Source organism: Pedobacter sp. NJ-S-72 (genome assembly GCF_053890575.1).
Genome location: NZ_CM132681.1, coordinates 3,822,643 through 3,879,417 on the forward strand (window position 1 = coordinate 3,822,643; position 56,775 = coordinate 3,879,417).

Here is a 56,775-nt window from a genome sequence, read left to right on the forward strand (position 1 = left end):
ACCGCCCTTAGTCTTGTTTTTTGCTGTTTCGCAGCTGGAAATGTCAATGCGCAATTGATCATCAATCTGCCTGAAGCAAATATTTCAGGACAAACGGGTTATCTGGTCAATTTAAATAGTGGTTCATCTCCTTTTTTAAGTCTGTTATCAGCCGTCAATGTCAAGGCCGCCAGCACAACTTTAACGCCAGCACCTGGTACATTACCTGCACTTGCACTCGCTCCAAACCTGATCAACATAAAAGTAACTTCAATTGGAGGTGTGAATATTCTTTCAGGGGCAAATCAGATTGTACTTTCGAGTGTATCACAAAATATTTATTTCGTTGCAATTGGTTTATTGAGCGGGGTTATGCTTGTTGACTACACCGTTTCACCATTGAATGTGGCCTGGGCAGCCGGAAGCTATGCAACAACGTTAACTTTTACTGGCAGCATTACCCCGGCAACACCAACACTAACGCTTAATGTTCCTGCTGCTTATATTACTTTAAATACACTGATTCCGGCTACAACAACACTCAATGTCAATTCGTTTGCCATCTTCAGAAGTGTGGCGGGTATCAGTGCAATATCTGGTAATGATTATTTTACGACTGTACCTACCTTACTAAACCTTAAAGCGAGCAGCGGTACATTCGCTTTCACAACTACCCAGCCTTATAATCAATTACCGGCAGCAAACAGTGTAAATCTAATGGGCGCAGTTCTTTCCGGTACTTATGCGGGTTCGGCCATTAATCTCTCTGCGAGTGATCAGTTGCTAACTGTTGCTACCGGAATCCCCGTTATTGTAACGAATAAAAGCATCTTGTCTTCAACTTTAAGTATTAGCGGCGCCAATTTGAAAAGTAATTTTGTACAGGCTGGAACATATACGGTACCCGTAGTTTATACGGTCTCAAAAACGGCCTCTTCCTTCCCGACAACCTTGCCCTCAAAAACGATGAATAGCTCTGTTCAGGTTAATGTAAGTAATCTGATGGAATTGATTGTTGAGGATCCCAGTGTAACGCTAACAGTCAATACGACTGCAAATTATCAACAAGGGGTAACCACAACGATGCCAAACCATGTTAAAGTAAGCAGTACTGTTCCATACAATGTAACTGTAAAGGCAAACAGTAGCGTTTTAAGTTCTTCTGGGGGCATTCAAATACCCGTTGGGGTAATTACCATTGAGGGAATGACGGGACAAACTGGGATCACACCAGTTGTGCTATCTGCCAGCCCTCAGCAGATCATTACTTCTGCTGATCCTACAATAGACCGGTTTCTTAATCTACAGTATCGCATCCCTTCAACACAGACTTCTAATCTGCTGAATAAAACAGCAGGAAGTTACAATACAACAATTACTTATACAATTGTAGCGCCTTAGTTAAAATCTGCTTACGGTAACTTTCCGGCGCTGATCATGATACAGGAAGGTCAGCATACCAACAGGAACTCCCTGAAGGGAAACTTCTTCTTTCATTCTCAATGGAAAATGGCATCCCTGCAGTCTCAATGTATACAGTGTAATTATTTCTCGGCAAATAAAAACAGAAATTCCCCTGGTCATCTGTTAAGGTCTGATGAATACGGCCGTTCGGATCTACGGCATTAATTCTGATTCCTGCAAGTACTGGTGTTCCGTCGCCATATTTTTCTGATTTCAGCTTCAGACAGCCATTAAGAGCTTGTGTTTTGATTAAAGGAATTTCCAGTTTCTTACTTTTATCAAGAAATACAGCTGTAGGATCTTGCAAACTCCAGCCCCTGGTATTCGTCACAGAAACTGTATAGGCCTCTTTTTTCATATCCTTAAATTCTACAACTCCTTTACTGTTGGTCAGGGCGGCTTCACCATTAATTTTCACTAATACTCCAGCCGCCGGTGCTTCTCCCGGATCACGTTGCCCATTACTGTTGTGGTCTTCATAGTAGGTCAGAATCAGTTTTTTCGTACCAGATCTGCCGTTTGCCCACTGCAAACTGCTTCTCTACACCAAATCTCAGTTGTCTGTTTTCAAAATATAGATTATCCAGGGAATTCACGGTATTTGAACCAGGGCTATAGAGCGGAATTGGTTGCTTTTGCCTGGTTATAGTGTATTGAAGATCACTGGTAAGTGCCCAGTTTCCTTTCAGCAAATACCTTATATTACTGTTCACGGAGTAATTATTGCTGTGCGTGAATCCATAATAGTTATACATCCCGCCTAAACGGAAAGTCAGGTTATTTTCTAAGGCTTCAAAGTGTACGTTTGGACCAAAAGAATATAAACGGTATTGATTGGTTCCGGTTGAAGATAGAATGTCTGAAATATAGTAAGGGTTTAATTGAATATAACTGCTGAATCCCAGAATTGGCAGATTGTAACTGGTATTGATTTTAATGGAATGAAAAGGGGCCGTTGGTCTTTCTGAGGTATTTACATAAGTATAACCGTAGTCAGCGGTCATAGAGAAACTATGTATGCGTCCACTAAAGCAATGTTCGCGCTAAAACGCATCGATGAAGACCTCCAGTCTGTGTTAGCACCAAATTGATCAGTCATCGTAGAAGTAATCAAATGCTGGTCGATGAAGTAAGGCCCGAAACCGATAAAAACATTTCCAACCCGGGTATTGAGCCCCAGCTCATAAATGTATATCGCATTTTTATTAATTCCAGTATTAAAGATATTATTTAACTCGTATTGATACTTCGGACTATTCACCTGCATACTGAAGTGGGCTGCAAGGCTATTGTCGTTTTCGAATTTGCGGGTCAGGCGCAGATCGTTCAGTAACAGGCCGCGTCTCAATCCTGTAAAATACGGACTGCTGTAATAGCCGCTTCCGGCAAATTGGTAAGCAGTGGTGTTAAAAGCATAATTCATTCCCACAGAAACGCCATGTTGAGCAGAAGAATTCTCCTTGTTTTGTGCCTCTAGTGAATAGCCCGCCTCAAGGTCTAAAAGTTGCCCTTTGCCGAGATTCACACCAGATTTTATACTCAATTGGTTGGCATCAATACCGGTAAAGGGGTCACGGCTATGTATAAAAGTGAGCCGCCGGTCACCTTTAGTATCAGGAGTTGGGAGGTTATAATCAACTGCAAGAATTTTTGCGCCGGAGATTGTTGTACTAATCTGGTCATATAACAAAAAATTATTCTGAATTCCATAGACAGACAATACGCCGTTATCTTTTAATTTCAGACTCGCTTTTATCCCCCTGCCCCCTAAAGAAAAATCTATGTTCTCATATATATTACCCACTTTAACCCCCCAGCCTTTGGCCTGATAATCAACATAGGTATTATAAATATTAATTCCATTCACATTTTGCTGGTGGTACTGGTCGGCATTTAACCGGTACTCAAGCGATGCATTATCTCCTGTTTTAACTTTCCCATTTGCTTGTAATTGATAAAAAGATGAGTTACTGCTCAAACTGGCATAACGCAGTGCAATGGTATTAGACAGACCACCTGCATAGGTATCGCTGCCCATACTCAATCTTCTTGCATTGGTCACGTTTACAATTCTGATCATTTTAACTGCCAGTGGATGGTTACCAGCATCCACTGCCTGAATGGTCACGGTAAAATCTGCGGGGATACGGTTATTTATTTTATTCCTTGCCAGGAAAGGAAGTAATTGCTGTGTTCCAGGTTGCAGCGTAAGATTCATGGTCTGTCCGGTAAATTCTAGTCCGTCAGGAACACCTGAAAGGAGCAATCGGAAGGTAATTGGCACAAAGCCGTTATTTGCGCAACGTACCACAACCTGTGCCTGGTTATTGAGCTGTCCTAAGTAAACTTCATCTTCTTCTGTACCAATAGTCAGTCCGCCAACATCCGTTAATTGCGTCATAAATGAGGCAGATTGCTGAACCGGAATCCCTTCTAAAGAGATGAGATGAACTGTAAAAAGCTGATTGTTACTGCGAATAGTTTGCCTGTCGGCGATATATTTTAATGGAAAAACTCTGCTTTCCCCTCCTCTTAAGATCATGCTGTCCGGTAAGGAAATCAAACCTTTAGCGAGCTGTTTTTCTTTTTTGTCCTGCCTGACAATTACCGGCCCTTTTTCAAGATTGGTAATCTTTAGCTGATTAGCAAAAGTCTGTCCGCCTTTAATTTCTAAGGTATCATGTGTAAAAGCATATTTTACCTGGGCGGATACATTAAATCCGGTCAGACAGCAAAAAATCAGATATAATATCTTCAAATAGCCGATTTTATGCATCATAGTTTATGATAAAAGCATATCTGCCTTGCAGGACAAGGAGTGTCGCCTATTGAATTTTTATTTGAATTGGGCAAGCAGTTCACCCTTACTGTTAATATTCAGTTTTTTATATGTCCTTTTGATATACTGACGAACAGTATCTAATGAGATTCCATACTTATAACCTATCAACTTATAACTTAAGCCATTTTGAAGACCTTCAACAATCTGGCGTTCTCTATAGCTCAATTTAGATTGATAATCTACAGTATGCTGGACTTGCTGGATTACATTTCTGGAAATGGAAGGACTAAAAACAGACCCTCCACGATGGGTGGTGACAATAGTTGAAATCACATCATCCACACAGGTATCTTTGGTCAGATATCCCATAGCACCAGCCTTTACGCAGGCAAGAACACTATTATGGTCTTGAATATTACTATAAACTACGACATTGGTATTGGGAAATTTACGGTATATATCGGGAATGACGTCAATTCCATTCACTTCAATATCCAGTAAGGTTACATTAGGTTCCTGTGATGGCTGTACTTTCTTACATTCACCCATAGAACCAATGTCAAGAGTGACTTTTAGATTATGTTGATGCTGATGATCCAGCATCACCCGCATCATATTTCTGCTCTGTTGATTAACATCAATAATTCCAACTTTAATCATAATTTTCCCCTCCTTAACCTCATTCAGTAAATAACTTGAAATGATATGAAATAAAGTTAATAAATACTTTAAATATGCTTTAAATGCTTCTGCGTTCATTCTGTTTGTTCATTCACAAACGAAGCGGATCAGGGGAAATAAATACTATTTTAATGCGTTGCTAATGAGTGGAATAGTGCCTAAAGATGAGGAACTTAGAAAAGAATCTCTTAATTCTCTACCCAAACTGACATGTTCTCTGATACTTTCTGCTCTGGATTGATAATAGGCAGTAAATGCAGTGTTTAATTCCGAATAATTAAATAAACACCGCGACAAAATCTTTGCATCGAGCATGGCATTGGTTGTGCCTGCACTGGTGAATGGCAGTGCCACATGCGCTGCATCCCCTATCAACACTACATTTTGATAATGAAAGTCGGGAAGCAGATCGAAATCCCTTGTATTCCAGATATAACTGGTCTTAAAATCATTATGTCTTAACACAGTTTGTACTTCAGCGGGAAAATCTTTCAGCAGATGCTGACATAATTCCCGGAGATGTTCATGGTAAGCTTCAGAAGACCGCTCATAGACACCTTCAGGAATATCAGCTAATAATGGGTCATATTGCATAAACCACACCATTTCTACTCCTGTTGTAGGAATCAGTCCAAAGGAAAGTCCTTTGTTTTTTTGCTGAAATTTAGTGAATTTACCCAGAAGCCTTGCGGCAAGTTCTGCATGCTGTACTATTCCGACAACCTCTTTTACTTTACCTGATTCAAATTTCACCTCTCCGAATAGCTGACGGCGGACTACCGAATTTGCACCATCAGCTCCAATAAACAGATCGCCATACTCCCGGTCTCCACCGAGAAATTCGGCTGCGACAATCTTGTCCTGCTCATATATAAAATGAGAAAATATACGCTCATTATTGAGCCTGGATTCGGGTAGAAGCTGATGTAAACAGGCGAGTAAATCTGTACGCTTAAAACATTGCCAGTCTTCCAGCGTTTTTTCAGCAATTATATGTCCGTTTGAATCTCTGAGTACAAAAGTATCCACTGGCTTACCGGGAAGCTGATGGTTACTGTTTGCGGCTAGTTCATTCAGTACAGCGATACCATCATGATGCATCAGGAAAGCGTGCCCACCAACAGCGGTAAATGTCTGTCTTTCATTTACGCTAACATCAATACCATGTTGATGGAGGTAAATCCCCATACATAATCCAGCGATACCTCCACCTAAAACAACTATTTTCATAGATTATTTACCGTAGTTTTTATATGGTGCAAAGCTTCTCCAAGGATTTCTTCTGAAGTTGCAAAACTCATCCTGATAAATCCTTCGGCACCTTCACCGAACCATTCCTTAGCACCTGGTACTACAGCAACTTTAGCTTTATCCAATAAAAGCTGATAGATTTCTTTACTGGTCTTCTTTGTACCTGTGATATCAGTAAATGCAACATAACAGCCTTCAGGAGAGATACACTTAAATCCCTGTGTGGCATTCAGTGCTGCAACTGTTATATCTCTCATTTTTTGAAGATGCACCAGAAAATCATCCAGCCAGTAGCCGCATTCATTGAGTGCTGTTGTGGCTGCAACCTGCGAAAGTATATTGGCACCATGAATAGTAGAACCATGAAGAGAAACTTCGAAAAGACGATCGTAGTGTGCCTGATTAGACGCCATTACCGCCCCTATTCGTAATCCAGCAAGGCCGTAAGATTTACTGAAACCGGTTACTGTTACGGTCTGGTTTCTGATTTCTTCATTTAACGACGCTATACTTGTATATATATGAGGGGTATAAACAATATCACTCCATATTTCATCTGATAAGATGACCAGATTATACTTACAGGCAATCTCACCCAATTTGAGCAATTCATCCTTTTTAAAAACCTTTCCGGTTGGATTCAAGGGATTACAGAGACAAATCATACGGGTTTTACTTGTGATCAATTGCTCCAGATGATCAAAATCAACGGCATCAGATCCCGGGGGAATAGCGAATGGAATAGCCACACCGCCTACTGCCTCAGTTGAGTATCGGAAAAGAAAATCTACGGGATCAAAAATAATTGCTTCATCGCCTGGTGAAAGAAAAGCTTTGCAGGTTAAATAAATACCAAAAGCAGCACTGTCTACCGGAAAAATAAAGGCTGGATTAGCTGGAATTTTACGTTTATTAGAGAAATAGGCAGCCAGACTTTCCTTGAAATCAGGTAATCCTGCAGGCGGACCATAAGAGAGGTATCTATCTTTTGTAAACCGAATTATAGATTCTGCAATTTCGGGTGCGCTCGGGAAATCCGGATCGGCAGCTGTTAGCGGGATAACTCCCTCATCAACAGTAGCCCAACGCAAATTAAATGCTCTTTTCTTTAAGATATCCAGGTTGACAGAATGGGATTGAAACATCCTCTAAAACTATAAATTTTCTAGAATTTCAAGAAACTTTTCTTTAACCAATGGCTTGATAATAAATTCACAAACTTCATTTATGCTTTTTGACCGCTCCATCTCATGTGGAGAGATGGATGAAGAGACAATATAGAGTTCATTTCTCTTTGCAAAAGAAGGATATAGTTCCTGATATTCAGTCAAAAACTCCCAGCCATCCATGACTGGCATGTTTAAATCCAGGAAAATAATATCAGGTAACAATTCTTCTTTACCCTGAATTTCTTTAAGATGGGTGATTGCCTGAAGCCCGTCTGAAAAAACTTCAACTTCAACATTTTCAGACACTTTCAACATCATTTTTTTTTTTTGTAAGAAATACAAAAATATCATCATCATCAATGAGATATACTTTCTTCATCACCAATTCATATTTTGATTTACAAATTCTATAGAAAAAATAGATCCCTGATCGGGAAAACTCTCGACCCAAATTTTACCTCCCATAGCCTCTACCTGCGTTTTGGTCATAAATAGCCCCAGGCCTTTAGCATCCGGATGACGGTGGAATACCTTTCCAATTTTAAAAATATTGTCTTTATGTTTCACAAGATCTATGCCTAAACCATTATCCTGAACAGTTAATACAATATTTCCTTCTTTCATTTTAGAAGCAAGGTTTAAAGAAAGCTGTCTTTCAGGCGATTGATATTTAATTGCGTTACTAATCAGGTTATAAAATATACTGGCCAGATATTTATGCGGATATAATACAGCTGGGGCATCTTCAAAATTGACCTTAATTTTAGCCTTTGCCTTTTGAATTTCTACATATAATCCATCAAGGGCTTCCTGAAGACAGGTACTAAAATTAAGCCTGTCCAGCTTGATGTCTCTATCTAGTCTGATCTGTATAGATTCTACCAGTTCATTAAATGTACTTTTCAGGTTTTCGATTACAGGTTCCAGTTTTGAGACCAGTAATTTTTGTTCTTCGGCGTCCTCAGCTTCTTGTATAAACTCAGCCAGCATTGCCATATTAATTAATGGCCCGCGCAAATTATGCGACACCACATTACAGAAATCTATCAGTTGCGTATTCTGAATAGCCAGCTGTTCCATAATCATGGTTTGCTTCTCTTCGAGCAGTTTGCGTTCCGTAATATCTATTCCAAAACCGATAACCATGATAAAATTCCCTTTTTCATCATGCATAGGCATAGGAAACATCCTTCGCAGAAATGTGATATTATTTCCTTCAGGATCTTTTTGACTTTCTTCCCATCCTATAGCTTTTCCTGTGTTCTTCACTTCCAGAAACTGCTCCCGCCTTGCCATGGCAATTTTTGGATCGCGGTTCCGGAAAGTACCATACTCAAAGTCGTCCTTTCCGATAATGAACTTTCTATACTCTTCATTTTTAATCGCCATTGGGTTAGCGAAGAGGTATTTGTGGTCTGCATCAAAAACAACAATATCCTGAGGGATATTATTCAGTATACTTTCGTAAAATTCTTTGATACTATTATTAATTACCGGCAGTTTCAATTGCAACAGACTAGTCACCTGCTGTGCCAGTAAAGCGAGCCCTTTATGCTGTTCCCGATTTAGGGTAACCTGCACTGGCCCTGCTACACTTAAGTGTCCGATTACCAGACTCTTATCAACAACAATAGGTATAGCAATAAAAAACGGAAAGGACTCAGCTACTACTGAATTATATCTCTTAGCGTTTCTTTGAGGTCTGTACCTTTTTTGCTTTATACCAGATTCTGTCTTTATCTACAAAAGTAATAGCAGAAACTGGTGCCTGCGTTATAATAGCAGCAAGTTTGACTATATTATCAAACTCCTGTTCTTCACCAGTATCCAAAATTTCCAACACATAAAGCGCAGCAATTCTGTCAGCTTCATTCCTAAGTGATGGGATATTAATCATATGCAGGTTTCGGTCAACAATTTTGACGACACAAAGCTAGTTATTAGATTGATTCTTTTATTAAAAAGAAAAGGCCTTGTGATCATTTATCCAAGATAGAATTTTTTCTCCACATTCAATCCTGCTCAAAAGTAAACAGCTGTTCTTTTTATTCATCATCTCAATATATATGTGAATAAAGCCCGATCATTTTATTCACTATCTTCAAAAAAATTGAGAAATTGTCAGGATGTTTGAATATTTTAGAGTTTTAAATAGTTATGACACAAAACTTTAGGCATCAGACAGGATATAAGGCCGAACATATGATCGCGTACGCTGAAATGAATAAGAACTTTCTCAGTATCATTGAAAAGTGTAACGATCTAATATTTTTTACAAAGAAAAATGGTGACTTTATTCACGTTTCTACAGCTGCTGAACAACTATTTGGTTTTAGCAATGAAGAGTATTTGCGAATCAATATTACAGATAATATTCACCCGGAAGATTTATGTGGTGCAACAGAAAGATTTCAGCTGGTATTAGCCTCTTCAGGTGCAACAGCTAATTTAAAATTCAGGAACAAAACCAGGCAAGGTGATTATCGCTGGATAGAAGGGACAGTTACAAATATGCTTGATGATACTATCCAGGCTTTAATGATCAGGTTTAATGATATTACGGACCGGATCGTTAGTGAAAATGAACAAAATTTACTGATCCAGGAATTCACAAAAAGAAATCAGGACCTCAATCAGTTCGTTTATATTATCTCACATAATCTGAGAACACCGTTAGCCAATCTGCCAATCTGATAGGCTTGATTAACATTCTGGAGATTGATCTACTGGATGATTATAATAAGGGAATAGTTGACTTGTTTAAATGTTCTACAGACAGGCTAAGTGAAACGGTTTTCGACCTTACACACATCCTGACACTCAAAGACAACCAGGGAGTAAAAGTTACAAAGATTAATGTTCAAAAGGTATTTGAAAAAGTATGTCATTCATTTAATGAGCAGATCAAACAGCTGGGGGTTGTATTGATTTCCAACTTTGATTGTAATCATATCCTTTTTAATAAAAGCTATCTGGAAAGCATATTAATGAATCTGTTATCGAATGCAATTAAGTATCGGCTGCATAGCAGACAATTGGAGATCAGGGTCAATCTAGCCAAAGATGATCATAATACATATACGTTAACCTTTTCAGATAATGGAATGGGTATTGATATGGATACAAACAAGGACAAACTCTTCGGCCTTCATCAGCGTTTTCACAATCATATCAATGGAAATGGCGTGGGCTTTTTTTATTACTAAGTCTCAAATCACTTCTCTGGGTGGCCATATTGATGTTGTTAGTAAAGTCAATGAAGGAACGACATTCACTATCACTTTCAAAGGGGAGCTTGTTAACTTGTCAAACCAGAGCCCCCAGCCTGTCCTACAATAGATTTAATTGCCATATTTAGCTTTTGCGAAGAGTCATTTAAAAAGTTCAAAGTTTCCTGGGTGTCTTCTCCTGGATATTTGATTAAAAACTCGGTCAAACTCATAATATTCGCTAAAGGTGCTCTTACCATATGGCTTTGTATCCATGCAATTTCTTTCAGATCTTTGTTCTGACGTTCAATTTCCTTGATATAATTTATCCGTTCTGATACATCGGTGGCTAATACTAAACGTGCTTCTCTTTCTTCAAAACGAATGGTATTAGTTTCGATTTCAACTGGAAAAACTTCTTTGTTTTTATTGATATGGATTAATATTCCAGAATAATCTCTGTTTTTGATCATACTATGCAGGTCCATTAATTTACTGCTTTCTGATTGGGGGCGAATATCAACAATATTCATCTGAAGGAATTCCTCTTTTGTATATCCGTATTTATTACAGGCAGCTTCATTTGCGTGCAGGAATTTGCCATTTTCCATATCAAAGACATACATGGGAACCGGGTTCGCTTCGAAAGTATTCCTAAAGTATCGCTCTGAGGCATCAAGTCTTGAAATGAGACTTGCTTCTTTCTTTATAGTCTGCTCCAGACCATTTAAGACTTTACTAATCAGCATGACGCTAATCAGGCTTACAAAAATAAGGTTACCAGAATATGAAGCCCACAAAGGCAAATCATAGCTCTGTAAAAGAGGGCTTTCAAATAGTTTATATTGTATTACAGCACCAAAACCTGCACAGATCAGGACATTGAGCCCAACAAGCCAGTAAGCAGCCGGGCGCGGGAAAATCATAGCAGAAAATATCGTAATAATAATCAGATAAAGTACCCCTGGCCCCCCTCTGAACCCAAAATTGCTATGTAAATGATCGCCAGCACGTACAAAAGAAACAATGCTAATATTTTCCTGGTATGGATCATAATTTTCTTATTGAAAATAATTGATAATAAAGCAAATACAAAAACCATGTTAAACCACTGGACTATTGTGCTGCCTGCAAAAAAACCGAAAGTCACCGAAGAGATAAATGCTATGATACTAACGATAAAACCATAGCTGATTATATTGGTAAAAAGTCGTTTACGCCAAAAAACATGCTCTTCTTCTGAAGGATCTGAATTCCTCAGCACCGCCTGTTCAATCTGACGTTTAACTTTCCACCAATATGCTCTGAGTGAAAACATAAATTACGCCCAAAGGTTAATAGGATAAACACCCTCATCTGCTAGTTTCTGCAATGCAGCTTTCACTACGGGTGCATCTTCTTTAAATGTTACGCCAAACCATTTCGCCTGTGTAGGGATCATCTTAACAACACCCTCACCAGATTTAATCAGTATATCTGCAACTTCCGGAATAAGGAACTCGGACTTAAGCTCAGTTCTGTTCTTATCCAGAAATTTATAGTATTCTTCTTCAGACCAGTTTACAAAATCTGGTGTGAAACAAAAGAAGTTCATGCTTACCTTGGTATCCAGCGGTAATTCTACAATGGAGTTGCCAATTTTAGTAAATGCTTTACCATCTTCTTTAAAGATTTCTTTACGCTCTGTAATACTTACAATTTCACTTTGTGCATTAACATTGATTTCTCCACGGGTTACTGATCCGTTATCACTTAATGTATTCTTCAATTCATAACCAATACATGCATATTTATTTACTTGTATAGCTGTAGTCAGGAAATTATATGCTTGTTTGAAAGCATCAAAACCATAGAAGTCATCAGCATTAATTACGGCAAATGGCCCATCTAATATTTCCTTACAGCATAGTAAAGCGTGTGCGGTTCCGAATGGTTTTGTTCTGTCTGCAGCGATTTGCCTGCCTCCACTAAAGCTCTCCCAGTGATTGATACACGTATCCTGTCGAAATTTTGCCTTTTAATTTTGGCTCTATAACCTCTTTAAACGGAGCTGAAAACTCTTCTCTTATAATAAATATTACTTTCCCAAATCCGGCTTTTACCGCATCATAAATAGAATACTCCATTATAGTTTCTCCCGAAGGACCAAAAGATTCAGTTTGTTTATTTCCTCCATATCTGCTAGCCATACCTGCGGCTAAAATGACAAGAGAAGGTTTTGTTGTATCCATAGAATTTTAAAATTTTGAATATAAAATAGCAAAAGTTACTCCATCTTTTTTGTAGAGTGATTAATAGCATTGATAAAATTACACAGTATCTTTGCAGGGAGCACGAAATTACTATGATTGACAATTTTTCAAGCGATGCAGCATTTGACAGTTTATACTCGCTAAGGGCACAACAGCTGTCTTCTATCCATTGGACTCCAATTGAAATTGCCAAAAAAGCCGCTGCTTACCTTACAGGGGGCGAGGCTGGAAAAAACATTCTTGATATAGGAAGCGGTGTAGGTAAATTTTGCATTGTAGCTGCTCATATTTTCCCCAACCATATTTTTCATGGTGTGGAGCAGAGAAAAGCCTTAATAGACGAGGCGATTATTGCCCAAAATGCAACAAAGACTACTAATGTCCAGTTCATTCATGCTAATTTCAATGAATTGGATATGGAGAATTATGACCACATTTATTTTTACAACTCTTTCAGTGAAAACCTGTTCCATTATAAACCGATTGATAATCTGATAGATTGTTCTGAAGATATCTACAATGAGTACTTTAATCAATTTTACGAAATGCTCTCAGAACGGCCTTCTGGCACAAGACTAGCAACTTTTCACTGTAATAACGAATATGTTCCTGCCTCTTATAAAAGAGAGGAGCATATTACAGGTGAAGCTTTAAAGCTTTGGATTAAACGGTAAATTGATTGTTTTTTAGAATCTTAGGATTTCACATCCAGATCTTCGAAAAAATAGAGTTTTTGCTTTTGTACTCTTTAACCAGTTCTTTCATTAATGTAACGACTTGCAGATCATCACATCTTTTAGCATGTTCTATCAATGCATAAATCTGAAGCTGGATCTCATCAAATGCGTACTCTCTTACTTTACCTATCATAATTTTCTCATGATGTGTAGGCATCGTATTCTCGTTATCATTTAATAGTTCTTCGAATAGTTTTTCACCTGGTCTGAGTCCTGAATATTCAATTTGAATATCCTGATTGGGTACAAGTCCTGCTAGCTGAATCATCTTTTTAGCCAGATCAACGATTTTCACAGATTTACCCATATCAAAAATGAAAATCTCACCGCCAGTCCCCATACAACCTGCTTCAAGCACAAGACGGCAAGCCTCGGGTATGGTCATAAAATAACGGGTAATCTCAGGGTGGGTAACAGTGACCGGCCCTCCTTTTTCAATTTGCTGTTTAAATCTTGGAATTACCGATCCGTTAGATCCTAAAACATTTCCGAAACGTAGTATAAATTTAGTAATTGGCTTCACATCAAGTTCATTGATATAGCTTAATCCATTACTGAAAATATGATTATTGTTATGAAGAGAATTGTTAAGCGACTGCACATAGATTTCGGCAATTCTTTTAGAAGCGCCCATCACATTGGTCGGGTTTACAGCTTTATCTGTAGAAATCATGACAAATTTCTGTACACCGTACTTCACAGCCTTGTCCGCGATTGTTTTTGTACCCAGCACATTCGTTTTAATGGCTTCACAAGGATTATCTTCCATCAGAGGTACATGTTTATATGCGCCGGCATGGTAGACGTAGTGAGGCTTAAAAGTGCTGAATAAGTGTTCCATCCGTTTTTCATCACGCACATCACCTATAAAGGCATGGAAGTTCTGATTCTTTGCAGTTTCAGTTAGTTCCAGGTATAATTCATGTAACGCTGTTTCAGACTGATCACATAAAATGATCAGACCTACTTCGAATTTAGTCAGCTGACGTACAATTTTTCACTTCCTATAGAACCTGCGGCACCGGTAATGAGGATACGCTTGTTTTTTAGCTGATGCCCTATTCCTTCAATATCAATGTGGATAGACTTGCGATCTAGCAAGTCTTCGATGTTTAGTTTCTTAATTTGAGTTGGCTGCAGTTTTCCATCCGTCCATACGTTTGGCGGCGGAATGTTTAAGACTTTGATTCCGTTTTCAAGACAAACATCTACGATTTGGTTTTTACGTTCCTTAGGAATCGTGTATGAAGCAAAGATGATTTCATCAAGCTGATGTTCTACAATAAGGTTTACCAGGTCTTTAGCGTCAAGGATTTTAATCCCGTCTATGGTTTTACCCATTTTCCGCTGATCGTCATCTACGAAGGCTATTATATTTTTGTTGACATGGGGGTCATGGTCAAAAGTTCTTTTAGTTGCTACTCCGGCTTCGCCAGCTCCGTAAATCATCACTCTGATCTTATCAAGTTTCAAGTTTTTTTATTGATATAGATAAAGAAATATTTGATCAGGACACGGTAGGTTATTAAGAGTAAAAAGCTGGAAAGACCATTGATAATAAGTATACTATTTGGGATTATCGCTGGATTGCCAGTAGCCACAAAGGCCATGTTAACCAGAAAGAACGTACTGTTAATAACAATTACGGCATAAAGAATACGGAAAGTATCCTGGGCGCTTGTATAGCGGATAATACCAGAAAAAGTCTTGACTTTAAAAAAAAAAACCAATGTACTGATCACAGTTGTAACCAATACATTCCGACTAAATTCTACATAATCTAATGTAGATAAGTCAAAATTTCTTTTGATTAGATATGCTAATGTCAACGATATAAAACATATCGTTAAATCAAGCGTAAATATTATCCATCTGGGTACTATGTTTATCTGACTGAACAAGATTTTATATTTTAGTAATCCGCTAATTTAATCAAAAAATCATACCAAATTCATTTTAACAATGTTCATTTATTAAAATGATTAAATAGATTTATTCAGATTCGTTAATTAGCGTCGAAATTAGTTAAAAATACGTCTCAAATTCCTTTAAAATTTTCTATTCTAATAAAATGATCTTTAAAAATATAAAAATATATTTTTAAAGATCATTTTAAATATGCCCCGGACACATGACCTAAATAATGAACGATCTATCAGATTAGTGTCTTCAAAATCTAAAAATCTGTATAAATATTTCTAAACGAAGAGCGCAGGCCTATTGTGAAAAAACGTTGCCTATCGTTCAACTGACTATTACTTTCTTTTCTATAAGATGCTCCAAATTCCAAACGAAGATTGTTTTTAGGATTCAGGATATAACCCAACTTTGCATCAGCAAAAAGTAAGCTTGTTTTTAATCCATGTCCTATATTAACCCCATAATTATCTACACGCGTACTATATGATTTATAAATATCTTTACCATAATTAAGACCATTCATATCTAAACCATATGTAGCAGAACTAAGTTGCAATCTGACCTCAAACCTTTTATAACTATAATTAACAATCCCCAAATATTCAGCAAAATTTGCTCCGTATGGATGAGCTAAAGGCTGATTATAATGACCGTAATTTTTATAGTGATCAGTTGCCGAATAAGAATAAGGCCTTACTCTGTTGGTTTCAATCTGGATATTAAGTTTTTTAACCTTAAAAACATCAAATCCTTTGATACCCAATTGTCCGCCTTGTTTATTTGCCCAATATCCTGTATTAGCAAATACTTCCTTAAAAGTGAACTCATTAATCATTAACTGTCCGTAAGCAACATAACGATCAGCTATTTTATAACTGGCATTAAATCCCAGAAGAACTTTATCAGGTGAACCATTTGCATACTCAGTTGGTCTCATAAACATCAATGGATTCACGTAACTAAAATCAAATCCTCTTGGTTTCCACATTATATTTTCGAATACCCCAACACTCAATCGTTTGGTTACATTCCAGCTCAAATAATGAAAAAGACCATATTTTTTTGGGTAGGGAGTTTCATCATCAAACGGGGTATCATATAAATCAATAAACTGAGCCCACATAGCCATATAACGAACATTACCTAATGTTGCTGTTACTTTAAAGAATGGATAATTAAAAGCATTATCAGATAGCAATAACGACCTGTAACCATCACCGATAAAATTTTTATCATACCCTAACTGAAAATTTACATATTTTGATGGGGTATAAGATAAAGTTCCGCCTGAATAAGCATAATCAAATCCCCTTGGACCAAATGTTTTCGCAAATCCCTGACCCGGAACAACTTTATTTACTCTGATATAATCTGTTATATAACCAGCAAATTTGCCTTGATTTTCAAAAAAATGACTAGTAAACGAAAACTTCTTCCCTATTTTCCCTCCAATTTCAATACCTCTTGTATTTAACCATGTTTGATCACTTCCCTGCCGACCGATCTGCATATCAGGAAGAAAATCCAGGTAAAAAGAGTAATCCTTATTATTTACTTCTATCAAATGCTCTTGAAAAAATTTTCCTGAAAATCCAGTTTTTACTTTGCCAGTCTTGCTGTAATGGCATAACGCGTTTCAACAAACTGTCTTTCCCTAAAGTATCAATATCACTTACAATATAAGGTAGTATATCAGAATGGCTACTCTTAGAACTATTGAAATATATATCACGACCTAACTTGTTATTAAGATCATGTCCCAATGGTAATAATTCTGATTGGCCCTGCGCCTTACTAATTATTAAAGTAAAGAAGATAAAAAAGGTAATAAGTTTGTTATTGATCATAAAACAAAGATATGTTATTCAAAATAATTCCTTCAGCGAGAAGGATTAAAAATAGTTAATGTCCTGTTAATCTTTGTGTCCGTTCTGTAGCAAACCTTAACAGAACAAAAATCAAAGTACTGCTGCATAATAGAATCATACCAAGAAGGATTGAAGAGCCCAATAAATTAATGACTAGCAAATTAACCACTAATTGTACTACGGCATAAATTATGGATATTAACAGATGAGTTTTTTTCCTCTCTCATTCGTCCAGTATTGATAAAAATGAGCTCTGTGTGCCTCAAAGATATTTTCTCTCCGGATTAATCTAAAAATAATGGTGGTAACTGCATCAAGACCATAAATCATCAGCAGTAGCAGATAGTTGAAATTTTCAGTTTTAATAATCAACTGTAACAACAGGAAAAGTATAATGAAAGCAATACTTACACTACCAACATCGCCAGCAAAACATTTTGCTTTTTTCCTAAAATTGAAATAGTTAAAGACAAGTAAAGACAAAGAGATTGTCAGCAGGAGTTCTTTTGATGTAAATGGCACTACATATTCATTTATACAATAAAAGGTAAACAGGGCAACTAAACTATAAGCCCCCGTTATTCCATTTATACCATCCATAAAGTTATAGGCATTTATGGTTCCTATAACAAACACTGCAGCCATAATCAACCAGTACCATGGCAGACCAAACAGCCCTAACTGACAAAACATAAGACCTACTGAGACCAAATGTACAGTTAACCTGATTTTATTGTTGAGGGTTAAAATATCATCCAAAAAACTGATTAGCGAGATAAAGAACAGCCCAGCTATGAAATAGGGATATTGAAACTGATATAAACAAAAAAACAATATGGCAGAAATACCGAAAATAATACCTCCGCCACGTATGGTCAGCGCAGTATGTGAACTCCGGCTATTAGGTTTGTCTATGATATTAAAATGATCAGCAATCTTAAAATAGAGTAACTCCAGAATAAAGAGTGCAAGCAGGATTATAAGTATATTGATAACTGACATATTTATTATTTTATCTTGAAATCGTTCAAGACCTGGCTAGGGTTCCAACCTAATAGCTGCCGGGCTTTTGAATCATCAAATGTAAGATCAGAGGTTTTTTTTTTTTTAATTTACTAGTATTAATTGGCGATCTGGCCCCTATAAGATCACCTAATCCCGCAATTATCCGAGCTAAAGATCCCGGGAGATTAGATGGTTTACCTTTACCCAGCAAACAGCAATATTATCGGCAAGCTCTGCAAATGAAGGATCATAGCCATCGGTAAGATTATAAATTCCACCGATTTCTGCTGTCTTTAATAAAATTTCGGTCACATCTGTTGCCAGAACGATACTCTTTTTCGCTTTACCTCCTGCAATATTCAAATAATATCCCTTTTTAATACCGTTAATCATCGCTCCCAGATTACCTGGAGGATTGGTTCCGGCAATTAAAGGCAGTCTGAGAATAGCACAAACTACATTGTTCTTCGTACACCAATCCTGAACTAGTTCTTCGGCAGTAATTTTACTTTTACCATAGGGATCTACAGCATTTAATGGAGCATCCTCGTTAATATTTTCGCCCGACTCCAGTCCATAAACAGCAACGCTGCTTATAAAAACAAATGAAGCGGGTAATTGCTCAGCATTACTCAAAGCTGTAAGTAGGTTAATAGTCCCTTTTACATTTACGTTATAAAACTCCTGGATCTCAGCTTCTGTTTTTGGGACAGAAGAATGCGCTTTTCCAGCTGCATGAACAACAATATCAACTTTTGGAATTGCTGGAATCTGCTGAGATAGGTCACAAACGACATCCTCTGCTGCCGAACGCCCTAATGTAATAATCCTCTTTTGATATTTTAATCGGATTATCTTTCCTAAAAACCCTGAGGCTCCTGTTAATAACATCATACTAATTCAAATATTTCACTCGTCCAACCACCAATACTATATTTAAACATTGTACCTGAATCTGAGGGCAGAAATGGCGACTCAAAAAAAGCACCGTCTATTTTTGGATTTTCCCTGTCAATAAGTAATATATTGGCTTCATTATAAAAATCATATTTCAATATATCCTTATTTGTTGTTACCAATTTACGCTGTACTCCAAGGGTTTCTAAAGTACGCATAGTCAACCCAATCTGATTTGGATGGTTGATATCCAGTACAACTTTAGATTCAGACATAAAACCCGATATATCACTATGACTTAAAGACTTAAATGAAACATCCTTATATTTCACCAGCTTAAACGACCGGTCAAATAATCTCTTAAACAGGAATAAGAGTTTACTGCTTAAATAAAAATAAAGCTTAAAATTTTTAATGCCATTAGCATCCAGGAGCTTTTTCACAAACGTATACCTGTCACTATGCGCAGTTCCTACAAATAAGAAATCATAGTGAATTTCTTTTGTTTCTTTCTGACTATAGGCATCAGTATAGAATAATGGCCTGAGTTTTAATCCATATTTTGCGGCATCATGAGGATCAAAAGTAAACTTCGAAGTAAACAATGGCAGTAGCTCCAAATTCTGCTTTCTGTTCTTAAAAGAATCCCACATATAAAGAATACTTTTTGCTTTAGGGAAAGCCTCTTTTAATTTCGATAAACTTTCGAAAGATATTGACTCGGGATTTACAAAAAATAAATAATCAAATTCTTCTCCGCCTACCTGTTTTAGAATATTTTGATAATAAATATTAATCTTATTCTTCAGGAAATTCTTATTGATACGGATAAGACTTTTAGATAAAAAATCATTGGAAGGCCTATCATCAAACCATATAACTTTTGCCCCTAATCCTTCTAATACCGATTTAATTTCTTTTTCATAATTAAAGAATACCGGACAAAATAACAGAACTGACTTTCCCTTTAAATCCTTCATATTATTTATAAAGTCCCTTAGCCTTCATTTTTCATCTATTGATAATTGATAATTATCTTTTTCCACTGCCTGTAAGTTTACCCAATCTGTAAATTTTGCGATACCTTCTTTAAAAGAATATTTAGGTATAAAACCCAATTTGCCCTCAATTTTAGTTAAATCGGCAAAGTTATGACGGATATCCCCAATTCTGTAATTACCACTGATATTAATTGGAACTTCAACGTTGTAATTTCCAACCAGAGTTTCTGCTACAGTGATCACACTAGTCGGTACCCCAGTACCTACATTAAATACTTCTCCGTTAGCTTCTGTTTTTTCAATACCTAAAATAGTGCATCAACAACATCATCAATGAATACAAAATCGCGGGTTTCTCTGCCGTCTTCAAAGATATTGATACTGTTTCCATTCTTTATCTGCGTAGAGAAGATAGATAAAATACCAGTATATGGATTTTTTAACGACTGACCAGGACCGTAAACATTCTGATAGCGGAAAGCAACTGGAGCGATACCAATTGTAGGACAAACAGTCATAATCATTTGTTCCTGGTTTTGTTTCGTAATACCATAAACAGATGAGGGGTGAATTTTGGATTCTTCATCAGTTGCTACTAATTCAAGTGGCTGATTACACCCTGGATATTTAACGGAAAAGTCTCCCTTATCCATAAACTCAGAAGTTCTGTGTTCCGGGTAAACAAAGCCAAGTTCAGCACTTTTATATTTCCCTTCCCCATAAATAGATCTCGAAGAGGCAACTACGATCTTCTTAACCTGATGATTTGTATTTGCTAACAGATCTAATAAAATGGCTGTACCATTTATATTTACATCTACATACATTTTTTTGAATTGCATACATCGATTGTCCTGTACCGGTCTCTGCTGCATAATGAACAATAATATCCTGTCCAACAAGTGCTTTTTCCCAATCTTGTTTAGAGGTAACAGTACCGTGGATAAATTTCACCTTCTCTTTTATACTTTGATACAAAGGGGAGGTTAATTCCGGTTCGTCACCATGTATTTGAGGAGACAAATTATCAAGAACCGTTATTTCGTACCCTTTTTCTATAAGCCTTAAGGCCAAATTACTTCCAATAAATCCGGCACCCCCGGTAATTAAAACTTTCTTCATAATTTAAATTTCTTAATTGATAAAAGACCCGTCAGGATTAGTTTTCCTCCAAATCTGGTTTTGCTGATCATAGCGTTTGATTACTTTTGCTGGCACACCTGCGATAATAGAATAGTCTTCAAAATTACCTCTGACTACCGCATTAGCACCAACAACGCACTGCTTGCCCAAAATTGTGCCAGCCTGGATACATGCCCTATTCCGATGTAACAATTTTCACCAATCACGGTATCTTTTAGTATATATTTCTGCTTCAGAATGTGTACACCTATTTCTTCATAGTCATGATCAATATTTGTAATAAATACGTTAGCTAATATGGTTGTTCCCTTACCAATGGTTAAATTCTTACCAGAGGTTATATGCACATTCTGTGCAATAGCAACATCATCCCCTATTTCGATACTGGCATCCAGACCATGAACCTCCATACGGACATGAGGAAATATCCGAACCTTTTTTCCTATAAATATCTTTTTTACCCCAATCAGAATAATAGGTTTACCGATATAGGATGGAGACTGAAACCTGCCGAAAAAAAAAATCTTATAAATAATTGCTCTGATGAACCACGCAAATTTAAAATACATATTAAGCCGATTTATTTGTTCTTAATTTAACAATCAAACATCTTCTCCAGTACTTTAGGTTTGAATATAGCTTATAAAGATGAACCTCAATAAAATTAAGATATCCCAATAACTATTACATTTCCTGTATATTGTTAAGCTCTCCCTTTTGCATCCCGCTTAAATTACCAGATAAACCACTATGGCCAAATAATGGCTTCATACCACCGGCAATGGCAAGATTTTCATTGATGATGAGCATCTTATAATGCTGGCTTATTCTTAACCATAAATTACCATCTTCCGCATATCTTTGTTTTTCATCATAATAACCAGTTTTCTCAAAGATGACCTTTCTAAACATAGAAGTAATAGTAGACGGCGCCATCTTGATCATTAATTGTCTGAAGCTAACCTCTATCAGATCATCTTTAACAGTGTAAGGAAAACCCAGTGATAAATTATTATGTAGCGTACCGATAAAAAACACGTCGGGGTTCGCTTCAAGTATTTTAATCTGTTTTTCCAGTTTGGTAGGTAACCACACATCATCAGAATCTATCAATGCAATCAGCTCGCAGTTAGCAGCCCTGATTCCAACATTTCTCGCAGTGGAGACACCTTTATTTTCCTGATGAATTAACGTAACACTAATCCCTGAATTGACATTTTCAGCGATGAACTGTTCAACCTGGGCAACACTATCATCCTCTGAGCCATCATTTACAATGATAACCTCAAAGTCCTTAAATGTTTGCTGAAAAACAGATTCAAGTGTACTTTTAATAGTGCTGGCAGCATTATACAAAGGAATGATTACGGATACTTTCATTTTTAACATATCATTATTATCAGGAAACTTTCTATTTGTTTCCATCCGGTTTAAATTTTAATCAAATACACTTCTATATGGAATCATCTTTGGTCCACCATAATCTTCAGCGTCAATGTCATTTTTTAATGCAGATACAAACATCGCTATATAATAGAGGTATACAACAAACAATACAACTACCCGCGTACGCTTACTGAACAAGTAGACAAACTCAGCTATTAATACTATTTCAAAAATCCTGAAATAGTAAGCCAGTCTGGTTAAAATCAGTAAAGAAGAAAACGTATTCAGTAATAAAATTCCCAAGAACGGTAAACGCAATAACATACTTATTGGTTTCCGTTTTTCTAACAAGTTTGTAATAAAATACCAGTTGAGTAATTAAAAAGGTATTCAACACAATCAGTTTAAGAAAATTCACGCTTTCTCCTTCAATATAAGACTCATACTGTCCACCGCCTAAAACCAAAGTAAGCACACTGGTAAGCTCTAATTTTGCAATAACTAAAGATACCCCGATAGCTAAAAAATAATGCCATACCTTAACTCTATCAGCGAATTTCCAAACTAAAAGATGGCCCAGCATAATTAAAGCGCAAGAATAATGAAAAGAGGTTCCCAACGCTATCAGCAGGAAGTATTTTAAATATTTCTTTTCTGCAAGAAAATGAAAAGCATAAAAAGTAATCACAATAGCAAGCTCCTGTCTGATTATGCTCAATGTATTAAGATACAGACCAGGTATCAGCATAAATACGATTAATGCAATACTGGTATGAGTTGTATACTTCTTTATACCCGCATACACAGGATAATGAAAGTTGACAGAGAAAACAGAAAGAACATGACGTGAGAATCCGCTCCAAAAAAACGGAGAGTCTGCATCAAAAGTCTAAATCCAGGCTCATACTTATAATCAAAGTATGCACTTTGATAGGAATCTGTATAGCTTTTAAAATCGTATCCGGTATAATCTCTTAAACCAGAGACTAAAATAATAATTACCAGCCCTGTTATCTCAAAAAAATTATACTTACTATCAATGAAGTAATTTGATAATAGCAGTATAGAGATAATAACAATGTAAGTAATATAAAATAACATAGAATTATTTTAGTATACCGGATAGAAAAGAATCATCTTCATTTTTAAACTGCTTTTTAGTTTCTTCCTCCAATAAAGTTAAGGCTGTTCCTATATCTTCAGCATCAATTCTTTTAAGATTCAACAAGTTATGTACATTAAAATAAACAGCATATACTTTAACCCAGTATTTCAGTTTGTTAACCTTATATTGAGACCATACTTCTTCATGTTTTGTTTAAGTTCAACTATTTCTTCTGCTGAATAAGTCTCCTTTAAAAACTCCTCAAAATGAGCCCCCAATTCCGGAAATTCAACTAAATACTCAGCGTATATTTTTGGTATGTTCAATTTACTTATAAAACTACTGTTCCCGGTCTTTTTTAAGGCCTGAATAGCAGACTCTGGCCAGATAGTCTGACCCGTTACGTATTTCGGCAGGCACTTGGACCAATTCTTAACAGTATCCTTTGGTAAAAAATCCGGTTCATCTTCGATCCTAAAATGCGATTTCCGGACTCCGCTTTTTCCGGCAAAACTTGTTCCCGAAGCACCTGCAATAATTAAAGGGTACTCTAATACAAAATGTTTTTTAGAAAAAAAGGATAAACCGACTGCACTGGACATATCAGCTACGGGCCCAGGAAAATAAGTCCCTGCCTTTTCTTTCAGATTGTTCAGAATTTCTCTGGAAACAATCCCATGATATACCCTTGTAATGCCATTAATCCTTAAAGCACCATCCTCAAGTAATGCCTCCAGAGATTCCAGTGGACTGCTTTCCTGAATAGCTCCTGAAAAATTCCGATACAATAACATTCCTGCTAAAGATTTCTTTTTTCCAGAATTTCCAAATCTGTATTCAGGCCAGCAGTAAGACCCATGCGCGCAATTTAAGGAATCAACCTTATTGGTTTTCATCCATTTAACAACATCAATTGATTGAGAGATAATTCCATCATCATCACCCAAAAAGCAAATAAATTCACCGGAAGAATGCTCAATCGCTCTCGAAGTACTATCTGTTACAGATAATGCTTCAGTACCGATATGGAAATATTTGAGTCTGGAATCCTCTTTATATTGGTCAAGAAATGAAATGAATGATTCGTTGTTAGTCGTATTATCGTTTACAATAATTTCAAAATCCTTACTGTCCCATGTCATTAGCTTACCTACTAAATTACTCAGAGTTCTATATCTGTCCTTGGTAGGATATTATTATACTTAAAAGTGGGTTCATAATTACAATTCTTTTTCTCGTTTTAACATTAAAAAAATCTGCTTAATCTTAATAAATGGAACACATATTAGAATTACGACAGTAAAAGTGATCAGGGTTGCAAGGGATATTTGTACCAGTGTAAATATCTTTCCCTGGAAATGATCCATAAAAAGAAGTGACAGGCCATATGCAGTCGCAATAGCAACTGCTGCAGGAAGAATAAGCTGCCTGAAAAATAATTTCATGAAAGAAATTTCCTTTAGAAATTTATTGACAACAAAATATAGGAAAATAGGTGTTGTAACCGTCTGTATGATACACCAGGTTATTGCCGCCCCCTTTGGTCCATAAATTGAGACACTCAACCAATATGCCGGCACCGATACAAAAAGACTTAAAAGACCAATAACATTATTAATTTTTGTGTGACCGTTTGCAATAACGATATCAAAAGGGACAACCTGCATTGCAAGCATAGCTGTTCCCAAAGTAGAAAAAAAGATATAATTTGAAGAGGACAAAGCAACAGTCTTATTATTAGTCCAGACATAAATTAAATCAGTGGAGAAGAACATCAAAATGCCTCCCAAAACAAAAACCAACACAGAAACTATTAGAAAAACGGATTCAAAAAGATCACTTGCCTCCTCAGTTTTTTTAATAGAATATAATGAAGTAAAATGGGGTAATAATGCCACTGAGATTGGCGAAACTATTACAACCAAAACCTGGGACAGGGAAATAGCAATATTATAAAATCCCAATTCTGAAATAGGCAGGAACTTACTAATAGCAATCTTATCTAACTGGGTATTAACAGCTGCTACTATAGATATTAACAGCATACCACCTGCAAATCTGCCAACATTTTTCAATAATTTCTTATTGAAGACAAACTTAGTTCCGACATCAGCATTAATACTCAGGAGCAATTTATACCTCAGCCAAAAAACATATATCAGGGTAACCAGTAATTGCCAGGTAAAAAAAAATAACTAATGATGGCTTATAATAGATAACCAGTAAAACGATACCATTTTTAAAAATCCCCCAAATGATCTGGTACTTATTTGCCTCCACTTGTCTTTGCAGACCAATTAATCCGCCCAAATAGAAATTCCCAAGCAATTGTAATGCTATACAGACCCCAAAAACACGTAAAGCATTTGAAACATAATCAATATCGAGGGTTGAGAGGGTAATCCAACGGGAAGCGATCAGCTTGGAAGAGAATAAAATAATAAAACTGAAGGTTATTGCAACTGCCCAATAAACAGTTTCAAGCGTATTCAGCGTTTCTTTTTTATTGTCCTGATTATCTTTTTTAGCAAACTCTCTTGATAAGGTTGCAGTCAGACTCGCAGCCATTACACTCATAACACCAATTAGAATCAATGAAAAGCTAATAACCGAATATGCTTCCATTCCGAGCATACTCATATAAAAGGGAATAAAAAGGTAATTGGACAAGATACTCCAAAACCGGCCAATTATATTGGCAATAATGTTCTTAAACATATTTATTAAAATAGTCTATCAGCATACACCATGGATTCAAGAGGCAAATCTATATTAAAAACCATCGTTTCAAATTGGGCTTTTTCTATATTAGGAAACGCAATTTTTTCTTTACCAACTGTAGTCCAGTTGTATTTCATATAAAATTCAAGAAGACCACTGTTACAAAACAGAATCCCCAAAGCATGTCTATTCTTGATGTAGCTATTAACTTCCTTCATCAAAATACCCCCATATCCTTTTCCTGTACTGGCAGCACAAACGTTACCTATTCCCAGACCTTCTTTCCTTGCTCCATTGAGAATGAATTCAACATTCACCAGATTCATATAGGCACATAAAACACCCTCATCAAAAAGTAAAATATGATAATCCGTGCTTAATAGATTCTCTGCGATCCATTTTTGTTGCGCTTCAATAGGATATGGCCAGGCAATAGCCTTAATCTGACAGATATCGGCTAACAATTCCTGATCTGCATGCATTCCCGTGACTAATAATCTTTACTTCCAACATTTTGTAACTGATTTTTACTTACCCACCATCCACTTGGCAGTGCAAGGTGCCGGCTGACAAATTCACTTACTCCTTTTAATTCTATACCATTCCCAAACGCAGAATAGATATTATTATTTATATGTATACCACTTGCATAATAACCTTCACCTCTAAAGTATTCCAGCATTTGATTCTTCTGGTCAGTCAGGATACTAAATACCCAGTAATTTGGATTGATATTTTTTCTGTCACCTAATATCTGTACAGGTCTGTCGCCCTGCTGAAAATATTTCTTCCAGTTTTCAGCATTGACTCTCTGCATACTTAAGAGGTTGGGTAAATCAGCCATTTGCTGATGACCGATATAAGCATTAACATCACTTAATAATGCGCCATAACCTTCAATTTCGATATCAGACTCCGCACTTATTTCATTATTTGAATCCCTGAATTTTGAGCGGTCTATTCCATAATCTCTTATTCGGCTAGCTAGCCTTAATATGTAATTCCGGGTCTTTAAAAGTTATTCCACCACCATCAATTGTGTTAGGTAACCTTACAGTTTGAAAAGAATAAATGGCAACATCCGAACCCGTGTCACCAATAATCCTGCCTTTATATTCTGACCCAAACGCTTCAATACAATCGTCAATTACGAATAGTCCGTTTTCTTTTCCTATTTGATTAATCTCATCAATGTACCCTGGAATTCCGCAGTGATGGTTATGGAATATAGCCCTGGTTTTTGGAGTAATACTTTTTCTTACAGCATCAGGATCGAGTGTTCCTGTCAATGGATCAATATCTACCCATTTAACTTTTAAACCCCTGTTTAAAAATGGTTGATTAGAAGCCAGACAACTCATGGGAGAAGCCAGAACCTCATCACCTGCTTTAAGATCTAAAGTTGCCAGCAGAACCAGCATTGCGCTATTAAAAGAATTGGTTGCCAATAGATGATCAACCGTCAAATACTCCTTTAGCTGGCTTCAAATGCTTTTGCCCATTTACCATAGGCTAATGCTCCTGAATGCAAAATAGTACTCAGCTGACCCAGATCTTCTGGCATAAAGGGTTTAAAAATTGGGATCATCAGATTACCAGCCTTGCTTAATTATATCAACAATCAGTTCTCTGTCTTCATTTGTGACCCACCAGCCACAAGGAATATGAACCATTTTTTTTTTTTATAGAAGTCGTTCAGTACAGGAAGTTCAATATTATGATCATTCAGATAACTGTGCCAGTCGTTACGTTTATGCAACTCAGAAGCCATTATATTATGCTCAGCAAGTTTTTTGATGAATCCATCACGATTATCAACTTTCATTGTATATAACCAATAAGAAGGCTTACTGCCAGGGTAATATTTCAGTAAATCAAGACCTGGAATATTAACCAGCGATTGGTCAAAGAAAATACCATTGTCGACATGTTTATCTACAATCCCTGCGATAGATGCCAGCTGTACAAGACCAACAGTTGCATTCACATTATTCATGTGGTATTTATAGCCTTGAAACTGAATATCATTTTCAAGTCTTGTCTTACTTTTATCAAGCCCAAACCATCTGATTACTTTTCCCTTTTCGTAATCAGCTTCTGATGACAATTGTAACATTCCACCATCAATAGTTGTTAAATGCTTTATTGCCTGAAATGAGAACACAGTATAAGGGAAATGTCCTCCGGTTTTTATCTGATTAAATGTGGCCCCCAAAGCATGAGCTGCATCTTCTATGACCGGAATATTGTATTTTTTTGAAATCGCTTGTATTGTAGGCACATTAACAGGAATTCCTGCATAATCGACAACAATTATGGCTTTGGTTTTTTCGTTAATACTATTCTCAATAGACACAGGGTCAACATTACCAGTATTAGGATCTATATCTGCATAACGTATCGTCGCCCCCCCATCATCTTGATAGATGTATTAGTAGGTTCTGCAGTTAATGCAGTACTAATTACTTCATCTCCTTCTTTGACACCGCATAATATCAAGGCAATATGAAGTGCAGCCGTTCCTGAATTAAGAGATAAAGAATATCCTGATCCTATATACTTCTCAAATTCGCGTTCAAATTCATCTACCTTTTTACCTTGTGCCACATAGCCACTATATAAAACTTCTTCCAGTGCCGGCATTAAAATATCCCTTGGTGGAATACTTGTTTGTACTAATGGGATCATATCTAGTTGTTTAATCTAAGTTCATCCTGAACATAGTCTAGTGTTAAAAGTAATTTTTTCAATTCTGGCACATCTAATAAATTAGTGTTATGAGAATTATAATCTTCATCCATAAGACCTGGCCCATCCTCCTGAACATACTTAGTATAGTTTAAGTCTCTGAAATCTGCAGGAACTCTATAAAAATCACCCATATCGACAGCTTTTGCCAATTCTTCATTACCGCACAAGGTTTCATAAAGTTTTTCTCCGTGTCTCGGTCCAATAATCTTGATCTCATTGTCTGCATTGAAGAGTTCCTTTAACGCACGCAACAGCTAAACTAAGAATTGTGGCAGCTGGTGCTTTCTGAACAAAAATATCACCAGGTTGCGCATGCTCAAAGGCAAACATCACCAGTGAAACCGAATCGTCTAATGACATCATGAAACGACTCATATCTGGATTTGTGATAGTCAGAGCCTGACCTTCTTTAATCTGCTTGATGAATAAAGGAATAATCGATCCTCTGGAACACATTACATTACCATATCGTGTCGTACAAAAAATTGCACCATTAGCCGAAACTTTAGAATCACGAGCCTTAGAAATACACAATTTTTCCATCAAAGCCTTAGTCATACCCATTGTATTAATTGGATAAACTGCCTTGTCCGTACTCAATACAACAACCCGTTTAACATTATTTCTGGCCGCTGCTTCTAAAACATTTTCAGCACCTAAAATATTTGTTTTAATTGCTTGTAAAGGATAAAATTCGCATGAAGGAACTTGTTTTAATGCTCCGGCATGGAACAAATAATCCACTCTCCATCCATAGCAGAATTTATGCTGTCAAAATCACGTATATCACCAACAATAAAATTTAATTTATCATTTTTAAACTCAATACGCATGTCTTCCTGCTTTTTCTCATCTCTGCTAAAAATCCTTATTTCCTTCAAATCAGAATGTAAAAACTTTTTAAGCACAGCATTACCGAATGATCCTGTTCCTCCAGTAATCATTAATACTTTATCTTTGAAAATTTCAGAAAAATTAGAACTCATATTTTTTTATTTTTTATTTATAACCGTAGTTTGCAATGATTGTTTGATAAGAATTCTTATACACAAGATAAATGAGGACAAAAAAACGAATAAAAGTGCTCCTATAATTACCCATTTAATAATACCCGATTTGTCTTTATCCAAAGGCAAAATTGGTTGATCAATTACCTGTATTAAGGGTGTTTCTTTAAGCAGACTTACTTTAGAAAGTTCCAGGCTCTTTAGAAGCTCTCCTAAAATCGCTTTATTAGTTTCAGAGCTCCAAACTGCGATCTTTGTATCGGAACTATACGTTGAACTTGACGTGTTATATTCAAGTTAGGTGTGGCATCAGCAACAGCTGCTGCTGTATAAATATATCCGTTCAATACCCTTTGTACTGAATCTACCTTATGTTGCATGATAGCAATATTATCAACAGATTTTTTAGTCTTCGTCAGTACATAAAAATCATTTACATTTTTAACAATTTGCTCGTCAAAGCTTTTTGCAAAAAATTCGTCCTTTGCTCTAACTTCTGCTTTTATGATACTTAGCTTCTTATCCGGTTTAATTACACTCAGATAATTTCTATTAATATCTATTACAATAGTACCCAAAATACTATCCTGTAACCTTGATAAAGCAAGCGGTTCTGAATCCGGCCTAATTTTATCGAAAGATTGGAATTTAATGTCTTTCAGAGCCAGGTTATTAGCCCATTTTTCTTTTAACTTATTTAAATAAATGTATCTGTCAACTAATAATTGTTTCTTTCATCAAATTCTACTTCAGTTAGTAAAGTCTTTTGGATCATCGATCTGGATTTATATAATTCCAATATATTGTCTCCTTGAAAAAATACCACCACCACTACCACCAAGGTCAATACCAGCCATTGATGCTAGTGCTCCGTACTGGCCCAAGCCGCCACCTTTTTCACCTTCCTCCAAAACGAAAGAGGTATAAGCAGTATACTCAACTTTTTTAGTATATGCATAAGCAAATCCTAATACACTACCTAAAATACCAAATGCTATAATAATTACCCATTTAGATAATAAATAATGATACCATTCAAGCATCTTTAGAATAAGATCCTTTAATGAAATCTCTTCAGTGTAAGATCTCTTTCCAATTCCTTGTTCTTCCATATTTCGCTTTTTCAAGCTTTATATTAAATTAATTATCAGCTAGAATTAGCCTTAATATAACTATTAACGTAAGATTAAGACTAATGCTGTAATCAACCCTGATAAGGCAGCTGACACAGCCGCTATACCTGCAACTCCAAACTTCTCTCTTGGAGCACGTTTAGGCACAAAAATTTCAGCACCAGGCTTAACGCGTGGGTAGTTATTGAAGAACAGGAATTTGCTTCCTGCATCTACAGAACCATTTGCATATTGAATATATGCACTTTTTTTATTCGCGTTATAAGTAAATCCACCAGCACCATTAATATACTGTTTCATACTTTTATTTGGACTATAAACAATATTTGTTGGCCTTAATACTTCTCCGGTTACCTTAACAGTCTGCAATTGTTTAGGCACTCTGATGACATCTCCATCTTCTAGTAATAAATCATATTTCGAATTAGGATCTTTCAATATTTTCACCATGTCTATTCCAACTAAATCGCTACCTAATATTCTAACTTCCTGAATCAGCTGTGCGGTATCCTGTACCCCAACTCCCTGTAATCTTTTCAAGTTCGCCATCTTCTGCATTTCTTCTTCCTGCTTATCAATAGCGTTCTTATTTGAGGTGCTAACACTTACCGTTTAATATTTTCCCTTTTTCATCTTTTGCCACTTCCTCTTTACTTATCGGACCAGGTCTTTTTAATGATGCTCCTTCAGCAAAAGAGAGTACAGTCAGACCTCCTGCTCTTTTAATTACATCAGAAATACGCTCATCTTTTCTGGTAATCGTATAGATACCAGGATAAAGTACCTCTCCTTCAATCCTAACCTGTTGTTGCACCTGATAACCCTCAGAACTTCTGACAGATATAATATCAAATGGCTGTAATACAAAAGTTGTATCCTGAAGTTTCAGATCTCTTGAGATATTTACATTTAATATTTCTGCTGTTTTTGCTGAGATTGAATTCGCATCACTATTCTTTATTCTTCTCGCAATTTCAATCCTGGTTGGCGTAGCACCTTCTTTAAAACCACCAGCCATTTGAATCAGTGCTTCTAAGGTCATTCCTTCCGCATAATCAAAAACCCCCGGAGATCTTACTTCACCTTTAATATCTACCTTATACTCTTCTCTTAAATCAAAAATCGAAGATATTGTTACCTTATCTTCTCTTCTTAATGGAATATCCTGCTCAGTTCCTTTTAGAACCTTATCTACATCAAATGATAACAAAGCCAAACTATTGTCCGAATTTAATCTGGAAATATAACCTCTATTCAAGAACGCATCTTCCTTCAATCCATCCGCTTTTTGAATTAATTGTTTCAATGTCAATCCCTTTTCCAGTTCAAATTGTCCCGGGCGGAATACAGCACCAACAATCTCCACTCTATTAGCAAAGCGATCTAAAATAGTCTCTATCAAATATTTATCACCATTTAAAGGGCTATATTTATTAAAATCATCTGCATTTATATCAGTAATCCGTCTTTCCTTATTCGTGTTCTGTAGGACTTTGATTTTAGCTGTATATGCTTTATTTGAAAAGCCTCCTGCGAAATTAATAACATCCTCCAGGGACTCATTACTTAAAACCTCATAAAGGGCCGGTCTTTTAACTTCACCAGACATCTCAACTCTTGTCTGATAAACCGGGATATTAATTACATCCTGATCCTGAAGACGAATGTTCCCGGTCTGTATTCCTTTTAAAAGGAAACTATAAACATCTATAGTTGATATAACTTTATTATTACGGATAACCTGTATCTTTCTGAACGATCCATTTTCATTAGGTCCTCCAGAAGCATTCAGTGCATTAAAAACGGTAGATAATGAAGACAGGGTATAAGATCCTGGTTTAACAACTTCACCCAGCAATGTAATTTTAATACTTCTTATGTTACCCAGATTAATATTTAAATTGGTTCTGCCATTTTTTAAACTTGGATAAGTTCCTGACATCGCTGACCGGATTTTAGAAGTAGCCTGCTCAATAGATAAGCCACCAACAGAAATTAAACCTACATATTGCAGACGAATGGTTCCCTCAGGACTAACCTGCAGCTTATAGTTTGCTTCGTTATCACCTGATAAATCAATTAACAGCTGATCATCAGGACCGATTACATACATAATTTTTAGGTGTAGCCATTCTCATGTTAGGCTCAAACTTTATATCATTATTCCTAAACAATTCGGCACCAAAAATTTTAGGAATCAGATTCCCGAAAGCATCTTTTAGCCCAGCTTTATTTGATGAATTACGACTTTTATTACTCGTTGAATCTGAGGTATCATAAGTTCTTTCTGAAAAATCTTCAGTAACCTCCTGATTTCCTATTTTATTATCCGCGCTATTACCCTTTCTTATTTTCGCTACACGAATTCTTAGCTTGGCAACTTCACCTGGCTTCATTCCCTGCGCAGACGCCATTTGTTCTAATTGCACATCATTATAGCCAACTGATTCTGCACGTTGCATTAATTGTCTAACCTGTGCATCTGTTAGCTCGTCAACTTTTACATCAGAATAATTTGTTTGAGCATAAGTACTCTGAGAAAGTATCAGGCAAAAGAAAAATAGTAACGCAGCTATTATTTTTTTTAAATTCATAAGGGTAACCTGTAATAATATTTTTTATACTTATTCGAAACGATTCAGTGTATTAAAACCGCCATCTTTCAAATATTCATCCTTTTTCATTAGTTGTAAATCAGAATGAACCATTTCTTTAACCAGCATAGGCAAATCATATTTTGGTTCCCAACCTAACTGTGTTTTAGATTTTGTAGGATCCCCTAATAACAAATCAACCTCAGTAGGTCTGAAATATTTAGGATCTACACTAACAACGGTCGTTCCTGGTTTTAAGTAAGTATCGTTTAAACCCAAAGACAGAACAAGTTCCTGATCAACATCTATAATAACACCTTTCTCATTTTCATCTTTGCCGCTAAACTCAATTTCTATGCCTAATTCTGCAAAACTCATTTTTACAAAATCACGAACTGTAGTAGTTACACCAGTAGCAATAACAAAATCTTCAGCTTTCTCTTGTTGAAGAATTAACCACATAGCTTCAATATAATCTTTAGCATGTCCCCAATCCCTCTGTGCCGAAAGATACCTAAATACAAACATTTCTGCAATCCCAAAGCAATTTTGCTCGCTGCCCTTGTGATTTTACGGGTAACAAACGTTTCTCCTCTTAATGGACTTTCATGGTTAAACAAAATTCCATTGCAAGCAAACATTCCGTATGCTTCTCTATAATTTACGGTGATCCAGTAGCCATATATTTTAGCAACGGCATAAGGTGATCTTGGATAAAAGGGAGTATTTTCACTTTGAGGAACGGCTTGTACTAAACCATAAAGTTCAGAAGTAGAAGCCTGATATATTCTTGTTTTCTTTTCTAATCCTAATATCCGTATAGCTTCTAACAAGCGTAAAGTACCAATACCATCAGCATTAGCAGTATATTCCGGCATTTCAAAACTTACCTGTACATGACTCATCGCAGCCAGATTATAAATCTCATCAGGTTGTGTTTCCTGAATTATACGGATCAAATTAGTAGAATCAGTAAGATCTCCAAAATGCAATTTAAAATTAACCCCATGTTCATGCTGATCTTGATACAGGTGATCAATTCGTTCAGTGTTAAATAAAGAAGATCTTCTTTTCAGTCCATGAACAAAGTACCCCTTCTTTAAGAGAAATTCTGCAAGATAGGCTCCATCCTGGCCTGTAACGCCTGTTATTAGGGCAACTTTCATCTGGTTAATATATTTTTTTATGTAGAGGTCAAAGATAAATGAATTATTTGATTACTGAGAAATATCTCACAATTGAAACACTCTATATATTTTGTATGCAGAAATTCAAACTATCTCTCCAATAAGGAATTTCAATGCCCATAACAGCCTTAATTTTTGTTTTATCCATCACAGAATAGTGAGGACGTTTTGCTTTCGTCACAAAAGCAGAAGAAGCAACAGGCAAAACTTTCATATCGACCTCAGCAAATTCAAAAACTGCTTTTGCGAAATCATACCAGGAAGCAACCCCTTCATTACTATAGTGGTAAAGACCATAGGTGTTTATCTTATTTTGTATAATATATACAATCACCCTGGCCAGATCCATCGCATAAGTTGGTGTCCCGATCTGATCATATATAACATTAAGCTGATCTTTGCTTTGCGATAGCTTCAACATTGTCTTCACAAAATTATTAGCTTTTTCAGAATATAACCAGCTGGTTCTTATTATAAAATACTGATTCATGATTTCCTGAATCTCCTGCTCACCTTTCAACTTTGACAAACCATAAACATTAACAGGACTAGTATGCATATCTTCTGTTAAAGGAATACTTGAATTCCCGTTAAAAACAAAATCCGTAGAGATATGTATTAATGTAGCATTATAGGAAATACAATTTTCCGCAAGCCTTTTTACTGCGAATTCATTGATTTCAAAAACCTGATCCAAATCTTCTTCAGCCTGGTCTACAGCGGTATAAGCAGCACAATTTATACAATATAACGGTTTATACTTTTCAAAAACCCGAGCAACATCCTCCGCATTTACAAAATCAAGATCTCCTTTAGAAAGAAACAAATAATTAAATGATTGCTCTTTTCCTGAAACAACCTCACTCAGACATTGCCCAAGCTGGCCACTTCCACCTATAACTATAATATTTCTCTTCATTAATTTTTACTCCCAATATGAAACTGAATACCTACCGAAACAGGATTAAATAAGTATTCGGTTTTATGAAATTTTTCCAGAGAACGCACATTTGATGCATCCTGCGGCACAGACTCCTGCCGCTCGTAGGAATAAAAGAATTCCAAATTACTTTCCACGAAGATAGAAATTTCTTTAACAGGGTTGATTTTTATTCCAAAAACCGGTGTAATCGTAAAACCCTCTTTTGTTGCTATGACCTGGTTTGCAGGAATCCCTGTACTCGCGACATCTGCCTGCGAATTTAATAACGGGTTTATATTTGATGACGTTCCATCAAATTTATTCGATCTATATCCTAAATCAAGAGCAATATAAGGTTGAAACTTAGAATAGGTCAGATTTTTTTCAAACCCAATTTTTTTGAAAGAATAGTCCTTCATTTTTCCGCTGACGAGTTCACAGTTTTCACAATTATTGCGAAAACTTTCATTTTTACTCATATAGCTGCCATTCAACCTATAGCTGAAAAGATTATCATTGAATTTAAAAATAAAACTATTAAAATAGCTATTCAGATAACTATTACCAGCAGTCTGGTTCATTATTTTTGGCATCTGCATATAACTGTACCCCCTAACACCGACACTATATAGATAATCACCGTTACTTTGTGAATATGCCCATGTTGAGAGCATGACAAGAATAATAACCAAGTAGTTTTTTTTTATCATATATATGTAGATTTGAATTAAAAGTACTGAATATAATACAGTTCAGCTTTAAATCAGCTTAGATCCCCTCAATGCAATAACTCGACCAATTTACATGAATTAATTACTATCATTTTAAATTAACCACATCAACACCTCAACAGAAGTTGTAAATAATTTTTTTACAGAAAAATTGTAATTATTCCCCTTAATCATCGAACCGGGCAATACATATTATTTTTCAACAACCAACAGTAGTTCCTTTTTTACAGCTAAACAAAAACGGCAGTTTATCACCAGTCATTGTCTTAAACACAAAAACAAACCTAAAACCCACAGTTCCCCGTAATTTTGCGATTCATTAATATTAAGTATATATTCAACTTTTATATTTGCGTTGAATTTAACTATTATTAATGCTCATACTAGCTTTAAAGCAAGGTAATGAAATTGTATTTGAGAAATTCTACCGTTGTTGGCATGCTAAAGTATACACCTACTTCCTGCAGAAAACAAAATCAGCCTATATGGCGGAAGAGTTGGTTCAGCTTACATTTATAAAACTCTGGAATTTCAGGCACACCCTTAAAGAAGAGATTCCTTTCGAAGCTCAGCTCTTTACTATTGCCCGTACCACATTGCTGGATATGCTCAGAAGACAAGCAAACCAACAAAGACTAATAGAAAACGTAACACCCGGGATGATCAGACAAACAGATCCTCACTGGGAGTTTGACTTTAAAAAGCGGATTACAAACTCCATCGATACGCTGCCCTTTATGCGTAAAAAAGTCCTTTTATTAAACCGTTTTGAAGGTTTCACCAACAAAGAAATAGCAGAAAAACTTGCTATTTCCGTCAGAACAGTTGAAAAACATCTTTCAATGGCCTTAAAACAACTCAAGTCCCTGCTTTAATTTATTTTCATACCGCTTACGTATTTCCTTCTTTTGAATCGTATTGCTGGTAATGAATATATCTGAAGAATTGATCTCTCGCTTTTTTCAAGGAAAATGTTCCCCTGAAGAAGCCGCCGCAGTACTAAAACATTTCGAATTACATCCGGAAGCCGAAGAACACTATATAGGCAAAAACGAGTGGGACAACCTGACAGCATCACAAGAAGCTCCCCTGTCTGATGAACAGACAAAGCGGATGTATACAAACATTAAGTCTGCCACCCGTAAAAAACCGACCTACCAGTGGGCTGTTGCAGCAATGATCCTGTTGTTAGCATTGGGGACAGGCTTATTATTTTATAAAAACAACAAACCTATACCAGTCATTGCAAAAACACAGGAAAGCTGGAAATCTATAGATAATCAGACAGCAAATGTCATGGAGCTAACCTTGAAAGATGGTACAGGTGTCAAACTTTACGCTCATTCAAAAATCAGCTTTCCCATCCAGTTTCAGTCAGATAAAAGAGACGTCAAATTAACCGGAAAAGCCTTTTTCAAAGTTGTAAAAGACAAAACCAGACCCTTTACCGTATTTAGCGGCAATATTTCTACCACCGCTCTGGGAACCCAGTTTACCATCAATGCCCCTGATAACAATGGAACCATCAGCGTAAAGCTACATGAAGGAAAAGTGGTGATCAAAACACTGACTAAAGACAAGCCGCACAGCCCTGTCTACTTAATCCCTGAACAAGAACTTGTTTACAATAACAATACAGGTACTGCAACTGTCAGTCATTTCGAAGAAGCACCGCTGATCAAAACCGTAAAAAAACAACCAGTAAACCTAACCAGACACAACGGAATCAGTATCACCTTTAACCGCGAACCCGTTAAAAATGTATTCACAGCTTTAGAAAAAGCCTATCACATAGACCTGACCTATCCTGAAAGCGAATTAAAAGATTACAATTTCACCGGATCATTTAATAAAAATGATTCCCTCACCAGAATCCTTCAAATTATTACAGAAACCAATAAACTACAATTAATCAAAACCAAATCCGGCTATCTCATTAAAAAGAGTCATTAACTACATCATCAAACAGAACCATTAATCAAACACCAATTTTAAACCAAATTAAACTATATGGAGAACTCTACCCTTAAATTCCTAATCCCCTTTAAAAAGCCGGGATTATTAATCTTCCTGCTTTTTATACTCTGCGGGACAAGTTCAGCACAAGAAAAAAATGCCACGATTTCCGGAATTGTCGAAAGTGACAAAGGAGGAACCTTGCCAGGAGTATCCGTTGATTTAAAAATGAAACTACAGGCGAACGAAAAATTGCGCTGTCCAACGACAAAGGCCTGTTTAAGATCCAAAACCTAAACACCCAAAACAGCTACTCAATTACTTTTTCTTACATCGGCTTTGAATCCTACATTATTAAAGGATATCAATTTAAAGCATCAGAAAACGCATCACTGCTCGTTAAACTAAAGGAGCAGACCAATACCTTAAACCAGGTAGTTGTAACCGGGTATTCTACCCAGCGTAAAAAAGATCTGACTGGATCAGTATCCATCATTAATGTCAGTGAAGCAAAAACAGTTCCCGTTGCAGGAGTTGATCAGGCATTACAAGGTAAAGCAGCCGGAGTAACAGTTACCGGCGATGGACAACCAGGCGGAGGCGTATCCGTAAGAGTTCGTGGCTTTAGTACAATCGGAAATAACGACCCCCTATATATCATAGACGGCGTACCAACTACCTCTGGCATCAGCATGATCAATGCCTCCGACATCGAATCCATGCAAGTTTTAAAAAGATGCATCATCAGCCTCCATTTATGGATCCCGGGCAGCTAATGGTGTAGTTATCATTACCACAAAAAAAGGTACAAGAGGCAAAACCCAATTATCATATGACGGGATGATGGGCGTACAAAATGTAAGTAACCTACCCGTAATGCTAAATTCTCAGCAATTTGGCGATACCTATTTCCAGGCCTTAAAAAATGATGGTATAGCACCAAACCATCCATTATACGGTAGTGGAGCTACTGCCGTTATTCCTGAATTCCTAAATGCGGATAAAACTATCCGCTCAGGAAACACCAACTGGTTTGACCAGATCTACCATACTGCAATTGTCCAGTCCCACAACCTCATGCTGACCAGTGGCAGCGAGAAGGCCAGACAAGCATTTTCAGCAGGTTATTTTAACCAGGATGGAATTCTAAAATATACTGGCTTTAAACGTTATTCAGTAAGGTTAAACTCAGATTACAACATTCTGGACAGAATCAGAATCGGAGAAAACATAGGTGTTTCTTATGCAGAACGCACAGGAGCGAACTCAAATCTTGCTATTGGTGGAGTTACAGGTGATGCCTATAAAGCCCACCCGATGACCAACGTCTATGATATCTACGGAAATTTTGCCGGCCCGGTAAGTGGATTAAATGATATCAGAAATCCATTAGCCAGTCTCTTTTATAATAAAGACAACACTGGTAAAACTTTGAGAATTCTTGGAGATGTATTCGCTGAAGTAACCATACTCAAAGGCCTGACTGCAAAAACTGATTTTGCAATGGACTATAATACTTTCAACCAAAGTTCTTTCAGTCCAAAATATAATGAAGGTCCAATTACCAGCCAGAATATCAGTAACCTGAACGTTCAGAACAACGTATCCAAAACCTGGACCTGGTCAAACACGCTTAATTATACCAAAACAATCGACAAACATCAATTCGACATCCTGGCCGGAACAGAAGCTATTCGTTTTTATTCTGAATTCTTCACCGCTTACCGGGGGATAATTTCCCTGTGGATATTATGGACGGTCGTTACCTCGATGCAGGACAAGGACTTCCTAAAAATACAGGCTCTGGTATTAAAGCAACCTTATTCTCTTTATTTGGAAAAGTAAATTACACCTATAACGACAGATACCTGTTCTCAGCAACTGTTCGCCGCGATGCCTCTTCAAAATTAGCGGATGGATATAACACACAGGTATTCCCGGCATTTTCGCTTGGATGGAGACTATCAGAAGAATCATTCATTAAGGATAAATATCCCTTTGTCAGCAACATGAAGTTACGTTTTGGCTGGGGTCAGACAGGAAATCAGGAAATCGCACCCTATGCGGCTTATTCCTCTTTCGGACTGGATCTATACAATACCACTTACGATATAGGCGGAACGAATAACAGTCTTGTACCAGGGATCGCACAAAAACGCTACGGAAATAATCAGTTAAAATGGGAAACCACTACCCAGACCAATATAGGCTTAGACCTTGGATTATGGGAATGAGAGAGTCACTTTAACAGTAGACTATTTCAATAAGAACACCAAAGATCTATTAGTACAACCAAAACAGCCTTCAGTATTCGGACAGGCAGCTGCCCCATATATTAATGGAGGAACCATGAATAACAAAGGTTTAGAAATCGCCGCGAATTACCTGAGCAGCAGAGATAAAAGTTTTAAATATGAAATCGGTGGTAACATCGCTTTTATTAAAAACAAACTCACTTCGCTGACAGGTGATATCAATTATATTTCAAGCCCTGCAAATAATAACCTGACCAGGGGCCTGGAGCTTCAAAGAACTTCTGTAGGACAACCAATAGCTTCATTTTATGGTCACGAGGCGATCGGAATATTCAAAACAGCAGAAGAAGTAGCCTCAGCACCAGCACAAACCGGCAAAGGTATCGGACGTTTACGTTACGCAGACCTGAATGGTGATGGTGTGATCGATGCAAACGACAGGACTTTTCTCGGCAGCCCGATCCCAAACTCACTTTTCGGTTTAAATCTTAAAGCAGACTACAAGAACTTTGATATCTCAGTATTTTTCCAGGGCGTATCAGGGAATAAAATCTATAATTTCATGAAGTATCATAATGACTTCTTCTTTGATCAGTTTAATAAAAGTGCAAACATTCTAAATGCATGGACACCAGAAAATTCAGGTTCAAACGTACCAGCACTCAGTACAAAAGATGCCAATAACGAATTAAGGCCGTCAAGTTATTTTATAGAAAGCGGTGCTTATATCAGACTTAAAAATGTTCAGATCGGCTACACTTTACCAGCAGCCATAGCACAAAAAATCCATGCAGCCAAACTCAGGGTATTCCTTCAGGGACAAAATCTTGCCACCTTCACTAAATACAAAGGACTTGATCCGGAAGTCGGTATGCAGAATTACAATGCTGACAATAGAAATTTAGATATGGGCGTAGACCGCGGCCTCTATCCAAATTCAAGAACCTATACAATGGGCGTAAGCCTTACTTTTAATTTATTGCTAAAAAGATTTAAATTATGAAATCAAGAATATTATATATGGCTATGTTCGTTGTTCTGATGACAGCAGCATGCAAAAAAAGCTTTCTGAATTCACCGCCACTGGGAGAACTATCCAAAGATCAGCTTGCAGAAAAAAGCGGCGTTGAAACTGTTATTATCGGAGCTTACAGTGTTCTGAATGGTCAAATCGACCAGGCCTCCAACGCATTCAATTCACCTGCTTCCAACTGGTCCTTTGGTGATGTCACTTCAGATGATGCTTATAAAGGTGGTGGTGGAACAGGCGATCAGAACAACATTCATAAAATGGAAGTTTTTACCGTTGACGCAACCTCACTGGATGCACAAAGAAAATGGATGGCCTTTTTTTGAAGGAGTGAACAGGGCTAACCAGGCAATTAAGCTGATCAAAGCAGCGACTGGCTATGACGAAATTTTAAGAAATCAGCGGATTGCAGAAATGAGATTTTTACGCGGTCATTTTTTGAGCTCAAAAAAATCTATAACAAGATTCCTTACATCGATGAGACTGCAGAAAAAAAGGAAGATTATTACGTATCCAATGAGGCCCTTTCCTCAGAACAGGTATGGAAAAAAATAGAAGATGATTTCAAAGCAGGAATAAATATTTTACCAAATATACAGACCAAAGAACCTGGCCGCCCCACCCGTTTTTCAGCATGGGCATATCTTGGTAAAGCCTATATTTTTCAGAAGAAATGGATTGACGCTAAGGCAGCGGCCGATACTGTAATTTTAAAAGGCGGCTATTCACTGAATGCAAATTTCGCTGATACTTTTCTTCCGGAAAATGATAACAGCAGAGAAATTATATTCGCGGTACAAAACTCGATCAATGATGGCTCTACCAATAGTTATAATGGCTCAATCGGTGACCGGTTATTTCCTATTGGCGGTCCTTACTGGCCAGGTGCACAATATGGTTTTTTAAGACCTTCACAAAACCTGGTTAACAGTTATAAAACAAAAACACCCTCGGTTTGCCAGCGGGCGATAATATTGATGTAGCTCCAACCGATAACGTAGACCCAAGACTGGATCACAGTATCGCCCGTCAGGGAATTCCTTTCCTTGATTTGCCCGAAGCCTACACTACTGCATGGGTAAGAGATGTTGCAACCTATGGCCCATTTAGTTTAAAGAAACGATTAGTTTCACCACTGGGTGCACATTGGCTCAGAGTTAATCCATATACCAATGACCTCAACTATTATATTATCCGTTATGCAGATATATTATTATGGAAAGCAGAAGCGGCAATTGAAACCGGCGATTTAGAAACCGGCCGTCAGCTTATTAATCAAATCCGTCGCAGGGCAAGGGATGGTAAAAAAGTTCAAAAACTAACAGGAGGTGATGCTGCAAACTATAAAATCGAAGAATATACCAGTTCTTTCACCAATTACACCCAGGCGATTACCGCACTGAAACAAGAAAGACGATTAGAATTCTCTTTAGAAGGCCACCGCTTTTTTGACCTGGTAAGATGGGGTGATGCAGCAAATGTGCTGAATACTTATTTTGCGGTTGAAAAAACGAAAAGGAGCTTTCTATCTATAGCAACTTTTATAGCAGGTAAAAATGAATATCAGCCAATTCCTCAAAATGAAATTGATTTGAGCAAGGGTGCATTAAAGCAAAATCCGAATTATTAATCAAAACATAACCGGGGAGTCTGTTAATAAGGTTCCCCGGTTTAATTAAAGAGCTATATGTCATTTAAAAACACCTGGCTGATCATCTTTTGTTTTTGCTTTTCATTTGCAAACGCGCAGCAAAAACAATTTGATCCAGCTTATCAATATAAAAAAAGCAACTCTCTGATACAGGATAAAAACTTCTATCTCCTTACCCTTTTTGAACAGGTTCCTGAAATCAAAGCAATTATAACTGCCGACACACTATTGCAAAGCATCAGGAACAAGCAGATTACAAAAATCAAAAACAGTACAAAAAGCTGTCCCTCATGTTTAGCCAGGGATCTTTATCTAGATCCAGCCGAAATTGATCTGATCTCAGATCAGTTAAAAAAACTCAGCGAAAAACATCCGGCAATACTAAAGCTGGTCCGAAATGATTTACGCCCTTCCGGTTATTTTCAGTTATATCAGCATAAAAGCGACGAAGAGCTTCTGATACAGGCATGGAAGGATGCAGCTGCAGGTATGAACTATATAATTAAAGCTTATACTGAAAACAAAGGCTTCAGATATCCAAAAATAGACTCTGTAAGCTACCCATCCAAAGGAAACGTTTACCAAACTACCCTAAAGGAAATGTTTGCACAGGTGAATCAAAAGATCCCCGCAATGACCTTGTTCTTTCAACCCAATCTGGAACTATGCGAACAGCTTCTTTTCATCAATAACAGAGGTGAAGCTGCCAGATACGAACCCCTTCAGCTTCAAAACAAAAAAGCTTATCAAAACATAGCGCAAACACAATGGAAAGACTATCCATATTCAATTATTATTCTGATTCCCGGAGAAGGTCCTGAAAACGGCATGCCGATCAGCCCCAATAATAAATACAGATGTCAGTCGGGGGCAGACCGGTATAACCGGAAACTGGCTCCTTTTATAATTGTTTCGGGTGGTAACGTACATCCGTTTCAAACCCCATATAATGAAGCCGTTGAAATGAAGAGATATCTCATGGAAGTTTGCCTGGTTCCTGAAGCTGCCATCATCATAGAACCTCATGCACGCCACACCACGACTAATTTCAGAAATGCAGCCCGTATTATGGCAAAACAGGGAATCCCCTTCTCCAGGACAGCTTTATGCAGTACAAGCGTATTCCAGGCTGATTATATTATGGACGACTCCTTCAAAAAAACAAATCATGACTATCTTAAATACATCCCCTTCCTTAATCTTAAAAGGTTAAATGAATTTGATATTGAGTTTTCTCCAAACCTTGAATCTCTGCAAATGGATAGTCTTGACCCCTTAGATCCTTAAACTAAGCTATATGAGCCTGCATCATCATTTTAAGACGCAGGCTCATTTATTTTTTTCATAAATAGTAATTTAACATTCACACAATATCATTAGGATTAATATTAGTATCAGTTCCCTAAAACACACAACACCCTTCTCTTCTGCTGGCTATAGATTAATCAAACAGAACTGATTAATCCACCTCCTATCAAAAACTCATGTAAATGACTCCTTTCTTATCATAATTCCCACTTTTTCCATGTATTAGGGAAGTATAAAATTCCACGAAACAATTTTGATACACAAAGACTTTTCCCTTGGCCTTTATTTTGCAACATTTCATGTAACAAAAATATTTTTTTGAAAAACATCATTTTCTTATCCCCATTAAAATCTATAACAAATGATTCAAAATATTGGAAAAAAGCTCAGAGCAATTCGTAATACGCATTGCATTAGCCAGAAAATTGTAGCCGATCAATTGGGTATATCTGTTACCGCCTACTCTAAAATAGAGACTGGAATAACTGACGTATCGTTCTATAAAGTTCAGCAAATAGCTGATATATACGGTGTTTCGATAATTGACATGCTACGCATAGGAGAAAAAGACTCCCAGGACGAACAGTATCCGGATGTAAAAAAACAGTTAGATGATCTGAGTGAAAGGTACAACGATCAGCAGAAGAAGATAATTCAGTTATATGAAATTATAAGGACCCAAAAGTCCGCTTCTCATTAATTCAAAACGATATACCAATTTCCAGGCAGGTTTAAATACATCGTATAAGGGGAAAAAAGTGCCCAAATAGGGAATTACTTTCCCCGCCCCTTAAATAAATCCCCACATAGTATCGCCTAAAGTAAAGAGCTAAATAAAAAAGCTTCCCTTCTTGTTAAAGAAGAGAAGCTTAGGTATTTGTTTTTCAAAGGTTTGTTATTTTATTGGAGCGATCCCGTAAATGTGAAGTCAGGATGTTCAACACTTTTGAACTGACCCAATACTTGTTTAGTTGTCGGATTTGTAAAATAATCCAGGGTAAACTGATCTGCACTAATTCTTTCACTAACCAGTGGTGCCATCGCAGCTACAATTAACGAAGCATTTCCATTCATTGCACCTAGCGTGAATTTATAGGCACCTGCCGGAGTTTTAGTATAAGTATAAGGATAAACAGCCAGGAATTTATTTGAGGTCTGGTAAACATCAGCTGTTAATACCAATGCATTCTGGTTAACATTAAATACGAAAGTCATTCTATCCAATCTTAAATTGTATCCACTGCTTAGTGTTCCCGCTGCTGCCTTAGCTCTTCTTGTAACAAAGTCCGCAGACCATCCAGGATATGAAGTTGCATTAGGAACAGTAATCGTAGAATAATTGATTCCTATAAGCGAATTTAAAGGCAATAATGGACTTGGAGACGATTTTATATCAAATCTTTTACCATCAACAGTAGTATAGAATGTTTGTGTTGCCTCGTCCCAGATAAATTCTCTTAACAGCTTCCCTTTATAGGATACAGGATCCTGCTGCAATAGAATTCCATTTAAAGTGAATACAAACGGACTTGTTGCAGCACTGATAACACCTTTATCATCCCAGACCAAAGTCATTTTTTTCTGGAAATAATCAAAGATAGTCTGGATGTTAACAGCTCCATCAACATTTGTATATAATGTACTGTTATTGTCAATATAACCAGTTGCACTATTCAGTAAGTTAATCAAGCCTTTATTATTGTACGAGTCCTGTTCTGCTTTACTGGCTCTCACCATTACCAGCTTACTTCCCAGCAGTTTACCGGTTAATTTTAAGGTATCACCAGTCTGCACACCAAAATTGAACTCAAAATCAGAATACATTCCCCAGCCTGATGATCCTCCAAATACTTTTGGATCCGGATCAGCCAGTATATGCATATAGTTATAAGTATCAAATACCAGTGAGGGATTCATACTTGCCTTTAAACGATATGAACTTTCCATACTTGTAGTTGCCGGAACAACATCCAGATCCGAATACATAGTCACTCTGTTCTTTTTTGTAAAGTTCAGATAGAATGAAAACCCACCTCCGCCTGCCGGATATAAATAAGCCTTCCAGCCATAAGGACTATCTGTTAGTTGATCACTGTATTTTGTGAGTGCCTCAGCTACTCTTTCTTCTGGTCTTTCCCCATCCACCAGGATCTCGTTGTTCTTTTTACAACCAGAAAACACAGCTAAGGATAGCAAAGCATATATTAAAATTCTTTTCATCTGTTTGTTCTTAAAATTATTGTCCCATTGTCCCATAGAAATACGATTTAGTGTCTGTTTGCTTATAAAAAGCTCCTAATGACCCTAAACCACCGATATTACCCGGTATAATTGTATTGATCCAGTCTATTTTGAATTTATTATTCTTGAAATAGTTGTTTACCCCAGCCATTTGCGGATTAATAAAAGTCATATTACCATAAGTCGTCGTCGTTGGCTGCGTAGCAACTAAAGCGAGGGTAGCAACACCAGCAGCATCAATCTTAATCGGTAATCTGCATCTGCAAAAAAGACCGTAGTTCCTCTTGTAAAACTGTAATTCAAAGTCATTGTTCCAGCTGCCTTAAAGGTCAGTGTTATATCCTGCAAACTAAATCCCGAGCCAGTCATATTTGCCGAAGCAGCATTCCATAATCCAGAAAATTCTGCTGACTGATTAGCATCTTTGTTTGGGTTTGAATACATCGTAGTATAACCAACCCCTGGTCCTATCATCTTAGACAATACAGGTGCGCTGATTTTATACAATGCATTTTGTACTTCTGTTTGTAAAGCATAGAAATCAATATTAAATGATGATTTAAAGTAATCAACTACATATTGCTCTTTCTTTTTCAACTTTACCTGTGCATCAGCAGGAGCAGTACTTACGGCCGCATTATAACCTACACGCCCCATCATCAGCATATTAGATGACATCTCTGCATAATCCTCTTCTGGAGCCGCTCTTGCATACTGAGTAATAAATCCTAAAGCCCTTGCTTCAGCCAATGTCCCCAAAAGCCAGTTACCCATGTACCCACCTTTAGAAATCGTTTGGAAATCAGTCTGATAATCAACAGTCTGATTTAAAATATGCGTGTACTCATGTTGTATAACCTGGATCGCCTGTTTTACAGAGACCAGATTGGTTTTATCAAAAGTGTTCACAACATACAATACGATTTTACGTCCGCCTTCTGCTGTTCCCAATGTAATACTACCATCCTGATTATATGCGGCACTACCAGCCAGAACAAATTGCTTAGGAGAGATTCTTTTAATAAAATCTGCACCTCCGATTTTCTCAAAAGGCTTAATCCATACATCTCTTACGGTTTCCATCATCGGAATAACCTGTGATTCATTTGGCGGGGTAATATTCTTTCCGTTTTCCAGTTCAAACCTGTCAAACCTGAACTTAGTTTCGATATTATATGGTTTCAAATAATTGTTATCCAGCCATATATCCACATCCGTCTTATCTATAATGTTTTTATCTATAATATTAGATTGGCATTGAGTTTATCTTCCTTTTTGCAGGAAGCCATTGTCATTAAAATGAATAGTGTAAAAACACCAGTATTAAATATATTTTTCATAATTAATTATCTAGGGTTAAGAGCTATACCGGACAATTCTACCTGTGATGGCAACTGGAACAATCTGCGCGGATCATCAGCTTTCAGTTCTATTGTTGTAAAACTTCCATTAGCAGATACTACATTATGTTTAACAGGAAGCTTATATCTTAAAACATCAAACCAGCGCAAACCTTCCATGATGAATTCTGCTTTCTTAAAATCAAGAATAGTGTTGATTAATCCTTGTTTAGCATCTGTAGTACCGTAATAGTTAGCAATCTTAGTTAAAGTAAGGCCATCAGAAATAACATTAAAATTAGCAAGTCTTGTACTTGCAAAAGTATTCAGATCCTGTATAGCAAGCGTATTTTGTCCTGTTGCAGCATAAGCCTCCGCCCTGTTAATCAGAGCCTCATCAGCAGTTAACACCGGAACAATCGTATACGGATCTCCAATAGTCGCATTCTGACTTGTTTTAACAAAATATTCATTCCATTTCAAAAGGCTATAATTTGGTACACTATAATTGTATACAGAATGTACCCATGATTTACCAGTTACATTAGGAATGCCGAACAAAGCATTGTTAAGTGTCTGTCCAAACCCATAACGGTTTGTTCTGGTTCTTGCCCATGAAGAAGCGGTTTCTATCAATAACAAAGTAGAAGGCTCTGTTGCCATCGTGAAATTGGTATACATTTCAGCACCTGAATAGTTCTTGTAACGTGTACTCCATGGTCTGATAATTCCAGCAAATGCATTACCAGACGAGATAGCACTCGCATGTTCAATTACTTTTGGATAATCCTGCTTGAATAAATAGAACCTTGCAGCAAAAGCATGTGCAGCGGCTATATTGAAATGGTACTTTGGAATTCCATAGGCACTGTTCTTAATTAATGGCAAACCTTCAACCAGATCTTTTTCAATCTGATCATATACTGAAGCTACAGTTCCACGGGTATACTGACCGTTCACAACTTTTTCTGGAGTGGTTACATAAGGAATACCCGGCGAAGTGTTATCACCACCAGCAGCATATGCCTTTGAATATAAAGTAACCAGCATAAAATGCGCATAAGCACGGGCAAGCAGCGCTTCTCCTTTATAAGGCTGATAAGCAGTTTTATCTGTAGCCTTTTCAATAGCAGACAATGCTTCGTTAGCAGCTGCAATAGCTGTGTAACTTCCATTCCAGTAATCTGTAGGCGTATCCTGAGTGTTATCAGGATTATCCTGCCAGAAATAAGGTAAGGTAATATATCTCTCCAGATTAACAACCTGAGGTCCTTTATCTTCCATATTGTCAGATGCAGCTTCAGTAAAAGCAATGTAGTTAGCTTCCGGATAAGCGCTGGTTAATAATTGTGCAACTTTATCCACAGAATTTATTTGCGTTCTCTGATCTGGTGAATGCTCCAGAAATTTTTTACAGCCTCCGGTAGAGACCAGAGCCAGTGCCAGAAAGGGTATATATATTTTTTTCATATTCTTCTCTTTAAAAACCTACTTTTAATGATAATGTAAACTGACGTGGGATAGGTAAGGCTACTCCTCCTGAACCAAAGAATTCAGGATCCTGACCATTCAACTTCTTATCTGAATAAATCAGGAATAAGTTGTTACCAACCAAACTTAGAGAAGAATTCGTAAAGCCTAATTTCTTCGAAAATGCTGCTGGTACCGCATAGCTTAATATAATTTGTTTCATTCTTACAAAACCACCGTCTGCAACTCTTTCAGTAGAATAGTTATAGTTGCTATAGGCATATATTCTCGAAAAAGCAACTGCCTGCTGTTTATCAAGAATAGCTGGCCAGTTAGTTTTTAACTCATCACCAGGCATTTCCCATCTGCTTAAGAAGCCACGCGGCATTGCGTCAAGATCACTGTAAGAAGTTTTGAAAGCGGGGTTTAATCTTACTTTTATTACCTGCAGAAAATGTAATTAAAGTTGACAGTGTGAATTCTTTATATTTAAAATTATTAGAGAAACCTCCTGTGTATGTAGGGTCTACAGGGCCTTCATATTTTAAATACTGAACCTGGTTACTTTGCAGGTTAATATCATTACCAACTACTCCATACTCATTTATAAAACTTGGTGAACCATTATTTGGATCCAGGCCTTTAAAATCAAGTGAGAACAATCCTCTTTGAGCATAGCCCTCTAATGCACCACCATCGGCACCAGTTAATCCAAAAATTAATGGTTGACTTTTCAGGTTAGTAATTTTGTTGGTATTATGAGCAAAGATAATCTGTGTTTTCCAGTTAAATGCTCCTGCTTTCACCACAGTTCCACCAATTGCAACCTCAATACCCTGAGATTTCATATCCGCATAGTTCGCCTTTTTTACAGATTCACCACCGATACCACCTGTTCTGAAATCACCAATCAAATCAAAACTTTTTCTTTTGTAAGCGTCAACAGTTAAGTTAATGAAATACGATCATCAAACAAACCTACATCAAGACCTAAGTTAAACTCATTCAATTTCTCAAAAGTCAGTTGTGAATTCTCTAAACCAGCGATGTATAGCTTAGTTTCTTTCTCTGTCAGATAAGGGCGTTTTGTAGCCATACTTTTAACTACTAAACTTGAATTTGTGGCATCTCCCATACTTGCAACCAAACCATAGGTTGCACGTAAAGTAGCACGGTTAATTACTTTCTTTAAACCAGCGCCCTGCATAAAATCTTCAGTGTCGATATTCCATGAACCCGAAACGTTCCATGTTGGTAACCATCTTGCTGTAGTTGATTCTCCTAAAAGATTTGATCCGTCATATCTTCCTGTCGCATTGAAAGCATATTTCCCTTTATAAGAGTAAGCAGCTCTCATTGAATAATTTAAATATCTCTCATAACGGTAGCCCATGCTATAGTAGTTAAATCCACCTTCAACATTTGACTTAACAATAGTCGGGTCAATAAATGGAATTCCACCTTTATCATATTGATAACCATATCCATCAAAAGTCTTGTTCTGACGATCGATAAACCTCATCTCCTGTGTACCAAAAATATTTACAGTATGATCAGTATTAAACACCTTATTGTATTCTAAACTGTTACGTACATAATAGTTGGTAATATTATCATCATTGGTATTATAAAATCCACCAAAAGGCAATACAGAAACCGGAAGAGCATTAGGGTCATCAGGATTAGAATACAAAAATCTATTTCTCTTTTTAATGGTAGCATCAAGAGGACTAATACCTGCACGGTATGCCTCAGCCATATTAGAATGTTCAGTTATTTTATGTTCCTGACTAGTTCTTGCAAAACGATATGCACCATCAAAAGAATATTTCAGATTATCTGTAATTTTGTATTTTACACCGGCCTGAACCTTCAAGTCTATCACATTCAATTCTAAAGTGTTATTCTCTAGCTCATTTAAAATATTAAAAGGGGCAAAATTCTGTGTAAAAAAAATTCACGATTACCATTTTCATCATAAGGAGTCAGCGTACGACTTGTATTTAAGGCATAACTGAAAGGATTGATATCAAAATCACGGTCATAAGTCCCATAAACAGGATTTCCTTTTCTACCTAAAGTTCCCGGTGCTTTTTGATCACGGACAGATCCCTGAGTAATTAACTCAACACTTAATCTATCGTTAATCTCAAAATTACCACGTATGTTACCCGTAAAACGCTTCACATTATCTCCTATTGACCAGCCGTTATCCTTTAAAAAACTGGTAGAGGCATATATTTTTGAACGTGCTGTACCCGACGAAACACTTACTGAATGTTCCTGCATAAATGATTGTTTAAACAAGACATCAAACCAATCCGTATTTGCATTTGCATAACGCTGTAAAAACTGCTTCTGACTTGGCGCATCATTTCTTAGTGCATAAGCGTCTGTTAAAGGATTATAGTCATACATCTTATTAAACATTGAAGTGAATACACCGCCATTTTCAGCACGTGAAGCTTCTGAATGATTTAATAATCCTTTATTCTGCATCTCCAGGTAAACATTCATCTGATCCGCAGAGTTCATGATATCGAAACTGCTGTAAGAAGGTTTCATATAACTTGAAAAGTTACCCGTATAGGAAACAACAGGTTTACCATCTGTATTTTTACCTTTTTTAGTCGTAATAATAACTACACCGTTCATGGCTCTTGCTCCATATTGAGCAGTTGCAGCAGCATCTTTCAAAATATTGAAACTTTCAATATCATCAGGGTTTAAACCTGCAACAGATGAACCAACTAAAGTAGAAGGATCACCAGTAGAAAGCTGCTCATTAGAAATGTTCACTACATCTTCCAGAATAATCCCGTCAACAACCCAAAGTGGTTTGTTATCTCCAGTAATTGAAGTTGCACCACGGACACGGATTTTAGGTGCAGCACCGAATGTACCCGATACGTTTTGAACAGATACCCCAGCAACACGGCCTTCTAACATTCTGCTCACATCGGTGATACCATCACGCTTTACATCCGAAGCTTTTAATACCGTAGATGATCCAGTGAATAATTTTTTATTGATATCCTGATACCCATTAGAAATAATACTTACTTCATTTAACTGGCCAGCGTCTTCTTCCATAGCAATATCAATTTTGGTTCTGCCATTTACTGCCGCAACTACAGTTTTATAACCTATAAAACTGAAAGTCAGTACAGCATTATCCTGAACCTTAATCTGATAATCTCCCTGGGTATTACTGGAAACTGCATTTTTAGCACCTTTCTCTCTAATACTTACTCCAGGAAGGTATCCGCCATCTTTTTTTGATGTCACACGACCGGTTATAGTAATCATTTGGTTTAAGACCTGGAGTGGGACTTTTACTAGAATCACCTGTTTCCCAACAATGTTATAATTGATCCCCTTTTCCCTCAGGGGCTCCAGGTCAGCCTTAATTGAAACCAGCTTTGCCGGAACTTCAATATTTGTGCTTTTTATTAATCTGAGCAGCATCATAGACAAAACTTACCTGATAGGCTTGTTCAATCTTTTTAAGATAACTATCCAATCTTTCGATTTTAAGTGCTTCACGTTGTAATTCTTCTGCCTGAGCAAACGACGTGCAAAAAAAAACAAAACACATGAATATAGCCATGAGGCCATACTTTAGTCTTCGCAATTTTTCTGAGTAGTGTTTCTCCATAATTGGTTCTAGGTTATTGGGTTTAAAGTTGATTTTATTAAAGGTTCTTAATGGTGATCTGATGATCAGTAGAGTCTATTTTAATTTTATAAGTTTGTTTTAATACGGTTAATATTTCACTAAGGTTACTGTCCTTAAAATTGGCATTGAACTTTTTAGCAATACGCATTTTATCATGTACAACCAGGTTTACATTATAATAGGCACTCACCTGTTTACAAACTTCTTCTAATGGCATATCCACAAAAACAAGTTCTTTAGTGATCCAGGAAGTAGCATTTGAACCACTTTCACTCCATTTTATGCTGAGCTTCATTGTAATTAATTGCCTGTCCGGCAACCAGAATAGCAAAAGAGCTGACCGAATTCGGCGTGAACATTACTTTCCCGGTTTTAACTGCCAGTTTAATAGAAGCATTTTTATAATTTATATTGAAGGATGTTCCTAATACGGTAACTTTCGATTGTCCAATAAGGACATTAAAAGCCCGTTTAACTTCATGATGCACTTTGAAGAAGGCCTGACCTTTAACAAGGATTACCTCACGGGCAGTATCGGCCAGTACTTTAGGATACCTGATCCGGGTGTTTTCAGCCAGAACGACTTTTGTACCATCACTTAGAAAAACAGAATCAATCTGCTGTTTAGTTTCTTTAACCAAAAAGGGAACTTCAACTGGTTTGGGATAGAAGAAAATCGCAGCGGTTGCCGTAACTGCAATAGCAGCAGCTACTTTAAGCCAGCCGAAAGACCGAGTTTTTTGCAGGTTTTCTCCATTTAACCTTTCACCGAATTTTTTTGAAGAGCTGACAGGATCAATTTCATAAAGTCTTTTTGTTAAAACAGAAGATTCCCAAATAGTTTTGGTTTCCTGAAAAATCGCTTCATTTTCTGCTGACAATCGTCTGAGATCTGCAACTTGCTGCGCCAGAAATTCATCATCAGGCGTATTAAAATGGTTCAGAATAATATTCTGAAAGGTTAAATCTTCTTTCAAATGTCTAGGTTTTGTATGGATGACAAATAACCACCCAAAAACCCCTAGTCTATTTTACAAAAAAATGATATTTATTTAAAACAATTAGAAAAAAACAGGCTTTAATACAGAAACAACGACAGCAAAGAAAAATATTTAGCCTTACTTTTTGGATCTTCAGCTTGTATATTATGAATTACACGCAATCTCAGTAACCTTAAGGCATTACTCATGTGATTTTCAACTGTTTTCTCAGAAATAGACAATTCGGTAGCTATATCTCTGTACTTCAACCCTTCCAGCCGGCTTAATTAACTTTCTTCTGACATTTTTCGGGTAATTGCTCGATCTCATTATAAAGAAGAACAATTAACTCATTTTGGTCATTAATAATTTCTATATCATCATCGGTCAGGTGCTCAGCTATTTTAAGATGATGCTTCTCAATATTCTTTTGTCTGTTGATATAATTTAAAGAAGCATTGACCACACTTCTGTACAAATAAGCTTTAACTGAGTTCACATATAGCAATAGTCCCCTGTCTTCCCAGATCTTCAAAAACATATCCTGCACGATCTCTTCAGCAACATGCATGTTCTTAACATACCGGTCAGATACGAGTATTAGCTTTTGAAAATTGTTAGAATAAAAAACGGTAAACGCACTTTTGTCATCATCTTCTATGAGATTAAGCAAATCCTCCCCCGTAATTATACCGTCTGTTGTCTCATTAATCTTCATTAAACTCCTTAACCCCCTAAAATTCCCAGAAAAAGTAATATGCGTCTACGCTTCTAAAATCTAAAATAGCATTTAGCAATCACTCTTGGGCAATAATTATTAATAATGTGAGTTATTAAAAGGTTTTATTAAAAAATCCCGTCTATTTAGCAGGAAAACCAGCATAAGAAGGCACGTTGTGTTAGGACGAACGTCTGTGTGAGTCCACGTCAAGTCCACGTCGGGTCCACCTCGAGTCCGCCTTCTGCCGTAAATAGGTGGACTCACTATGGAACAGCATTTTACCGGAGTTGAATTCGTACAGAAGTCTACCGGATCTCAACAGAAAGGCCATGTTATTTTCTTGCTTTATTTCTCAACAGAAGAGATAAAGCAAGAAAATAACATGGCCTTTTTAAAAGCTTTTTAAGAGGGTAATTTATTTTTGATACTTTCCGAACAAAGCAACTGCCAGATCCGGGTAGTCTGAAATAATTCCGTCAACATTCAGTTCAGCCATTTTTTTCAAAGATGGCTCATCATTAACAGTCCATGGCAATACCTTCACTTTTAGCTGGTGTGCATCTTTTACAACGCAGCATCCACCATCAGGTAATACGGGCTAACAGTATCCGGAGTAAAACCAAGCTTGCTCAGATTAACTGTAAAATTGTCCTTATTTGCTACCAGGTAAGAAAGCTTTTGTTTAGGATCTGTTTGATGTAACACGACTAAAGGCCGTGTATCAAATGATTGTATGATAACTCTCTTTGTGATTCCTTTGCTCTTAAGAACATCCATAACCAATTTAGAAAACACCTCTGGTTCCGGATGAGCAGTACCATCACCATCTGCTGAACTTTTGATTTCTATATTATAAAATACAGGCTTCAACTTATGGATTTTAACATAAGACTCAACACTATCAATCAATACTGACAATAACGGTTTTACAGTCTTCATTTTCAGTTGCTTAGGAAATGAGGCATTCACCTTTGTACCACCATCATAACTTTTGATCAGTTCATAAGACATTTGATATAATAAAAGTGACTTTTCTTCCTCTTTACTAATTACAGCCCCATCAGGCTTAGCATAAAATCAGCAGACATGTATAAATCATGAGAAACAACAACCTGCTTATCCTGAGAAATTACGCAATCAAGTTCCAGTGTTCTTACGCCAAGATCTACGGCATGCAGCATTGCAGCGATAGAATTCTCCGGCATAATCCCTCTTCCACCACGATGTGCCTGCACGTCCAACTTTTGCT

Annotated in this window: 71 protein-coding genes and 6 pseudogenes (2 of these 77 cut by a window edge); 16 read left to right on the forward strand and 61 right to left on the reverse strand. The window is 36.8% G+C overall.

Going from position 1 to position 56,775, the window contains the following annotated elements; translation table 11 throughout:
- Positions 1-1,380 carry the 3' portion of a hypothetical protein gene (locus ACWYN3_RS25350; RefSeq protein WP_456216865.1) on the forward strand. 21 nt of this gene lie to the left of the window's left edge, so the window shows 1,380 of its 1,401 coding nt (coding positions 22-1,401); its start codon lies off the left edge, out of view; it ends in the stop codon at positions 1,378-1,380.
- A gap of 34 nt (positions 1,381-1,414) precedes the next feature.
- On the opposite strand, the gene ACWYN3_RS25355 is transcribed toward ACWYN3_RS25350, so the two are convergent.
- From ACWYN3_RS25355 to ACWYN3_RS25395, 9 genes are all read right to left on the reverse strand, one after another.
- Positions 1,415-1,975, reverse strand: a complete 561-nt coding sequence (locus ACWYN3_RS25355) for a hypothetical protein (protein ID WP_456216866.1) — start codon at positions 1,973-1,975, stop codon at positions 1,415-1,417.
- Positions 1,920-2,447 (reverse strand): hypothetical protein, encoded by a 528-nt coding sequence (locus ACWYN3_RS25360; RefSeq protein WP_456216867.1) that lies wholly within the window; start codon positions 2,445-2,447, stop codon positions 1,920-1,922. The genes ACWYN3_RS25355 and ACWYN3_RS25360 overlap by 56 nt, the downstream gene beginning before the upstream one ends.
- Positions 2,444-4,222, reverse strand: a complete 1,779-nt coding sequence (locus ACWYN3_RS25365; protein WP_456216868.1) for a hypothetical protein — start codon at positions 4,220-4,222, stop codon at positions 2,444-2,446. The genes ACWYN3_RS25360 and ACWYN3_RS25365 overlap by 4 nt, the downstream gene beginning before the upstream one ends.
- 57 nt (positions 4,223-4,279) lie before the next feature.
- Positions 4,280-4,984 carry a LuxR C-terminal-related transcriptional regulator gene (locus tag ACWYN3_RS25370; RefSeq protein ID WP_456216869.1) on the reverse strand — a complete coding sequence of 235 codons (705 nt, stop codon included), beginning with the start codon at positions 4,982-4,984 and terminating at the stop codon, positions 4,280-4,282.
- 45 nt (positions 4,985-5,029) lie between these two features.
- Complete coding sequence (locus tag ACWYN3_RS25375; RefSeq protein WP_456216870.1) at positions 5,030-6,136, reverse strand: FAD-dependent monooxygenase; 1,107 nt, start codon at positions 6,134-6,136, stop codon at positions 5,030-5,032.
- Positions 6,133-7,302, reverse strand: a complete 1,170-nt coding sequence (locus ACWYN3_RS25380) for a pyridoxal phosphate-dependent aminotransferase (protein WP_456216871.1) — start codon at positions 7,300-7,302, stop codon at positions 6,133-6,135. Before ACWYN3_RS25380 ends, ACWYN3_RS25375 begins: the two co-directional genes overlap by 4 nt.
- A gap of 9 nt (positions 7,303-7,311) precedes the next feature.
- On the reverse strand, positions 7,312-7,644 hold the full coding sequence (locus ACWYN3_RS25385; protein WP_456216872.1) for a response regulator: 333 nt from the start codon (positions 7,642-7,644) through the stop codon (positions 7,312-7,314).
- A gap of 60 nt (positions 7,645-7,704) precedes the next feature.
- On the reverse strand, positions 7,705-8,907 hold the full coding sequence (locus tag ACWYN3_RS25390) for a sensor histidine kinase (RefSeq protein ID WP_456216873.1): 1,203 nt from the start codon (positions 8,905-8,907) through the stop codon (positions 7,705-7,707).
- 103 nt (positions 8,908-9,010) lie between these two features.
- Positions 9,011-9,223: a hypothetical protein gene (locus ACWYN3_RS25395; RefSeq protein WP_456216874.1), complete on the reverse strand. Its 213-nt coding sequence runs from the start codon at positions 9,221-9,223 to the stop codon at positions 9,011-9,013.
- A 305-nt stretch (positions 9,224-9,528) separates the two neighbouring features.
- Here ACWYN3_RS25395 and ACWYN3_RS25400 point away from each other — a divergent pair, with 305 nt between their 5' ends.
- The gene (locus tag ACWYN3_RS25400) at positions 9,529-10,020 is read left to right on the forward strand and encodes a PAS domain S-box protein (RefSeq protein ID WP_456216875.1); all 492 of its coding nucleotides are present in this window, start codon (positions 9,529-9,531) and stop codon (positions 10,018-10,020) included.
- 5 nt (positions 10,021-10,025) lie between these two features.
- Positions 10,026-10,532, forward strand: a complete 507-nt coding sequence (locus ACWYN3_RS25405) for an ATP-binding protein (RefSeq protein ID WP_456216876.1) — start codon at positions 10,026-10,028, stop codon at positions 10,530-10,532.
- 92 nt (positions 10,533-10,624) lie between these two features.
- Here the strand turns inward: ACWYN3_RS25405 and ACWYN3_RS25410 are convergent, their stop codons facing one another.
- From ACWYN3_RS25410 to ACWYN3_RS25425, 4 genes are all read right to left on the reverse strand, one after another.
- Positions 10,625-11,461 (reverse strand): PAS domain S-box protein, encoded by an 837-nt coding sequence (locus ACWYN3_RS25410; RefSeq protein ID WP_456216877.1) that lies wholly within the window; start codon positions 11,459-11,461, stop codon positions 10,625-10,627.
- 23 nt (positions 11,462-11,484) lie between these two features.
- A complete protein-coding gene (locus ACWYN3_RS25415) occupies positions 11,485-11,853 on the reverse strand; it encodes a hypothetical protein (protein WP_456216878.1) in 369 nt (122 codons plus the stop codon).
- Between the two features lie 3 nt (positions 11,854-11,856).
- Positions 11,857-12,303: a hypothetical protein gene (locus tag ACWYN3_RS25420; protein WP_456216879.1), complete on the reverse strand. Its 447-nt coding sequence runs from the start codon at positions 12,301-12,303 to the stop codon at positions 11,857-11,859.
- 199 nt (positions 12,304-12,502) lie between these two features.
- Positions 12,503-12,766 (reverse strand): NTP transferase domain-containing protein, encoded by a 264-nt coding sequence (locus tag ACWYN3_RS25425; RefSeq protein WP_456216880.1) that lies wholly within the window; start codon positions 12,764-12,766, stop codon positions 12,503-12,505.
- 113 nt (positions 12,767-12,879) lie between these two features.
- Here ACWYN3_RS25425 and ACWYN3_RS25430 point away from each other — a divergent pair, with 113 nt between their 5' ends.
- The gene (locus tag ACWYN3_RS25430; protein ID WP_456216881.1) at positions 12,880-13,461 is read left to right on the forward strand and encodes a methyltransferase domain-containing protein; all 582 of its coding nucleotides are present in this window, start codon (positions 12,880-12,882) and stop codon (positions 13,459-13,461) included.
- Positions 13,462-13,489: 28 nt separating this feature from the next.
- Here the strand turns inward: ACWYN3_RS25430 and ACWYN3_RS25435 are convergent.
- The 32 genes and pseudogenes from ACWYN3_RS25435 to ACWYN3_RS25590 form a co-directional block, all read right to left on the reverse strand.
- Positions 13,490-15,425: pseudogene (locus tag ACWYN3_RS25435) on the reverse strand (polysaccharide biosynthesis protein).
- A 275-nt stretch (positions 15,426-15,700) separates the two neighbouring features.
- Positions 15,701-17,008 carry a hypothetical protein gene (locus ACWYN3_RS25440; RefSeq protein WP_456216882.1) on the reverse strand — a complete coding sequence of 436 codons (1,308 nt, stop codon included), beginning with the start codon at positions 17,006-17,008 and terminating at the stop codon, positions 15,701-15,703.
- Positions 16,992-17,291, reverse strand: a complete 300-nt coding sequence (locus tag ACWYN3_RS25445) for a hypothetical protein (RefSeq protein WP_456216883.1) — start codon at positions 17,289-17,291, stop codon at positions 16,992-16,994. The genes ACWYN3_RS25440 and ACWYN3_RS25445 overlap by 17 nt, the downstream gene beginning before the upstream one ends.
- Before the next feature lie 219 nt (positions 17,292-17,510).
- Complete coding sequence (locus ACWYN3_RS25450; RefSeq protein ID WP_456216884.1) at positions 17,511-18,314, reverse strand: UDP-GlcNAc--UDP-phosphate GlcNAc-1-phosphate transferase; 804 nt, start codon at positions 18,312-18,314, stop codon at positions 17,511-17,513.
- Between the two features lie 171 nt (positions 18,315-18,485).
- Positions 18,486-19,211 carry an NAD-dependent epimerase/dehydratase family protein gene (locus tag ACWYN3_RS25455; protein WP_456216885.1) on the reverse strand — a complete coding sequence of 242 codons (726 nt, stop codon included), beginning with the start codon at positions 19,209-19,211 and terminating at the stop codon, positions 18,486-18,488.
- Complete coding sequence (locus ACWYN3_RS25460; protein ID WP_456216886.1) at positions 19,208-20,194, reverse strand: hypothetical protein; 987 nt, start codon at positions 20,192-20,194, stop codon at positions 19,208-19,210. The genes ACWYN3_RS25455 and ACWYN3_RS25460 overlap by 4 nt, the downstream gene beginning before the upstream one ends.
- A 24-nt stretch (positions 20,195-20,218) precedes the next feature.
- The gene (locus ACWYN3_RS25465; protein WP_456216887.1) at positions 20,219-20,458 is read right to left on the reverse strand and encodes a hypothetical protein; all 240 of its coding nucleotides are present in this window, start codon (positions 20,456-20,458) and stop codon (positions 20,219-20,221) included.
- A gap of 62 nt (positions 20,459-20,520) precedes the next feature.
- Positions 20,521-21,057 carry an NAD-dependent epimerase/dehydratase family protein gene (locus ACWYN3_RS25470; RefSeq protein WP_456216888.1) on the reverse strand — a complete coding sequence of 179 codons (537 nt, stop codon included), beginning with the start codon at positions 21,055-21,057 and terminating at the stop codon, positions 20,521-20,523.
- Positions 20,969-21,337, reverse strand: coding sequence for an NAD-dependent epimerase/dehydratase family protein (locus ACWYN3_RS25475; RefSeq protein WP_456216889.1), 369 nt, complete (start codon positions 21,335-21,337; stop codon positions 20,969-20,971). The genes ACWYN3_RS25470 and ACWYN3_RS25475 overlap by 89 nt, the downstream gene beginning before the upstream one ends.
- A gap of 12 nt (positions 21,338-21,349) precedes the next feature.
- Positions 21,350-21,508, reverse strand: coding sequence for a hypothetical protein (locus ACWYN3_RS25480; RefSeq protein WP_456216890.1), 159 nt, complete (start codon positions 21,506-21,508; stop codon positions 21,350-21,352).
- Positions 21,472-21,927 carry an acyltransferase gene (locus tag ACWYN3_RS25485; RefSeq protein WP_456216891.1) on the reverse strand — a complete coding sequence of 152 codons (456 nt, stop codon included), beginning with the start codon at positions 21,925-21,927 and terminating at the stop codon, positions 21,472-21,474. Before ACWYN3_RS25485 ends, ACWYN3_RS25480 begins: the two co-directional genes overlap by 37 nt.
- 115 nt (positions 21,928-22,042) lie before the next feature.
- Complete coding sequence (locus tag ACWYN3_RS25490) at positions 22,043-22,783, reverse strand: glycosyltransferase family 2 protein (protein WP_456216892.1); 741 nt, start codon at positions 22,781-22,783, stop codon at positions 22,043-22,045.
- Between the two features lie 12 nt (positions 22,784-22,795).
- Complete coding sequence (locus tag ACWYN3_RS25495) at positions 22,796-23,068, reverse strand: EpsG family protein (RefSeq protein WP_456216893.1); 273 nt, start codon at positions 23,066-23,068, stop codon at positions 22,796-22,798.
- Positions 22,971-23,549 (reverse strand): EpsG family protein, encoded by a 579-nt coding sequence (locus ACWYN3_RS25500; RefSeq protein WP_456216894.1) that lies wholly within the window; start codon positions 23,547-23,549, stop codon positions 22,971-22,973. Before ACWYN3_RS25500 ends, ACWYN3_RS25495 begins: the two co-directional genes overlap by 98 nt.
- On the reverse strand, positions 23,534-23,845 hold the full coding sequence (locus tag ACWYN3_RS25505) for an EpsG family protein (RefSeq protein WP_456216895.1): 312 nt from the start codon (positions 23,843-23,845) through the stop codon (positions 23,534-23,536). Before ACWYN3_RS25505 ends, ACWYN3_RS25500 begins: the two co-directional genes overlap by 16 nt.
- Before the next feature lie 171 nt (positions 23,846-24,016).
- A pseudogene (locus ACWYN3_RS25510) lies at positions 24,017-25,027 on the reverse strand (hypothetical protein); the annotation flags it as partial.
- Between the two features lie 42 nt (positions 25,028-25,069).
- A complete protein-coding gene (locus ACWYN3_RS25515) occupies positions 25,070-25,981 on the reverse strand; it encodes a lipopolysaccharide biosynthesis protein (RefSeq protein WP_456216896.1) in 912 nt (303 codons plus the stop codon).
- Position 25,982: 1 nt separating this feature from the next.
- Complete coding sequence (locus tag ACWYN3_RS25520) at positions 25,983-26,426, reverse strand: hypothetical protein (RefSeq protein ID WP_456216897.1); 444 nt, start codon at positions 26,424-26,426, stop codon at positions 25,983-25,985.
- Positions 26,427-26,572: 146 nt separating this feature from the next.
- A complete protein-coding gene (locus ACWYN3_RS25525; protein ID WP_456216898.1) occupies positions 26,573-27,052 on the reverse strand; it encodes a GNAT family N-acetyltransferase in 480 nt (159 codons plus the stop codon).
- Positions 27,053-27,060: 8 nt separating this feature from the next.
- Positions 27,061-27,567 carry a DegT/DnrJ/EryC1/StrS family aminotransferase gene (locus ACWYN3_RS25530; RefSeq protein WP_456223149.1) on the reverse strand — a complete coding sequence of 169 codons (507 nt, stop codon included), beginning with the start codon at positions 27,565-27,567 and terminating at the stop codon, positions 27,061-27,063.
- Positions 27,551-28,036 (reverse strand): aminotransferase class V-fold PLP-dependent enzyme, encoded by a 486-nt coding sequence (locus tag ACWYN3_RS25535; RefSeq protein ID WP_456216899.1) that lies wholly within the window; start codon positions 28,034-28,036, stop codon positions 27,551-27,553. Before ACWYN3_RS25535 ends, ACWYN3_RS25530 begins: the two co-directional genes overlap by 17 nt.
- Before the next feature lie 155 nt (positions 28,037-28,191).
- Complete coding sequence (locus tag ACWYN3_RS25540) at positions 28,192-28,926, reverse strand: DegT/DnrJ/EryC1/StrS family aminotransferase (RefSeq protein WP_456216900.1); 735 nt, start codon at positions 28,924-28,926, stop codon at positions 28,192-28,194.
- Positions 28,927-28,952: 26 nt separating this feature from the next.
- The gene (locus tag ACWYN3_RS25545; RefSeq protein ID WP_456216901.1) at positions 28,953-29,258 is read right to left on the reverse strand and encodes a DegT/DnrJ/EryC1/StrS family aminotransferase; all 306 of its coding nucleotides are present in this window, start codon (positions 29,256-29,258) and stop codon (positions 28,953-28,955) included.
- Between the two features lie 2 nt (positions 29,259-29,260).
- On the reverse strand, positions 29,261-29,470 hold the full coding sequence (locus ACWYN3_RS25550; RefSeq protein WP_456223150.1) for a hypothetical protein: 210 nt from the start codon (positions 29,468-29,470) through the stop codon (positions 29,261-29,263).
- A gap of 15 nt (positions 29,471-29,485) precedes the next feature.
- Positions 29,486-29,572: pseudogene (locus tag ACWYN3_RS25555) on the reverse strand (polysaccharide biosynthesis protein); the annotation flags it as partial.
- A pseudogene (locus tag ACWYN3_RS25560) lies at positions 29,535-30,307 on the reverse strand (polysaccharide biosynthesis protein). The pseudogenes ACWYN3_RS25555 and ACWYN3_RS25560, both read right to left, overlap by 38 nt.
- A 233-nt stretch (positions 30,308-30,540) precedes the next feature.
- Positions 30,541-30,906 carry a hypothetical protein gene (locus ACWYN3_RS25565; RefSeq protein WP_456216902.1) on the reverse strand — a complete coding sequence of 122 codons (366 nt, stop codon included), beginning with the start codon at positions 30,904-30,906 and terminating at the stop codon, positions 30,541-30,543.
- 207 nt (positions 30,907-31,113) lie between these two features.
- Positions 31,114-31,455: a hypothetical protein gene (locus ACWYN3_RS25570; RefSeq protein WP_456216903.1), complete on the reverse strand. Its 342-nt coding sequence runs from the start codon at positions 31,453-31,455 to the stop codon at positions 31,114-31,116.
- A 48-nt stretch (positions 31,456-31,503) separates the two neighbouring features.
- Positions 31,504-34,055 (reverse strand): annotated as a pseudogene (locus ACWYN3_RS25575) (SLBB domain-containing protein).
- A 30-nt stretch (positions 34,056-34,085) separates the two neighbouring features.
- Positions 34,086-35,221, reverse strand: a pseudogene (gene gmd / locus ACWYN3_RS25580) (GDP-mannose 4,6-dehydratase).
- A gap of 82 nt (positions 35,222-35,303) precedes the next feature.
- Positions 35,304-36,161, reverse strand: a complete 858-nt coding sequence (rfbD, locus tag ACWYN3_RS25585) for a dTDP-4-dehydrorhamnose reductase (RefSeq protein WP_456216904.1) — start codon at positions 36,159-36,161, stop codon at positions 35,304-35,306.
- Positions 36,161-36,874, reverse strand: a complete 714-nt coding sequence (locus ACWYN3_RS25590) for a hypothetical protein (protein WP_456216905.1) — start codon at positions 36,872-36,874, stop codon at positions 36,161-36,163. Before ACWYN3_RS25590 ends, rfbD begins: the two co-directional genes overlap by 1 nt.
- A gap of 395 nt (positions 36,875-37,269) precedes the next feature.
- Between ACWYN3_RS25590 and ACWYN3_RS25595 the strand changes: the two genes are divergently transcribed.
- The 12 genes from ACWYN3_RS25595 to ACWYN3_RS25650 all read left to right on the forward strand — a co-directional run bounded on the left by ACWYN3_RS25595 (position 37,270) and on the right by ACWYN3_RS25650 (position 45,795).
- Positions 37,270-37,770 carry a sigma-70 family RNA polymerase sigma factor gene (locus tag ACWYN3_RS25595; RefSeq protein ID WP_456216906.1) on the forward strand — a complete coding sequence of 167 codons (501 nt, stop codon included), beginning with the start codon at positions 37,270-37,272 and terminating at the stop codon, positions 37,768-37,770.
- A 52-nt stretch (positions 37,771-37,822) separates the two neighbouring features.
- Entirely contained in the window at positions 37,823-38,848 is a 1,026-nt protein-coding gene (locus ACWYN3_RS25600; RefSeq protein ID WP_456216907.1) for a FecR domain-containing protein, read from the forward strand.
- A gap of 57 nt (positions 38,849-38,905) precedes the next feature.
- Entirely contained in the window at positions 38,906-39,148 is a 243-nt protein-coding gene (locus tag ACWYN3_RS25605; protein ID WP_456216908.1) for a hypothetical protein, read from the forward strand.
- Positions 39,136-39,627, forward strand: coding sequence for a TonB-dependent receptor plug domain-containing protein (locus ACWYN3_RS25610; protein ID WP_456223151.1), 492 nt, complete (start codon positions 39,136-39,138; stop codon positions 39,625-39,627). The genes ACWYN3_RS25605 and ACWYN3_RS25610 overlap by 13 nt, the downstream gene beginning before the upstream one ends.
- Before the next feature lie 64 nt (positions 39,628-39,691).
- On the forward strand, positions 39,692-40,696 hold the full coding sequence (locus ACWYN3_RS25615; RefSeq protein ID WP_456216909.1) for a hypothetical protein: 1,005 nt from the start codon (positions 39,692-39,694) through the stop codon (positions 40,694-40,696).
- Positions 40,603-41,085 carry a TonB-dependent receptor domain-containing protein gene (locus ACWYN3_RS25620; RefSeq protein WP_456216910.1) on the forward strand — a complete coding sequence of 161 codons (483 nt, stop codon included), beginning with the start codon at positions 40,603-40,605 and terminating at the stop codon, positions 41,083-41,085. Before ACWYN3_RS25615 ends, ACWYN3_RS25620 begins: the two co-directional genes overlap by 94 nt.
- Positions 41,069-42,109, forward strand: coding sequence for a TonB-dependent receptor domain-containing protein (locus ACWYN3_RS25625; protein WP_456216911.1), 1,041 nt, complete (start codon positions 41,069-41,071; stop codon positions 42,107-42,109). Before ACWYN3_RS25620 ends, ACWYN3_RS25625 begins: the two co-directional genes overlap by 17 nt.
- Positions 42,106-42,462 (forward strand): hypothetical protein, encoded by a 357-nt coding sequence (locus tag ACWYN3_RS25630; protein WP_456216912.1) that lies wholly within the window; start codon positions 42,106-42,108, stop codon positions 42,460-42,462. Before ACWYN3_RS25625 ends, ACWYN3_RS25630 begins: the two co-directional genes overlap by 4 nt.
- A gap of 93 nt (positions 42,463-42,555) precedes the next feature.
- Positions 42,556-43,119: a RagB/SusD family nutrient uptake outer membrane protein gene (locus tag ACWYN3_RS25635; RefSeq protein WP_456223152.1), complete on the forward strand. Its 564-nt coding sequence runs from the start codon at positions 42,556-42,558 to the stop codon at positions 43,117-43,119.
- Complete coding sequence (locus ACWYN3_RS25640) at positions 43,092-43,766, forward strand: RagB/SusD family nutrient uptake outer membrane protein (protein WP_456216913.1); 675 nt, start codon at positions 43,092-43,094, stop codon at positions 43,764-43,766. Before ACWYN3_RS25635 ends, ACWYN3_RS25640 begins: the two co-directional genes overlap by 28 nt.
- A 57-nt stretch (positions 43,767-43,823) precedes the next feature.
- Positions 43,824-45,074 (forward strand): YdcF family protein, encoded by a 1,251-nt coding sequence (locus ACWYN3_RS25645; protein ID WP_456216914.1) that lies wholly within the window; start codon positions 43,824-43,826, stop codon positions 45,072-45,074.
- A gap of 382 nt (positions 45,075-45,456) precedes the next feature.
- Positions 45,457-45,795, forward strand: a complete 339-nt coding sequence (locus ACWYN3_RS25650) for a helix-turn-helix domain-containing protein (protein ID WP_456216915.1) — start codon at positions 45,457-45,459, stop codon at positions 45,793-45,795.
- Positions 45,796-45,995: 200 nt separating this feature from the next.
- On the opposite strand, the gene ACWYN3_RS25655 is transcribed toward ACWYN3_RS25650, so the two are convergent.
- The 16 genes from ACWYN3_RS25655 to ACWYN3_RS25730 form a co-directional block, all read right to left on the reverse strand.
- Complete coding sequence (locus ACWYN3_RS25655; protein WP_456216916.1) at positions 45,996-47,315, reverse strand: DUF4302 domain-containing protein; 1,320 nt, start codon at positions 47,313-47,315, stop codon at positions 45,996-45,998.
- 16 nt (positions 47,316-47,331) lie between these two features.
- A complete protein-coding gene (locus tag ACWYN3_RS25660; RefSeq protein WP_456216917.1) occupies positions 47,332-47,508 on the reverse strand; it encodes a hypothetical protein in 177 nt (58 codons plus the stop codon).
- 35 nt (positions 47,509-47,543) lie between these two features.
- Entirely contained in the window at positions 47,544-48,581 is a 1,038-nt protein-coding gene (locus tag ACWYN3_RS25665) for a zinc-binding metallopeptidase (protein ID WP_456223153.1), read from the reverse strand.
- 101 nt (positions 48,582-48,682) lie between these two features.
- Complete coding sequence (locus tag ACWYN3_RS25670; RefSeq protein WP_456216918.1) at positions 48,683-50,146, reverse strand: RagB/SusD family nutrient uptake outer membrane protein; 1,464 nt, start codon at positions 50,144-50,146, stop codon at positions 48,683-48,685.
- Positions 50,147-50,156: 10 nt separating this feature from the next.
- Entirely contained in the window at positions 50,157-50,534 is a 378-nt protein-coding gene (locus tag ACWYN3_RS25675; protein WP_456216919.1) for a hypothetical protein, read from the reverse strand.
- Between the two features lie 10 nt (positions 50,535-50,544).
- Positions 50,545-51,060 (reverse strand): hypothetical protein, encoded by a 516-nt coding sequence (locus ACWYN3_RS25680; protein ID WP_456216920.1) that lies wholly within the window; start codon positions 51,058-51,060, stop codon positions 50,545-50,547.
- Positions 51,061-51,092: 32 nt separating this feature from the next.
- Positions 51,093-52,031 carry a hypothetical protein gene (locus ACWYN3_RS25685; protein WP_456216921.1) on the reverse strand — a complete coding sequence of 313 codons (939 nt, stop codon included), beginning with the start codon at positions 52,029-52,031 and terminating at the stop codon, positions 51,093-51,095.
- 32 nt (positions 52,032-52,063) lie between these two features.
- The gene (locus ACWYN3_RS25690) at positions 52,064-53,617 is read right to left on the reverse strand and encodes a TonB-dependent receptor plug domain-containing protein (RefSeq protein WP_456216922.1); all 1,554 of its coding nucleotides are present in this window, start codon (positions 53,615-53,617) and stop codon (positions 52,064-52,066) included.
- On the reverse strand, positions 53,580-53,804 hold the full coding sequence (locus ACWYN3_RS25695) for a hypothetical protein (protein ID WP_456216923.1): 225 nt from the start codon (positions 53,802-53,804) through the stop codon (positions 53,580-53,582). The genes ACWYN3_RS25690 and ACWYN3_RS25695 overlap by 38 nt, the downstream gene beginning before the upstream one ends.
- 37 nt (positions 53,805-53,841) lie before the next feature.
- The gene (locus ACWYN3_RS25700; RefSeq protein ID WP_456216924.1) at positions 53,842-54,120 is read right to left on the reverse strand and encodes a FecR domain-containing protein; all 279 of its coding nucleotides are present in this window, start codon (positions 54,118-54,120) and stop codon (positions 53,842-53,844) included.
- Complete coding sequence (locus ACWYN3_RS25705; protein WP_456216925.1) at positions 54,095-54,802, reverse strand: FecR family protein; 708 nt, start codon at positions 54,800-54,802, stop codon at positions 54,095-54,097. The genes ACWYN3_RS25700 and ACWYN3_RS25705 overlap by 26 nt, the downstream gene beginning before the upstream one ends.
- A 101-nt stretch (positions 54,803-54,903) precedes the next feature.
- Entirely contained in the window at positions 54,904-55,074 is a 171-nt protein-coding gene (locus ACWYN3_RS25710; protein ID WP_456216926.1) for a LuxR C-terminal-related transcriptional regulator, read from the reverse strand.
- Between the two features lie 14 nt (positions 55,075-55,088).
- Positions 55,089-55,523 (reverse strand): sigma factor, encoded by a 435-nt coding sequence (locus ACWYN3_RS25715; RefSeq protein WP_456216927.1) that lies wholly within the window; start codon positions 55,521-55,523, stop codon positions 55,089-55,091.
- A gap of 418 nt (positions 55,524-55,941) precedes the next feature.
- Positions 55,942-56,070, reverse strand: coding sequence for a glycerophosphodiester phosphodiesterase family protein (locus ACWYN3_RS25720; protein ID WP_456216928.1), 129 nt, complete (start codon positions 56,068-56,070; stop codon positions 55,942-55,944).
- Between the two features lie 20 nt (positions 56,071-56,090).
- Positions 56,091-56,537, reverse strand: coding sequence for a hypothetical protein (locus ACWYN3_RS25725; RefSeq protein ID WP_456216929.1), 447 nt, complete (start codon positions 56,535-56,537; stop codon positions 56,091-56,093).
- Positions 56,538-56,575: 38 nt separating this feature from the next.
- On the reverse strand, positions 56,576-56,775 hold the 3' portion of the coding sequence (locus ACWYN3_RS25730) for a glycerophosphodiester phosphodiesterase family protein (protein ID WP_456216930.1). 55 nt of this gene lie beyond the right edge of the window; only the last 200 of its 255 coding nucleotides appear in the window; its start codon lies off the right edge, out of view; its stop codon occupies positions 56,576-56,578.

Bases quoted from the DNA above. Each gene is read 5' to 3' on its own strand.
- ACWYN3_RS25375 (WP_456216870.1), bottom strand. From the start codon at position 6,136: ATGAAAATAGTTGTTTTAGGTGGAGGTATCGCTGGATTATGTATGGGG.
- rfbD (WP_456216904.1), bottom strand. From the start codon at position 36,161: ATGAAGAGAAATATTATAGTTATAGGTGGAAGTGGCCAGCTTGGGCAA.
- ACWYN3_RS25505 (WP_456216895.1), bottom strand. From the start codon at position 23,845: ATGTTATTTTATATTACTTACATTGTTATTATCTCTATACTGCTATTA.
- ACWYN3_RS25400 (WP_456216875.1), top strand. From the start codon at position 9,529: ATGATCGCGTACGCTGAAATGAATAAGAACTTTCTCAGTATCATTGAA.
- ACWYN3_RS25670 (WP_456216918.1), bottom strand. From the start codon at position 50,146: ATGAAAAAAATATATATACCCTTTCTGGCACTGGCTCTGGTCTCTACC.
- ACWYN3_RS25690 (WP_456216922.1), bottom strand. From the start codon at position 53,617: ATGATGCTGCTCAGATTAATAAAAAGCACAAATATTGAAGTTCCGGCA.
- ACWYN3_RS25725 (WP_456216929.1), bottom strand. From the start codon at position 56,537: ATGTCTTATGAACTGATCAAAAGTTATGATGGTGGTACAAAGGTGAAT.
- ACWYN3_RS25700 (WP_456216924.1), bottom strand. From the start codon at position 54,120: ATGAAGCTCAGCATAAAATGGAGTGAAAGTGGTTCAAATGCTACTTCC.
- ACWYN3_RS25490 (WP_456216892.1), bottom strand. From the start codon at position 22,783: ATGGAAACAAATAGAAAGTTTCCTGATAATAATGATATGTTAAAAATG.
- ACWYN3_RS25460 (WP_456216886.1), bottom strand. From the start codon at position 20,194: ATGAAGGATTTAAAGGGAAAGTCAGTTCTGTTATTTTGTCCGGTATTC.
- ACWYN3_RS25475 (WP_456216889.1), bottom strand. From the start codon at position 21,337: ATGAAGAAAGTTTTAATTACCGGGGGTGCCGGATTTATTGGAAGTAAT.
- ACWYN3_RS25615 (WP_456216909.1), top strand. From the start codon at position 39,692: ATGATGGGCGTACAAAATGTAAGTAACCTACCCGTAATGCTAAATTCT.
- ACWYN3_RS25525 (WP_456216898.1), bottom strand. From the start codon at position 27,052: ATGCATGCAGATCAGGAATTGTTAGCCGATATCTGTCAGATTAAGGCT.
- ACWYN3_RS25430 (WP_456216881.1), top strand. From the start codon at position 12,880: ATGATTGACAATTTTTCAAGCGATGCAGCATTTGACAGTTTATACTCG.
- ACWYN3_RS25620 (WP_456216910.1), top strand. From the start codon at position 40,603: ATGGACGGTCGTTACCTCGATGCAGGACAAGGACTTCCTAAAAATACA.
- ACWYN3_RS25715 (WP_456216927.1), bottom strand. From the start codon at position 55,523: ATGAAGATTAATGAGACAACAGACGGTATAATTACGGGGGAGGATTTG.
- ACWYN3_RS25445 (WP_456216883.1), bottom strand. From the start codon at position 17,291: ATGATCAATAACAAACTTATTACCTTTTTTATCTTCTTTACTTTAATA.
- ACWYN3_RS25655 (WP_456216916.1), bottom strand. From the start codon at position 47,315: ATGAAAAGAATTTTAATATATGCTTTGCTATCCTTAGCTGTGTTTTCT.
- ACWYN3_RS25485 (WP_456216891.1), bottom strand. From the start codon at position 21,927: ATGTATTTTAAATTTGCGTGGTTCATCAGAGCAATTATTTATAAGATT.
- ACWYN3_RS25455 (WP_456216885.1), bottom strand. From the start codon at position 19,211: ATGATGTTATTAACAGGAGCCTCAGGGTTTTTAGGAAAGATAATCCGA.
- ACWYN3_RS25450 (WP_456216884.1), bottom strand. From the start codon at position 18,314: ATGTCAGTTATCAATATACTTATAATCCTGCTTGCACTCTTTATTCTG.
- ACWYN3_RS25675 (WP_456216919.1), bottom strand. From the start codon at position 50,534: ATGCCGCGTGGCTTCTTAAGCAGATGGGAAATGCCTGGTGATGAGTTA.
- ACWYN3_RS25545 (WP_456216901.1), bottom strand. From the start codon at position 29,258: ATGATCCCATTAGTACAAACAAGTATTCCACCAAGGGATATTTTAATG.
- ACWYN3_RS25380 (WP_456216871.1), bottom strand. From the start codon at position 7,302: ATGTTTCAATCCCATTCTGTCAACCTGGATATCTTAAAGAAAAGAGCA.
- ACWYN3_RS25365 (WP_456216868.1), bottom strand. From the start codon at position 4,222: ATGATGCATAAAATCGGCTATTTGAAGATATTATATCTGATTTTTTGC.
- ACWYN3_RS25425 (WP_456216880.1), bottom strand. From the start codon at position 12,766: ATGGATACAACAAAACCTTCTCTTGTCATTTTAGCCGCAGGTATGGCT.
- ACWYN3_RS25695 (WP_456216923.1), bottom strand. From the start codon at position 53,804: ATGGAGAAACACTACTCAGAAAAATTGCGAAGACTAAAGTATGGCCTC.
- ACWYN3_RS25360 (WP_456216867.1), bottom strand. From the start codon at position 2,447: ATGACCGCTGACTACGGTTATACTTATGTAAATACCTCAGAAAGACCA.
- ACWYN3_RS25600 (WP_456216907.1), top strand. From the start codon at position 37,823: ATGAATATATCTGAAGAATTGATCTCTCGCTTTTTTCAAGGAAAATGT.
- ACWYN3_RS25590 (WP_456216905.1), bottom strand. From the start codon at position 36,874: ATGATAAAAAAAAACTACTTGGTTATTATTCTTGTCATGCTCTCAACA.
- ACWYN3_RS25415 (WP_456216878.1), bottom strand. From the start codon at position 11,853: ATGTTTTCACTCAGAGCATATTGGTGGAAAGTTAAACGTCAGATTGAA.
- ACWYN3_RS25645 (WP_456216914.1), top strand. From the start codon at position 43,824: ATGTCATTTAAAAACACCTGGCTGATCATCTTTTGTTTTTGCTTTTCA.
- ACWYN3_RS25470 (WP_456216888.1), bottom strand. From the start codon at position 21,057: ATGCAATTCAAAAAAATGTATGTAGATGTAAATATAAATGGTACAGCC.
- ACWYN3_RS25495 (WP_456216893.1), bottom strand. From the start codon at position 23,068: ATGTTATTGCGTTTACCGTTCTTGGGAATTTTATTACTGAATACGTTT.
- ACWYN3_RS25630 (WP_456216912.1), top strand. From the start codon at position 42,106: ATGAAATCAAGAATATTATATATGGCTATGTTCGTTGTTCTGATGACA.
- ACWYN3_RS25520 (WP_456216897.1), bottom strand. From the start codon at position 26,426: ATGAGTGTAATGGCTGCGAGTCTGACTGCAACCTTATCAAGAGAGTTT.
- ACWYN3_RS25595 (WP_456216906.1), top strand. From the start codon at position 37,270: ATGCTCATACTAGCTTTAAAGCAAGGTAATGAAATTGTATTTGAGAAA.
- ACWYN3_RS25605 (WP_456216908.1), top strand. From the start codon at position 38,906: ATGGAGAACTCTACCCTTAAATTCCTAATCCCCTTTAAAAAGCCGGGA.
- ACWYN3_RS25385 (WP_456216872.1), bottom strand. From the start codon at position 7,644: ATGATGTTGAAAGTGTCTGAAAATGTTGAAGTTGAAGTTTTTTCAGAC.
- ACWYN3_RS25370 (WP_456216869.1), bottom strand. From the start codon at position 4,984: ATGAACGCAGAAGCATTTAAAGCATATTTAAAGTATTTATTAACTTTA.
- ACWYN3_RS25410 (WP_456216877.1), bottom strand. From the start codon at position 11,461: ATGATTTTCCCGCGCCCGGCTGCTTACTGGCTTGTTGGGCTCAATGTC.
- ACWYN3_RS25650 (WP_456216915.1), top strand. From the start codon at position 45,457: ATGATTCAAAATATTGGAAAAAAGCTCAGAGCAATTCGTAATACGCAT.
- ACWYN3_RS25660 (WP_456216917.1), bottom strand. From the start codon at position 47,508: ATGACTTTTATTAATCCGCAAATGGCTGGGGTAAACAACTATTTCAAG.
- ACWYN3_RS25395 (WP_456216874.1), bottom strand. From the start codon at position 9,223: ATGATTAATATCCCATCACTTAGGAATGAAGCTGACAGAATTGCTGCG.